The sequence below is a fragment of the Rhodovulum kholense genome, from assembly GCF_003053725.1.
Taxonomy (GTDB): domain Bacteria; phylum Pseudomonadota; class Alphaproteobacteria; order Rhodobacterales; family Rhodobacteraceae; genus Rhodovulum; species Rhodovulum kholense.
In genome coordinates this window covers 1-55,502 of record NZ_QAYC01000016.1, presented here as the reverse complement: position 1 = coordinate 55,502, position 55,502 = coordinate 1, and the positions used below count along the sequence as shown (strand labels likewise).

Sequence of the window (55,502 nt, the reverse complement as noted above, 5' to 3'; positions counted from 1 at the left end):
GGCTATTACCCGTGGGAAAGTTACCGCTGCGGGGCCGAGGGCTACAGTTCGGTCATGGCCAACATCTCGCCGCGCCTGTCGGCCCAGATGTTCACCGAGACGCGGGACGGCGATGCCGCGAAGGGTCGCGAGATCTACGTGAAATGCCTGCCGCTGATCAACGCGCTGGCGGGCGATCTGTACGTGTCGGCCACCAAGGCCGCGATGCGGATGATCGGCCGCCCGATGGGCGACCCGCGCCCGCCCCGGCTGCCGCTGCCCCAGGCCCGGCAGCACGAGTTGCGCCGCATTCTCGACGATCTCGGGCTGCTGGCGACAGCCTGAACGACCCCGGTCCGGTCGCGGACCTTCGCCCCAACAGAGAGACAACCAAAGGAAACGCCTGATGAAACTGACGAACCTTGCCCTTTGCCTCGCGCTTTGCGCCTCGGTCGCGCTGCCCGCCTTCGCGCAGGACATCACCCTGAAGGCCAGCCATAACGCCAATGCCGAAGAGCCCTATGGCGTCGGCATGCGCAAGATGGCCGAGATCCTCGAAGACAAGACCGGCGGCAAAGCCACCATCCAGGTCTTCGACAATGCCCAGCTCGGCGACGAGATGGAAAGCATCCAGGGCACCCAGATGGGCACCGTCGGCATCGCCGTGACCTCAAACGAGACGCTGGCGAACTTCGTGCCCGACCTGACCGTGTTCAGCCTGCCCTTCCTGTTCAAGGATGCCGAGCAGATGGACCGCGCCCTGAGCGACCCGGCGGTGATCGCCAAGGCGCAGGAGATCCTGGGCGAGAAGGGCTTTCACCTGATCACCTTCTTCTCGGCCGGGACCCGTCACATCATGACCAAGACGCCGATCGAGACCATGGACGACCTGGCGGGCCTGAAGATCCGCACCATGCAGAACCCGGCCCATGTGGACACCTTCAAGGCCTTCGGCGCCAACCCGACGCCGCTGGCCTATACCGAGCTTTACGGCGCACTCGAGACCGGCGTGGTCGACGGGGCCGAGGCCGCCAACACCAATTACTACGCCAAGAAATTCTACGAGGTGTCGCCGGACTGGGCGATGATCGGCTGGCTCGAACTTGTGGCGCCGGTGATCATGGGAGAGGCCGCCTATCAGGCGCTGCCCACCGACGTGCAGACCGCGCTGGACGAGGCTGGCAAGGAGGCGGGCCAGTTCCAGCGCCAGACCTATCGCGAAAGCGACATCGCACGCATCAAGGATCTCGAGGCGGCGGGCGTGACCATCACCCATCCCGACGACGCCACCTTCCGCGCCGCCGCCGCACCGATCCAGGCCCAGTATGTCACGACGGACGCGCAGAAAGAGCTGTTCGAGCTTCTGCAGGCGGTCGAATAACCCGGCACGTCCTGGCCTCCCGGCTGCGGACACGCCGCGGCCGGGACTTTCGTATTTCCATGACCGCCAACGGAGGCCCGCCATGCTGACGCTGATCGAAAAAGTCCTGCTTCTCTTGCGCCGGCTGGTTTCGGGCGTGGTGATCGTGCTGTTTTCCGTAATGATGGCCGCCGTGCTGGTGCAGGTCGCCGGGCGCTACGTGTTCAACTATTCGATCGCCCAGGCCTCCGAGATCGCGACCTTCTGCCAGATCTGGCTGGTGCTGCTGGGGGCGGGCGTCGCCATGGCGCGCGGCCAGCATGTGGCCATCGACATGGTGCCCGCGCAGTTCTCGCTGCCCTGGGCGCGGGCCGCTCTGATCTTCATCGCTCTGGTCTCTGCCGCCTTCCTTGCGGTTCTCGCCTGGGGCAGCCAACCGCTCCTGCGGATGGGCGCATTCCAGACCTCGCCGTCGCTGCAGATGCCGATGGCCTGGATGTATCTCTGCCTGCCGGTGGGCGCGGCCTATATCGCGCTGGAACTGCTTCTGTCGGTGATCCTGCGCTGGAACGATCCGTTCCCGCCGCCCAGTCTCGACCATGAAGAGGAGGCGATCTGATGCTGGTGATTGCCGTTGCCTTCGTCTTCCTGCTGCTGGCCGGTGTGCCGGTGGTCTTCGTGCTGGGCGCCTCGGCGGTGATCGCTCTGGTCACCACGACCGACGTCCCTGTCGCCATCGTCAGCCAGAGGGTCTTTGCCGGGCTGAACACCTTCACGCTGATGTCGATCCCGTTCTTCGTCTTCGCGGGCGTGATCATGGATGCGGGCGGCATCTCGCGCCGGATCGTCGAATTCGCCTCGGCCGTCATCGGCTGGGTGGTCGGCAGCCTGCTGCAGGTTTCGTGCCTGGCTGCCGCCGGGCTGGCCGCGATCTCGGGCTCGGGCTCGGCCGACACGGCGGCGATTTCGGCGATCATGCAGCCGCAGCTGCGCCGCCGCGGCTATGACGTCGATTTCGGCGCCGCGATCATCGCCTCGGCCGGGTCCATCGCCCAGGTCATCCCGCCCAGCCTGACCATGGTGATCCTCGCCGTGGTGTCGAATGTCTCGATCGGGGCGCTGTTCCTGTCGGGTGTGGTGCCGGGGCTGATGTGCATCGCGATCCTGATGGTCATCGCCTATTTCCATGCCCGGACGGGCGGCCCCGCCTATCGCGAGACAGAACCCTTCACATTCGCCCGGCTGCTCCGCACCGGCTGGGCCGCGCTGCCTGCAGCAGGCATGCCGGTGCTGATCCTCGGCGGCATTCTCGGCGGGGTCTTCACCCCGACCGAGGCGGCGGCCGTCTCGGGCTTCTACGGGCTCTTGATCGGCGCCTTCCTCTACCGCGATCTCGACCTCAAACGCCTGCCCGACCTGATCCTGAGGACCGTGTCGCTGTCGGCCGCCGTGATGCTGATCATCGGCACCGCCAGCGTCTTTTCCTGGCTGATCGCCAACGCGAACGTGCCCCAGCTTCTCGGCAACTGGATCGCCAGCGTGTCCTCCTCGACGCTGATGTTCCTCCTGATCGCGAACCTGCTGTTCCTCTTCGTCGGCATGTTCCTCGAGACCATCGCCGCGATCCTGATCATCGTGCCGGTGCTGTCGCCCATCGCCGCCCAGATGGGGGTGGACCCGATCCACTTCTCGCTGCTGATCATCCTCAACTGCGCCATTGGCACGGTGACGCCGCCCTATGGCGTCTCGCTCTTCGTGGCCTCCAGCGTGGCCGGGCGGCCGGTGCTGTCGGTGGCGAAGAAACTCGCGCTGCCGCTGGCCGGGCTGTTCGCCGTGCTGGTCGCGGTGACGCTGGTCCCCGATCTTCCGCTTTTCCTGCCGCGCCTTGCCGGCCTCATCGACTGAAGGACTGTCCCATGAAGAAACTCAAGGTCACCATCGCCGGGATCGAATTCGACGCCCGTTTCGAGGATGCCGCGCCGAAAACCGTCGCGGCCTTCCGCGCGAAATTGCCCTTCAAGGGCCAGGTCGTGCATGTCCGCTGGTCGGGCGAGGGTGTCTGGATCCCGCTGGGCGAGACCGATTTCGGCCTCGGCTACGAGAACCACACCAGCTACCCGGCGCCGGGCCAGATCATCCTCTATCCCGGCGGGATCAGCGAGACCGAGATCCTGCTGGCCTATGGCGGCGTGCATTTCGCCTCGAAGCTCGGCCAGCTTGCGGGCAACCATTTCATCACCCTGACCTCGAATACCGACAAACTGGCGGACCTCGGGCCCAAGGTGTTGTATGAGGGCGCCCAGGACATCCTGTTCGAAGAGATCGACGCGTGACAAACCCCCAGCCCATCACCTTCGGCGCACGCCTGCGCCAGCTCGCGCGCCTGCGCGGCGCGGCCGAGGCTGTCCGGTTTCTGGCCGCCGACGGGCAGGAAGAGGCGATTGGCTGGGACGCGCTTGACGCGGCCGTCGACCGCATCGCCCATGTGCTGGCGGCACGCGGGGTCGTTCAAGGCGATGTGGTCGGCATCGGGCTGGGCAATACGCCCACCCATCTGGCCACATCGCTGGCGGTCTGGCGGCTGGGGGCGACGACACTGGTCGCCGACCCGCATCTGGCCCCCGAGCTTGCCGCCGCGCTGAAGGCCCGGATCGGCGCCCGGATCTGGATCGCCGAGACCCCGGGCACCGGCGATCTGGACCGCGCCACGCTGGAACGGCTGGCCGCCTTCGCCCCTGCCGCGCGACTCGCCGATGCGGTCTCGCGCCCGGGCAAGATCGTGCTTTCGGGCGGCTCGACCGGGCTGCCCAAGATGATGGCCGACGACCGGCCCTATACCCGGGTGCCCGGCGCCAGCTGGGGCAAGATCGCTCCCGCGCTGGGCTTCCGCGCCGATCAGGTGCAGCTGGTCGCGGGGGCGCTTTCGCATAACGCGCCGCAGACCTGGGCGCAGAACGGGCTTTTCGAGGGCAACCGACTGATCCTGATGGAAAAGTTCGACGCCGACCGGGCGCTTCTGGCGATCGACCGCTTTCAAATCGGCTTCGCGATGGTGGTGCCGACGATGATGGTGCGGATGCTCGACCGGCTCGACGCGACCGGCGCGGCGCTCGACAGCCTGCATGCCTTCTATCACACCGGCGCCCCCTGCCCGGCCTGGCTCAAGGCCGCCTGGATCGAGCGGCTGGGACCTGACCGCGTCTTCGAGATGTATGGCTCGGGCGAGAATACCGGCCAGACCGTCATCACCGGCGCCGAATGGCTGAACCGCAAGGGGTCGGTCGGGCGCGGTTTCGAGACCGAGATCCGGATCTACGGGCTGGACGGCGCGCGGCTGGGTCCGCGCGAACGCGGCGAGATCTTCATGCGGCCAGAGGACCTTTCCGGCCGCAGCCGCTATCTGGGCCCCGACGCGCCCCAGCCCCGCCGCGACGAGGACGGCTTCCAGAGCATCGGCGACATGGGCTGGCTTGACGACGAGGGCTATCTTTATCTCGCGGGCCGGTCGGATGACGTGATCAATACCGGCGGGGTCAAGGTCCATCCCGAGGTGGTCGAGGCCGAATTGCTGCGCCATCCGCAAGTGGCCGACGCGGTGGTGGTGGGCGTCTCGGACCGCGATTGGGGCCAGCGCGTGGTGGCCTGCATCGTGCCCGCCGCCGGCACGACCCCCGATCCGGCCGAGCTGCACGATTTCTGCGCCGCGCATCTGGCGCCCGCAGAGGTACCGAAGCGCTTCGAGCTGCGCCTGACCCTGCCCCGCGACGGCTTCGGCAAGATCCGCCGCAAGGCGCTCCGCGCCGCTCTGGAACCGCGCGACCTGAGCACGGCCCCCAAGCCGGACGCCTGACCGGACCTCAGATCGTCCGCCCCTCCCAGATGCCGCGCCGCACCAGCTCGCGCGAGACATCCAGCGTCAGTTGCTCCACCGCGCGACAGGCCCGGGTCATCGCCCGGGCCGGGTTGGTCACCAGATAGACCGGCCGCGTCATGCGCGGCTCGACGATGGGCGCACGCAGCAATTCGCCCCGGGCCACGAAATCCTGCGCCGCAGCGGGCGCGAGGATGGTATAGCCCGACCCCCGCGCCACCAGCTCCTTGATCTGGGTCATCGCATCCATCTCGACCACCACGTTCAGCGTCACCCGGTTGGCCGCGCAGTACTTCTCGATCAGATGGCGCAGCCCGTTCGAGGTCAGCACCATGTCGAGCCGCTCCAGCGCCCTCAGCGGCACCGGCGTGCCCGCCGGCGTGTCGAGCGGCCAGGCATCGGGCGAGGAGTGGAAGTACAGATCCTCCTGCAGCACATGGGTGCGGCGGAAATGCTCGACCCCCTCGAGGTCATAGAGAAAGCCGATATCCACCGTGCCGTCCTGCACCCAGGTCTTGATATAGCCGCTCATGGCCTCGACCGTCCTCAGCCGCACCTCGGGCATGTCGTGGCGCACGGTTTCGGCCAGCGGCACCGACATCACCATCGAGACCGAGGGCGGCATCCCGAAACTGACCCGGCCGCGCAGGACGCCGTTCAGCTCGTGCATGTCGGCGACGCAGCGGTCGACGCTGTCGCAGATGTGCCGCGCATGCTCGGCCAGCACCCGCCCCTCTTCGGTCAGGATCGTGCCGCGGGGCGAGCGTTCGACCAGCTGCACGCCCAGCTCGTCCTCCATCCGCCGGATATGCTGCGACAGCGAGGGCTGGGCCACGCCGACGGCCTGCGACGCCGCCGAGATCGACCGCGCCTCGGAGATCGCCAGGAAATAGCGCAGTTGCCGGATGTCCAAGGCTCTCGCTCCTTGCGCGGCGGCGGCGCCGGTCAGTCGAACTCGATCACCTGCCGGATCGCTTTGCCCCGGTCGAGCTGGTCCATCGCCAGGTTGATCTGGTCGAGCTTCAGCCGGTGGGTCAGCATCTTCTCGACCGGCAGCCGCCCCAAGGCATGCAGCGCGAACATCCTCGGCAGGTCGCGCTGCGGTACGCAGGACCCGATATAGCTGCCCTTCAGCGACCGTTCCTCGGCCACCAGCTTCAGCGCGTTCAGCGACATCCGCGCATCGGGATGGGGCAGGCCCGCAGTGACGGTGGTGCCGCCCCGGCACGTGACGTCATAGGCAGTTTCCAGCGCCCGGACCGATCCGGCCAGTTCCAGCGCCACGTCGACACCGCCCCCCGTCAGATCGCGCACGGCCGCAACCGTATCGTCATCGGCCGCAACCGCATGGGTCGCGCCCATCGCCAGCGCCGCCTCGCGCTTGGCCGGGAACGGGTCGATAGCGACGATCTCGCCTGCGCCCGCCGCCGCCGCGCCAAGGATCGCAGACAGCCCGACCCCGCCCAGGCCCACCACCGCGACCTTGCTGCCGGGCATGACGCGGGCGGTGTTGAAGACCGCCCCCGCACCGGTCAGCATCGCGCAGGAAAACAGCGCCGAGATGTGCGGCGGGATATCGGCCTCGACCTTCACCAGCGAGGGCCGCGCCAGCACCGCATGGGTGGCGAAGGCCGAAACGCCCACATGGTGATGTACCGGCCGCCCGTCCATCGACAGCCGCCGATGCCCGGTCATCAGCTCGCCCACCCCGTGATGCCTGGCCGCGCGGGTGCAAAGCGCCGGGCGCCCCTCGGCGCAGGGGGTACAGCTGCCGCAGCCGGGCGCGAAGATGCAGACGACATGATCGCCGGGCGCCAGATCGGTGACACCGTCGCCCACCGCCTCGACATGGCCCGACGCCTCGTGGCCCAGCACCATCGGCACCGGGCGCGGCCGGGTGCCGTTGATCACCGACAGGTCCGAATGGCAGACCCCGGCCGCCGCGACCCGGATCAGCACCTCGCCAGGACCGGGCGCGTCCAGATCGAGCTGGCGCACCGCAAGCGCCTCTGCCGCCTCGAAATCCTTCTCTATCCCGCCGCGCTCCAGCACGGCAGCCGTGATCTTCATGGAAAGCTCCTCCCTGGTCCGCCGGTTGATCCGGCCGTCTCCCATGCCGAGCCTATCTCCCCGGCCCGACACGCAAAGCGATATTAACTGGGCCATAGGCAAAAGCTATAACGGAAAGCGCGGCAAGCTATTGGTCAGCGCGATGACCCTCTCCTAGGCTCGGCGCAGTTTCACTCTTGGGGAGGAAGAGATGAACTGCCAGGCGACACTTCGTGCCGCGTCCTTCTGCGCTGCGCTGGCGGCGGGAAGCGCCGCCCTTGCCGACGACACCACGCCCGACTGGGCCGTCCCGCCCTGGGGCCCCGAGGACGAACTGGGCGCGGCCAACCTGATGACGCCCGAACGGGTGCGCGAGGCTGCGGGGCTGGTGACCGAGGGAAAGGTCTACAGCCTCGGGATGATCGTCGGGTCCGACACCCCCGCCTTTCCGCCGCGCAGCCTGTCGGTGACGGTGCTGCAACCCAACCAGACGGAAACCCATGGGCTGGGCGAGAACCGATTCACCTATAACGACGACATCTTCATGGGCTGGCTCGGGATCGGCCCGCAGATCGACGGGCTTGGTCATGCCGGGATCGACCACACCTATTACGGCGGCCGCACCGTGCCCGATTTCGCCAAGGCCTCGGGCCTGACCGAACTGGGGCTGGAAAAGCTGCCGGGGCTGGTCGGGCGCGGCGTGATGCTGGACATGGCCGCGCATTTCGGCACCGACATGGTCGCGGAAGGCACCGCCTATACCGCCGACGACGTGAAGGCGGCGGCCGTGGCGCAGGGCGTCGAGATCCGCGAGGGCGATGTCGTGCTTTTCAATTCGAACTGGATGAACCTGCTGGACGGTGCCTCGCCCGACCCGGACCGCTTCGGCGCGGCCGAGCCCGGGCTGGGCGTCAGCGGCGCCGAATACCTGGCCGGGCTCGGGGTGATGGCGGTCGGCGCCGATACCTGGGGCATGGAGGTGGTGCCCGCCGAGGAAGACGGCATGGCGTTCCGCGCCCACCAGATCCTGCAGCCCCGGCACGGCATCTACATCCTTGAAAACATGGACACCCGGGCGCTGGCCCGGGACGGGGTGCACGAGTTTCTGTTCGTGATGGGACAGGCCCGGATCAAGGGCGCGGTACAGATGATCATCAACCCCATCGCGATCCGCTAAAGCACCGGAAAACAGGGAGGAAAACCGGATGAAGACCTGGCTGCTGACGGCGCTTTGCGCCGCGATGCCGCTGACCGCCGCGGCCGCCGACAAACCGGCGTCGCTGAAGGTCGGCATGACAACATTCCTGACCGGGCCCGCCTCGGTCTTCGGCGTGCCCGCGAAGAACGCGGCCGAGATCCTTGTCGAGACGATCAACGCCCAGGGCGGGATCGGCGGCGTGCCGGTCGAGGTCAGCTTCATCGACGAGGGCGCGGGCGCCGAGACGCTGACCTCGGAATATCGCCGCCTCGCGGAATCGGGCGGCGCCGACGTGATGTTTGCCGCGATTTCCTCGGGCAACTGCCAGACCCTGGCGCCGCTGGCCGAGGACCTGAAGGTCATCAACTTCATGTGGGATTGCGGCACCCAGAAGATCTTCGAGGAACACAGCTACAAATACGTTTTCCGCACCCAGGCCAACGCCACGCCGGAAATGCTGGCCGCGGCGATCTACCTGCTGAAGACCCATCCCGATTTCAAGACCATCGCCGTCGTCAATCAGGACTATGCTTGGGGCCGCGACAGCTGGGACATCTTCCACACCGCGCTGATGGCGATGAAGCCCGACGTCAAGGTGGTGGGCGAGTTCTTCCCGAAATTCGGCTCGCCCGACTTCTCGACCGAGATTTCGCGGCTGCAGGCGCTTCGGCCCGATGTGATCCTGTCGACCAACTGGGGCGGCGATCTCGACACCTTCGTGCAGCAGGCCGCCCAGCGCGGGCTGATGAACAGCTCGACCTTCGTGTTGCCGCTGGCCGAATCCTCGCTGGAACGGCTGGGGTCAAGCCTGCCCTCGGGCCATATCGTAGGGGCGCGCGGCGATCACTATTTCCGGCATCCCGAACGCCGCGACGATGATGCCTTCAAGGACTTCATGGCGCGCTATGAGGAAAAGACCGGCGAGATTTCGGTCTATCCGGTGTTCCACACCGCGCAGGCCTTCGCCGCACTGCAGGCGGTCTACGAGAAGGCGATCGAAGCCAATGGCGGCGACTGGCCCGACGAGGATCAGGTGCTGGCCGCCATGGCCGGGCTCGAATTCCAGGGGCTCGGCCGTCCCGTGAAGATCCGCGAGGATCATCAGGGGATCGAGGCACAGCTGATGGCGACCAGCGTACAGACCGGGGATCACCCCTTCGCGACGCTGGAAAACATCATGATCTTCGACGGCGCCGATATCACCGCGCCGGTGGGAGAGGTCTCGGTCGACTGGATCGGCGGGCTCGATGCGAGCTTCCTCGATCAGGTCAACGTCGCCACCTACGCCGACTGAGCCCGGACGGCCGGACGGGCGCCCCCGTCCGGCCGGCATTTGCCCAACCGGAACCCGACATGACGCCGACGCTTTTCCTTCTCGCGCTCTTCGACGGCATCGCCTATGCCGCGCTCGTCTTCATCGTGGCGCTGGGGCTGACCCTGATCTTCGGGGTGATGCGCATCCTGAACATCGCCCATGGCTCGCTTTACGCGATCGGCGCCTATGCCACCGTGTCGCTGTCGGGCTGGGCGCTGGCCTTGGGGCTGGCGCCGATCCTCGCCTTTCCGCTGATGCTGGTCTCGGCCGTTCTGGTCGGGCTGCTTTTGGGCGGGCCGATCGAATGGCTCTTGCTGCGCCGGATCTACGACAAGCCCGAGGTTCTGCAGCTGCTCGTCACCTTCGCGGTCTTCATGATCCTCGAGGACGTCCAGCGGCTGGTCTGGGGCACGCGGCCCTATTTCGAGGCGACAGCGCTGCAGGTTCTGGGCAATGTCACCGTGCTGGGCGTGACCTATACCGTCTATCAGCTGATCCTGCTGCCCGCGGTTGCCGCCGCGCTGTTGCTGGGAATGCGGTTTTTCCTGCGCCATACCATCATCGGCAAGCTGATCCTCGCCACCACCGAGGACCGCGAGGCGGCGCAGTCGATCGGGATCGACGCCGACAAGGTCTTCCTGTTCACCTTCATCGTCGGCGCGGCGCTGGCCGGGCTGGGCGGCGCGCTGGCCTCGCCCACCACCTCGATCCTGCCGGGGATGGGCGCCGACATGATCGTGCTGTCCTTCGCCGTGGTCGCGACCGCCGGGCTTGGCCAGATCGAGGGCGCGGCGCTGACCGCGCTGATGATCGGGCTCGGGCGGTCCTTCGCCGTCTATGTCTGGCCCGAGGCGGCGACGCTCGTGCCCTACGCGATCATGGTCGCGGTGCTGTCGGTGCGGCCGCAGGGCCTTTTCGGCAGCCCGTCCGCCCGCAAGATCTGAGGAGTTCCAGCAATGACTCATGCGACAGAGCTGGGCCAGGCCCGCCCGACCGGCCCCGGAAGGGGGCTGTCGATGGCCGGAACCGTGCTGCCGCTGGCGGGACTCGGGCTCTTGGCGCTGGTGCCGCTTGGGGCGCCGGGGCTGCAGCTTCTGGTCAATCTGGCGCTCGCCAAGGGGCTGGCCGTGGCCGGGGTCAGCGTATTGCTGCGCGCGGGCCAGGTGTCATTCGGCCATGCGCTTTACTTCGCCGTCGCCGCCTATGCCGGGGCCTTCCTGATGACCGCCCTGCCCGGCGCCGATCTGGCCCTGGTGCTGCTGGCGGGGCTTCTGGGCGCGATCGTGGCCGGGGTTTGCGTCGGGCTCTTCGTGGTGCGCTATCGCGGCATCTTCTTCGGCATGCTGAACCTCGCCTTCTCGATGATCTTCTGGTCTTTCCTCGAGAAGTTCTACCACATCACCGGGGGCGCCGACGGCATCCGCCTCCCGCGCCCGACCGTGCTGGGCATGACGCTCGACCGCGCAAGCTTCGAGCTGGTGCTGTTCTATCTCACGCTCGTTCTGGTGCTGAGCCTGGGCTGGGCCACGATCCGCTGGCTGGCCTCACCCGCGGGCCAGATATTCCAGACCCTCAAGACCAACGAGACCCGGCTGGAATATCTGGGCGTCTCGCCGCGCCGGGCGCTGTTATGGGGGTATCTCGTGTCAGCCGCGCTTTGCGGGATTGGCGGCGCGTTGATGGGGGTGACGCAGGGCGTCGTCACGCCCGAATACGCCTGGTGGATCCGCTCGGGCGAGATGGTCTTCATCGCCGTTCTGGGCGGGGCCGGGTCGGTGCGCGGCGCCTTTGTCGGCGCGCTGATCTACGAACTGGTCCGCACCTATGCCTCGGCCTATGCGGGCGATGTCTGGCAGATGCTGCTGGGCGCCTTCCTTCTGGTCATCATCCTCTTCGCGCCGCGCGGCGTGATCGGCATGATCGAGACGCTTGCCCATCGCGGGGAGGGCCGCAAATGACCGCGCCGCTGCTCGAAACCCGCAACCTCGTGATCCGCTTCGGCGGCGTGATCGCGGCCAATGACGTCTCGCTGAGCATCACGGCGGGGCGCAACCTCGCCATCATCGGGCCGAACGGCGCGGGCAAGACCACCTTCCTGAACATCTGCACCGGCTGGATCAAGCCCAGCGCCGGGCAGGTCCTGTTCGAGGGCGAGGACGTAACACCCCTGCCCCCGCGCCGGATCGTGCAGAAGGGCGTGGCCCGCGCCTTCCAGATCCCGCAGCTGTTCACCGAACATACCGCGCTGGAAAACTTGCTGATCGCGGTCGCCGCCCGCGACCGGCTGCGCAACCCGTTCATGAACCTGCACCGCATCCCCGAGAGGGACGAGATGATGCACCTGCTCGAGATGGTGAAATGCGCCGATGCCGCGCATCGCCCGGTGGTCGAGCTGCCCGAGGGCCAGCGCAAGCTGGTCGACATCGCCGTCGCGCTGGCACTGCGGCCCCGGCTTCTGCTGATGGACGAGCCGACCTCGGGCGTCGCCTCTTCGGAAAAGCACCGGATCATGGAGATCCTGGTCGAGGCCCTGGCCGAACGGAAAGTGACCTCGGTCTTCGTCGAACACGACATGGGCATCGTCGAGCGCCATGCCGAAGAGGTCGCGGTCTGGAACGCGGGCAATGTGCAGCTGCGCGGCACCCCTCGCGAGATCCTCGACCATCCCGACGTCATCCGCGATGTCATCGGGGAGGCCGTCTGATGCTGGAATTTCGCGATGTCGATGCCGCCATTGGCAAGATCCCGATCCTGCGCGGGCTGAATTTCAGGATCGGCGAGGCCGAGACCGTAGCGCTGATCGGGCGCAACGGGGCTGGCAAGACCACGCTTCTGCGGTCGGTCATGGGCTTTACCGACGTGACCGGCGAGATCCTGCTCGACGGCCATCCGCTGGGGCCGATGCATCCCGCGCGCCGCCCGGGGCTCGGCATCGGCTACGCACCCGAGGATCGGCGGCTGTTCTCGGCCTTCACGGTCGGGGAAAACCTTCTGCTGCCCGCCCAGAACGCCCGGCTCGACCGGGCCGAGACGCAGCGCAGGCTTGATCGCGTCCATTCGATCCTGCCCGAGTTGAAAGAGTTGGAGGACCGGCCCGCGGGCAATGTCTCGGGCGGTCAGGGCAAGATGGTGGCGCTGGGCCGGGCGCTGATGCTGGGCACCCGGCTGGTGATGCTGGACGAACCCTTCCAGGGCCTCGCCCCGGCGCTGGCCCTGCGCTACGCCGACGCGCTGCGCGCGTTGCGCGATGCCGACCGGACGGTGACGCTGCTGATCACCGAATCGAACCCCGCGCTGCTGCGCGGCTTTGCCGACCGCACGCTGGTGATCGAACGCGGCGAGGTCGCCGCGCCGGACCCCCATGCCATCCCCGCCTGACCGAGAGGCCGCCATGAACCAGACCGACCTGCCCCTGCCCGAGCCCGCCAACCTGATCGGCAATGTCTGGCAGCCCGCCGCCTCGGGCGCCACGATGGAGGTGATCTCGCCCATCGACGGCCAGCCCTTCGCCCGGATCGCCGATAGCGGCCCCGACGATGTCGACGCCGCTGTCGCCGCCGCCCGCGCCGCCTTCGAAGGCGGCGACTGGTCCCGCCTGAGCGCGGCCGAACGCGGGCGCCTTCTGCTGCGCCTCGCCCGCCGGATCGAGGACGAGGCCGAGGCGCTGGCCCGGCTCGAAAGCCGCGACAATGGAAAACCGATCCGGCAGGCCCGCGCCGACATGGCGGTGACCGCGCGCTATTTCGAATATTACGGCGGCGCGGCCGACAAGCTGCATGGCGAGATCATCCCCTTTCTCAAGGGCCACAATGTCGAACTGCATCGCGAACCGCATGGCGTGACCGGCCATATCATCCCCTGGAACTATCCCGCGCAGATGTTCGGCCGGTCCGTGGCGCCCGCGCTTGCGACGGGCAATGCCGCCGTGCTGAAACCCGCCGAAGAGGCCTGCCTGACCGCGCTCCGGATCGGGGCGCTGGCGGTCGAGGCGGGGTTTCCGACGGGCGCGCTGAACATCGTCACGGGGCGCGGCGAAACCGCAGGCGCGGCCCTGTCGCGCCACCCGGGCATCGACTTCATATCGTTCACCGGCTCGCCCGAGGTGGGCGTGCTGATCCAGACCGAGGCCGCGCGCAACTTCATCGGCTGCACGCTGGAACTGGGCGGCAAGTCCCCGCAGATCGTGTTCGACGATGCCGATCTCGAGGCCGCGCTGCCGGTCCTTGTGAATGCTGTGATCCAGAATGGCGGCCAGACCTGTTCCGCGGGCAGCCGCGTGCTGGTGCAGCGGGGCGTGTTCGACACGGTCGTGGCCGGACTGAAGGCCCGGTTCGAGGCGATCGAGGCATCCGACTCGGGCGAGGACTCGGTGCTGGGCCCGCTGATCTCGGCCCGGCAGAAAGCCCGCGTCGAGGCCTATATCGCCAATGCCGGGGCACCGCTGATCGCCCGGGGCCGCATCGCGCCCGGAACGCCCGAACACGGCTTTTACGTCGCGCCCGCGGTCTTCGGCCCCTGCGACCCGGGCTCGCGGATCGCGCAGGAAGAGGTGTTCGGCCCGGTCCTTTGCGTGATCCCCTTCGAGGACGAGGCAGAGGCCATCGCCATCGCGAACGGCACCGATTACGGGCTTGTCGCCTCCGTCTGGACCCGCGACGGCGCGCGCCAGCAGCGGGTGGCCAAGGCGATGCGCTGCGGCCAGGTCTTCGTCAACGGCTATGGCGCGGGCGGCGGGGTGGAACTCCCCTTCGGCGGGCGGCGCAAATCCGGGCATGGCCGCGAGAAGGGCTTTGCCGCGCTGCATGATTTCACCACCCTCAAGACCATCGTGACGCACCATGGCTGAGGCCAATCTAGGAACGGAGAGATCTGAATGAGACTGGACGGCAAGGCGACACTGGTGACGGGGGCGGCCTCGGGCTTCGGGCGGGGCATCGCCGAGACCTATATCCGCGAGGGCGCCCGTGTGGCGGTGGTCGACATCGACCGCGACCGCGCCAAGGCGGTGGCCAGCGAGCTGGGCGAGAACGCCCTGGCCATCGGCTGCGATGTCTCGAAGGGCGACGAGGTCGCGGCCGCTGTCGCCACCACGCAGGAGGCCTTCGGGCGGCTCGACATCGTCGTCAACAACGCGGGCTGGACCAACCGCAACCAGCCGCTGATGGAGACCGACGAGGCCACTTTCCGCAAGATCTACGACATCAACGTGCTGTCGATCTTTCACATGACCAAGGTCTGCGTGCCGATCTGGCGCGCGCAGGGCGGAGGGGTGATGCTGAATGTCGGCTCGACTGCGGGCATCCGGCCCCGGCCCGGGCTGACCTGGTACAATTCCTCGAAAGGCGCGGTGAACCTGATGACCCGCTCGCTGGCGGTCGAGCTGGCGCCAGACCGCGTCCGGGTCAACGGCATCGCCCCGGTGATGGGCGTGACCGGCCTTCTGGAACAGTTCATGGGCGTGCCGGACACCCCCGAAAACCGCGAACGCTTCATCGCAACGATCCCGCTGGGGCGGTTGTCCCAACCGCGTGACGTCGCCAATGCAGCGCTTTATCTCGGATCGGACGAGGCCGATTTCATCACCGGGGTGATCCTCGAGGTCGATGGCGGCCGCACGATCTGAAAGGACCGCGCCCCATGGCCGACCGACTGCCCCCCGCCCGCCGCGCCGATTTCGCGGCCTTCCGCAGCCTGACGACGCGCTGGGAAGACAACGACATCTACGGCCACATGAACAACGTCGTGCATTACGCGCTGTTCGACACAGCAGTGAACGGCTGGCTGATCGAGGCGGGCGTGCTTGATATCCGGGGCGGCGCCCAGATCGGGCTCGTGGTCGAAACCGGCTGCCGCTACCATGCCGAAATGGCCTTTCCCGACTTGGTGACGGCGGGGATCCGGGTCGCGCATCTGGGCCGCAGCTCGGTTCGCTACGAAATCGCGCTGTTTCGCAATGACGAGGATACCGCCGCGGCCGAGGGCGTCTTCGTGCATGTCTATGTCGATGCCGCCACGAGGCGCCCCAGCCCGCTGGCGGCGCCTTTGCGCGCGGCGCTTGAAACCCTGGTGCGGCCCGGGCCGACGGGGCACTGACCCCGGCGGCCCGGACCCGGTCTAGCGGTTGTCGGGCTGGGCCCGGACGCTCAGCCGCCCGCGATGCGAGATGCGATAGGGGCCGCCATTGCGCGACTCGATCAGGCGCCGGCGGCGCAGCCGGCCGAAAACGTCGAGGTCGCAATCCGACAGGACCAGCCCGTCGCGGGTAAAGCAGGTGATGGCCACGATCTTGCCGCCCGCCTCGGGGCGGTCATGGACGATGCGCCCACCCTGAGCTAGCACGTGCAGCACGCGCTGTTCGCGTTTCGAGATGTTCATGGAAGTTCCTGTGCAAGGCAAACGAAAGGCCCGCGAGGGCTCCTGGCCCTCCGGGTCGATCTCAAGCCCTCCGACGATCAGAGGGCGTCCTTACACAAGCTCCAGCATCAAGGCTCCGCTCGCCCACGGGACGCGGACGGTCGGGGCCAACTTGGGCGCGCGCCGCGCCCCGGTCAAGGGAAAGGGGTCAGATGGCCCCCGCCTGCGACGGAATGCGCGGCGCCAGCTCGCCCACCACCTGTTCGTACAGCGTCCGCTTGAACGGCACGATGTGATCGACAAGCGCGTCGGGGTCGAGCCAGGTCCAGGCCGAAAACTCGGGATGCTCGGTCTCGATGTTCACCTGATCGTCGCGGCCCAGATAGCGCAGCAGATACCAAAGCTGTTTCTGCCCGCGATACTTGCCCTTCCAGACCCGGCCCAGCAATTCGGGCGGCAGGTCGTAATCGACCCAGTCGGCGGTCCGGGCGAGGATCTCGACCAGATCGGCGGTCACCCCGGTCTCTTCCCAAAGTTCGCGCAACAGCGCCTCTTCGGGTTCTTCGCCCTTGTCGATCCCGCCCTGCGGCATCTGCCAGGCGGGCTCGGCCCAGTCCTTGCGCTGGCCGACAAAGACCTTGCCCGCGCCATTGACCAGCATCGCGCCGACGCCGCGGCGATAGGGAAGTTTCTCGATCTCTTCGGGACTCATGTCGTGCCTTTGGGGCCGGTGCGACCCGGCCCCCTCCTTTCGTGTCACTTGTGCTCGGGGTCGAGCGCCGACAGGCCCTTGAGGATGTCGACCGCATAGGCCAGCTGGTAATCCTCTTCGCGCAGCTTGGCGGCGGCTTCGGCCTTGGCCAGCTCTTCCTCGGCCTGCTTGCGCTCGTCCTCGGTCATGCTGTCATTGTCGAGCGCCCCGCGCAGATCGGCCTCGGACCGGGTCCGCGCTGCGGCGCTGGCAGGCTGATCCTCGGTTTCCTCCGTCACCGGCGGACGCGGCGGCTGTTCGACCACGATGTCGGGCGCGACGCCCAGCGCCTGGATCGAGCGGCCCGAGGGCGTGTAGTAGCGCGCCGTCGTCAGCCGCATCGCGCCCTCGCCCTTCAGCGGCATCACGGTCTGGACCGACCCCTTGCCGAAGCTGCGGGTGCCGACCACGATGGCGCGGCGATGGTCCTTCAGCGCGCCCGCCACGATTTCCGAGGCCGAGGCCGACCCGCCATTGATCAGCACCACCATCGGCAGACCGCCGGTCAGGTCGCCCTTGGTCGCGTTGTAGCGGTCGCTGTCCTGCGGGTTGCGGCCCCGGGTCGAGACGATCTCTCCGGCGTCGAGGAACGCATCCGACACCTTGATCGCCTGCGGCAGAAGCCCGCCGGGGTTGTTGCGCAGATCGAGCACCACGCCGGTCACGTTCTCGATGCCGCCCAGTTCCTCGACCGACTTGTTCCACTCTTCCTCGAGATTGGCATAGGTCTGGTCGTTGAAGGTGGTGACGCGCAGCACGACCGTGCTGCCCTCGACCCGCGAGCGCACCGCGGTCAGCTTGATCGTGTCGCGGGTGATGGTGACGTCGAAGGGCTCGTCGACGCCCTTGCGCACGACGGTGATGACGATCTCGCTTCCGACCGGGCCGCGCATCATCTCGACCGCGTCGTCAAGCGTCAGGCCCAGCACGCTTTCGCCGTTCACATGGGTGATGAAGTCGCCCGACTCGATGCCAGCCTCGTCGGCCGGGGTGCCGTCGATCGGCGAGACGACCTTGACGAACCCGTCTTCCTGGGTGACCTCGATCCCGAGCCCGCCGAATTCGCCGCGGGTCTGAACCTGCATGTCGTCGAAGTCCTTCGGCGGCAGATAGCTCGAATGCGGATCGAGCGAGGTCAGCATGCCGTTGATCGCGGCCTCGATCAGCTTGGTCGAGTCGACCTCCTCGACATATTGCGACCGGATCCGTTCGAAGACGTCCCCGAAGAGATCGAGCTGTTCGTAGACCGAGCTGTTCGACTTGGCCTCATCGGCCAGAAGCGGCCCGGCCACCTGGGTGGCGACGAGCGTTCCGGCGACCACACCGCCCAATGCGGCAACCACGAATTTCTTCATCGACGTCCTCAATCCTTACTGTCGCGCGAACCACGGCGCAGGGTCCACGGGGCTGCCGCCCTGTCTCAGTTCCATATAAAGCGTTTCCGGACGGTCATTGCCACCGCCTTCTGCCGCCGCGTCCAGAAACGCGGCCGTGTTGGGATCGGCACCGCCCATGAGACCGACCGGCGCGCCGGCGGCAAGCACCTGACCCTCGGCACCATAGACCTGCGCCATCCCGGCAAGCACCAGCAGATATCCCTCGGCGGGTTCCAGCACCATCACATTTCCGTAGTCGAGCAGCGGCCCGCGATAGCGGATCGTGGCCGCGACCGGGGTCGTCACCAGCGCCAGCGGCCGGGTCGCCAGCACCAGGCCCGGCCGGACGATCCCGGCCGCGTCGGGCTCTTCGAAGCCGCGCAGAAGCGTGCCCTCGACCGGCAGCGGCAGCTGGCCCTCCAGCGCCTCGAAGGCGGGCGGGGCGCTGTCTTGGGGGGCGGTGCCGCCGACCTGGGACAGCCCCGCGGCAAAGCTGTCAAGCGTCTCGCTGCTGTCGGCCAGATGGGCCAGACGCTCGGGGTCGGCCGAAAAGCGCTGCGGCAGGTCGCCGCGGTCGGCGATGGCCTGGCTCAGTTCGGTGCGCGCGGTCTGCACCCCCGAAAGCCCCGCCGCCAGATCGTCGGCCGCGCTTTCCTGCAGCGCCCGGATCAGCGCGATCTCGTCCAGCTGGCCGCGCAGCGACTCGGCCTCGGCCTGCAGCGCCGGGGTCACCTCGCCCAGCATCATGCCCGCCCGCGCGGCGCCAAGCGGCCCGGTCGGGTGCAGCAGAACCAGCGCCTCGGGATTGCGTTCGATGCTGGAGAGCACGCCCACAAGCTGGGCGATCTCCTCGCGCCGGGCATCAAGCACGGCGGCGATGGTCTGTTCCCGAACCGCGGCGCGCCGCAACCCCTCGCGAAGGGCGGCAAGGCCCTGTTCATAGGCGCGCACGGTTTCGGTAAGCGCGGCGACCCGGTCGCGGGCACCTCCCGCGGCCTGCAGCCGGTCGGCGGCGTCCCGCAGCGCCGCGGCCGCAGCCTCTGCGGTCTCGGCCGGATCGGCGGTCTGGGCCAGGGCCGGGGTCGGCCAGAGCGGGACTGACAGGGCCGCCAGCGCGGCCCCGGCGATCAGAAGGGCGAGAAACGGGCCGCCTGCCTGTCTCACGCCGCCTGTCTCACACGCCGATCAGGGTTTCGCCCGTCATCTCGGGCGGTTTCGGCAGGTTCATCAGCTCCAGAACGGTCGGCGCCAGATCGGCCAGCCGCCCGTTGCGAAGCCGCGCACCCTCGGGCCCGCCGACCAGAATCACCGGCACCGGGTTCAGGGTATGCGCGGTATGCGGGCCGCCCGTCGCCGGGTCGATCAGGGTCTCGCAATTGCCGTGATCGGCGGTGACGATCATCGCACCGCCCGCCGCCGCAAGCGCCTCGAGTGCGCGGCCGAGATTGCGGTCCACCGCCTCGCAAGCCTTCATGGCCGCCGACAGGATGCCGGTATGGCCGACCATGTCGGGATTGGCGAAGTTCACGACGATCAGGTCATAGCCCTTGCCGATGGCCTCGACCAGCTTGTCGCCGACCGCCTCGGCCGACATCTCGGGCGCCAGGTCATAGGTCGCGACCTTCGGGCTTGGCGGCATGAAGCGGTCCTCGCCCACTTCGGGCGCTTCCTTGCCGCCGTTCAGGAAGAAGGTGACATGGGGGTATTTCTCGGTCTCGGCCAGCCGGAACTGGGTCAGCCCCTGCTTGGCGACCCATTCGCCCAGGGTGTTGACGATCTTGCGCTTGGGAAAGACTGTGTCCATCCAGGCGTTGTGCTCGACCGAATATTCGACCATCCCCAGCAGCGCGGCGAGCTGCGGCCGGGTCCCGGTATCGAAACTGTCGAAATCGGGCTGGGCGAAGGCGCGCAGGATCTCGCGGGCGCGGTCGGCCCGGAAATTGAGACAGAAGAGTCCGTCGCCATCCTTGATGCCGTCATGGCCCGCGACCACCGAGGGGTGGATGAACTCGTCGGTCTCGCCGCGATCATAGGCCTTCTGCACGGCCTCTTCGGCGCTGGCGACCTCTTCGCCAAGGCCGTTGGCCATGGCGTGATAGGCGAGCTTGACCCGTTCCCAGCGATTGTCGCGGTCCATCGCATAATAGCGCCCGATCACGGTGGCGATATGCGCGCCCTCGGGCAGGCCCTCTGCAAGTTCGGGGATGAAGCGGTCGGCCGATTGCGGCGGCACGTCACGCCCGTCGGTCAGGGCATGGATGGCAACCGGGACGCCTGCCTCGGCGATGCAGCGGGCGGCTGCGAGGATATGGGCGATGTGGCCATGCACCCCGCCATCGGACACAAGCCCCAGCAGATGCGCCGTGCCGCCCGAGGCCTTCATCTTGTCGATGAAGCCGGTCAGGGCGGGTTGCCGGAAGAAGCTGCCATCCTCGATCGACAGGTCGATCTGGCCCAGATCCATCGCCACCACCCGGCCGGCACCGATATTGGTATGGCCGACCTCGGAATTGCCCATCTGCCCCGTCGGCAAGCCGACATCGGGCCCGAAGGTGGTCAGGATCGCATTGGGGCAGGTCTGCATCAGCCGGTCGAAATTGGGCGTCTCGGCCAGCAGCGGGGCATTGTCGTCATGGGTGGGGCCGATGCCCCAGCCATCGAGAATGCACAGAATGACGGGTTTCGGTGTGGTCATGGCAAAAGCACCCTTCTGCAGTTGCGCCCCTTCTAGAAGGCACGGGGCCAGAGGACAACAGCGGCCGTCGATGGCAGCCTGTCACACGGGCGCTTCCGGGGCGAGTTGCAAATGCGGCCGAACGGCATCCCGGTGGCCACTGGCCGCGCCCTGCGGGCGCGGGAAGGGGGTATTTGGGCCAAGAAGAAGATCAGACGCGGTGATAGGGCAGACCGGCAAGGATACTGGCGGCGCGGTACAGTTGTTCGCTGAGCATGGCACGGGCCAGCATATGGGGCCAGACCATCGGCCCAAAGGACAGCACCGCGTCGGCCCGGGCGACCAGAGCCGGATCGAGCCCGTCGGCGCCGCCGATCAGGAAGGCCGCATCCCCCCGGCCGGCATCGCGCCAGCGCGCCAGCAGATCGGCGAAATCGGGCGAGGCGAGGGTCCGGCCGCGTTCGTCGAGGGCACAGATCGCAGCGCCCTGCGGCAGGGCGCGGTCCAGAAGCGCCGCCTCGGCGGCCGGGCCGCCGCCCTTGCGGTCCTCGACTTCGGCGAAGGTCAGCGGGCCGAGCCCGAGGCTCCGGCCGGTCCGGTCGAACCGGGCGGTGTAATCCTCGATCAGGTCGCGCTCGGGGCCCTTGCGCAGGCGCCCCACGGCGCAGACATGGACGCGCATCAGGCGCGGGCGGAGTTCATCGCGCCGGCGGGCATCCACATCTTCTCGAGCTGGTAGAACTCGCGGACCTCGGGACGGAAGACGTGCACGATCACGTCGCCCACATCGATCAGCACCCAGTCGCCCTGATCCTTCCCCTCGATCTTGCAGCTGCGGCCCAGATCCTCCTTGAGGCGGTCCTTCAGCTTTTCGGCGATGGCCGAGACCTGCCGGGTCGAACGGCCGGAACATATGACCATGTAATCGGCCACGCTGGACTTGCCGCGCAGGTCGATACGGACCACGTCTTCGGCCTTGTCGTCGTCGAGGGAGGCGAGGATGCGATCGAGGAGCTCTTCACTCGACACATCCGGAAGCAGCGCGTTCATCGCTGCCATTGCTGCGGCCCCGTCAAAGGCCACCTCAAGATTGTGAGACAGGACATTGTCCTCCTACGCGGCGCGCCGTCGGTGCCCCGGCGCTGGGCATAGGTCATATCTAGCATCCCTGGGTTAAAATCTCAATGCGCGCTGCAGGCGGAGCGGCGTCATGGCGCCACAAGGTAGCCGACCTCGTTGCGCCGGTTCCAGGGCATGGTGAAAGGGTCGTCGTAGAACATCAGCCGGGCGGGCCCGGTCAGGTGCAGGCCCCGCGCCTTGCCCTCGGCCACCAGATCGCGCCCGGCGGCGTTCAGCTTCTCGGCCGTGGCGCGGCCGGAAAAGCGCAGGACAAGAAGGGTTTCGGGCGGCAGACGCCGCAGCCGGACCCAGGATTTCGTCGGCTCGGGCAGGGTCTCAGGCGTCGCGTCCTCGGGCATCGTAAAGCGGATTGCCCAGCCACGATCGGTCCGGGTCTGGCCCACCGGCACGGTCATGGCGATCTTTTCGCCCGCCGCATTCTCGCCGAAAATGTAATGGGCCAGCTCGCTGAAGCCGCGATTTATGGCGGCAAAGCGCGTCCCGTCGACGATGACCTCGGCGATGGTGCGGGCGGGATAGTGGCGCAGCTCGACGGCGCCCATCTGGCGCTCGGCCCGGTAGGGCACCTCGGGATAGCCCCGATAGCTGTCGGCGCGGACGAGGTTTGCGGCCAGGGTCGCGGCCAGGGCGAGACCTGATAAAAAGACGGGGCCTGACAAACGAACGGGACGGGGCATCGGACGGGACTCCTTTGGCGGAACGGGGGGCTGTCAGTCGGGCGGAGCGGCGGCGAGGCGGCTGCCGGGCAGGATTTTCACCTCGCGCTGCGGGAAGGGAATGGTGATGTCGTTGGCCTGGAACGCGTCCCAGAGCGCCAGAAAGACCGCGCCCCGGACATTGGTCAGGCCCTCGCTGGGATCGACGATCCAGAACCGCAGGATGTAGTCGACCGAACTGTCGCCGAAGCCCACGATATGGCATACGGGCGGCCTGTCGGCCAGCACCCGGGGCACGCTGGCCGCCGCCTCGACCGCCAGCCGACGCACCCGGTGCGGGTCGTCCGCATAGGCAGTGCCGAAAAAGATGTCGAGCCGGACAAATTCGTTGGAATGGGACCAGTTGACCACCTGGCTGGTGATCAGATCCTCGTTCGGGATCAGGTATTCCTTGCCCTCGCGGGTGACGACCGAGACATAGCGTGCGCCCAGCGCGTTGATCCAGCCAAAGGTGTCGCCCAGCGAGATCACGTCGCCCGGCTTGACCGACTTGTCGAGCAGGATGATGACGCCCGAGACGAGGTTCGAGACAACCTTCTGCAACCCGAAGCCCAGGCCCACACCGATGGCGCCCGACAGCACCGCCAGCCCGGTCAGGTCGAAGCCCGCGAGCTTGAGCCCCAGAAACACCGCCGCGCCGTAAAGGCATAGCTGCAAGAGCTTGACGATCAGCACCCGCATCGAGGGCGAGATGTCGTCGTCCCGCCGGATGCGGGCCGCCGAGGTGGTGGCGATCAGCCGGGCGCCGGTGAAAAGCACGCCGGTCACCACCGCGGCCCTGAGCAGGGTCAGCGCCGAAAGCTGCAGATCGCCCATGCCCAGCCGGACCGAGTCGAGCAGCGCCGCCGCCTCTTCGGTCAGGCCGACGACATAAAGCGTGACATAGACCCAGAGCCCCCAGGTCACGAGGCGCCGCAGAAAGGGGTTGCGCACCAGCCGCGCGGCAAGCCCCACGAACAGCCAGGCCGTCGCCAGCGTCGCGCCGATGGCCACCAGATAGCTGCGCGAGGGCCAGGTCACCTCGCGCATGGCCCAGACCGTGACCCAGGCAAGGATGACCAGCAGGATGATCCGCAGCCGCCGCAGCAGGATCAGCCCGGTGCGGAACCGCCACATCGGCCAGCCCTCGCGCGCCCGAAGCCAGCCGTAGAGCCGTCCGTAAAGCGCCCAGGCGCCCAGCTGGGCCAGCGCAAACAGCCCCAGCAGGATGCCGATCTGATAAAGCCGCCAGCCCGGCCGGGTCAGGCTTTGGAAGAAACCCCTGCCCTGCTCGGCCAAGGCCTGCAATTCCTGCAGGATCGGAGTCGGATCGCTCTCCATCGGGCCTCCTTTCCCCAAGATTAGGTCAGGAAGGCGGAAAACCAAACGCCTCATGCAGTCAGGCCGCCCTTGGATTTCCTCGCCCCGAACAGAGCGAAACCGTTTGATCCGGGACTAGTTTTTGCCCTTCTTGCCTTTCGGCGCCACGGTTTGCTTATAAGTTGTCGCGGGAGCGGACCTGACCTTGGCATTCGAAACGAACTGCCCGGTCTTCGCGCTCTTGTTCACTGTCTTCGGAGCCATCGGATCACCTCTCTGGATAACAGAAGAACGATGATGTATTCCCTTACGTAAATCAATAGATCTTGGGCTTTTACCCCATATATAGGTGACCATACCTCCGGCCCGCCAAGATGAAGACCACGAAGCGACGTGCCGGCAAGCGCATGCCCTTGATCGACGCGGGGCAAAGGAGTATCCCAGCGGCATGAAACGCGTCTTCGACATGGACGACCGCGCGCGCCTGCCCTGGCGATTCTTCGGCGCGACCCGATCGGTGCTCGCCCGCCTTTGAGGCGGCGTCAGCACCCGTTTCTCCATTTGCCAAGTGACATAGCCGCGGAGAATTCCATGACCGGCAAGACCCTCTATGACAAGCTGTGGGATGCCCACCTGGTCGACCAGGCCGAGGACGGCACCTGCCTTCTGTATATCGACCGCCATCTCGTGCATGAGGTGACGAGCCCACAAGCCTTCGAAGGCCTGCGGATGTCGGGCCGCACCGTGCGCGCGCCCGAAAAGACCATCGCCGTGCCAGATCACAACGTGCCCACCACCGAAGGGCGCGAGACGAAGATCGACAACGAGGAAAGCCGCATCCAGGTCGAGGCGCTCGACAAGAACGCGCGCGATTTCGGCGTGGTCTATTACCCGGTCTCGGATATCCGGCAGGGGATCGTGCATATCGTCGGCCCCGAACAGGGCTGGACCCTGCCCGGCATGACCGTTGTCTGCGGCGACAGCCATACCGCGACCCATGGCGCCTTCGGGGCGCTGGCGCACGGGATCGGCACCTCCGAGGTCGAACATGTTCTGGCCACCCAGACGCTGATCCAGAAGAAGTCGAAGAACATGAAGGTCGAGATCACCGGCACCCTGCCGCCGGGCGTCACGGCCAAGGACATCACCCTTGCGGTGATCGGCAAGACCGGCACCGCGGGCGGCACCGGCTATGTCATCGAATATTGCGGCGAAGCGATCCGCGCGCTTTCGATGGAAGGCCGGATGACGGTCTGCAACATGGCGATCGAGGGCGGCGCGCGCGCGGGCCTGATCGCGCCCGACGACACCACCTTCGACTACGTCAAGGGCCGCCCCCATGCGCCGAAGGGCGCGCAATGGGAAGCCGCGCTGACCTGGTGGAAGACGCTCAAATCCGACGACAACGCCCATTGGGACAAGGTCGTGACCATCCGCGCCGAGGACATCGCCCCCGTGGTGACCTGGGGCACCTCGCCCGAGGACGTGCTGCCGATCACCGGCACCGTGCCCGCGCCCGGGGACTTCCAGGGCGGCAAGGTCGAGGCCGCGCGCCGGTCGCTCGACTATATGGGGCTGAAACCCGGCACGCCGCTGACCGAGATCAAGGTCGATGCGGTCTTCATCGGGTCCTGCACGAATGGCCGGATCGAGGATCTGCGCGCCGCGGCCGAAATCCTGAAGGGCAAGACACTGGCGCCGGGCGTGCGCGGCATGGTCGTGCCGGGTTCGGGGCTGGTGCGGGCGCAGGCCGAGGAAGAGGGGCTCGACAAGGTCTTTACCGAGGCGGGCTTCGAATGGCGGCTTGCCGGCTGTTCGATGTGTCTGGGCATGAACCCCGACCAGCTGGCGCCGGGCGAACGCTGTGCCGCCACCTCGAACCGCAACTTCGAGGGCCGCATGGGCCGGGGCGGGCGCACCCATCTGATGAGCCCGGTCATGGCCGCGGCGGCGGCGGTCACGGGGCACCTGACCGACGTGCGCGAACTGCTGGCCGAAACGGTCTGAACCGGAGGCGCGGAAGACAATGACGGGCCGGACCCCTCCCCTTAGACAGGCGGCCCTTGCGGCCGTCGGGCGGGGTCCGTGCGCGGGAACCCATCGGTCGCCCGGACCGTTGATGTGGAGACAAACTCTCACATCGAGGAGGTTCCCATGAGAAACTGGCTCATCTACACGCTGATCGGCGTCGTGCTGCTGATCGGCGGGATCGTGGCGCTGGCCAACCCCTTCGCCGCCACCATCGCGGCCACCCAGATCGTCGGCATCGTCTTTCTGCTCGCCGGTCTGATCCAGATGATCACGGTGATGCGGGGCGGACCCGACAGTCACCGCTGGCTCAACGGCTTCGTCGGCATTCTGTTCCTGCTGGCGGGCCTGTCGATCCTGATCAACCCGCTGGTCGGCGCGGCCTGGATGACGCTGCTGCTGGGGCTTCTCTTCGTCGTGATGGGGGCCATGCGCCTGATGCTGTCCTTCACCTTCCGCGACACCGGCCTTTTCTGGCTGCTGCTTCTGACCGGGGCGGCATCCATCCTGATCGGGGTCCTGATCTTCTCGAACTTCTTCGCCGCGGCCACCACGCTTCTGGGGATGCTGGTCGGGCTCGAGCTGCTTCTGGACGGGATCGGGCTGATGGCCTTCGGGATCGCCGCGCGGCGGCCCCGCCATGTTGAAACACCTGCCTGACGCGACCGCCTGACCGGACCCCGGGGGCGGCGCGGAAGGCGCTAGGAGATCTGAGACGAATGGAAAAGTTCGAGAAGCTCACCGGCATCGCCGCGCCGCTGGATCTGGTCAACATCGACACCGACATGATCATCCCCAAGCAGTACCTCAAGACGATCAAGCGCGAGGGGCTGGGGGTGAACCTGTTCGACGAGATGCGCTACGATCAGGACGGCAATGAAAACCCCGATTTCGTGCTGAACAAGCCCGCCTATCGCGAGACCCAGATCCTTGTCGCGGGCGACAATTTCGGCTGCGGGTCCTCGCGCGAACACGCCCCCTGGGCGATCAAGGATTTCGGCATCCGCTGCGTGATCGCACCCAGCTTTGCCGACATCTTCTTCAACAACTGCTTCAAGAATGGCATCCTGCCGATCCCGCTGCCGCAAGAGCAGGTCGACATCCTGATGAAGGATGCCGAGAAGGGCGCCAATGCCCGGATGACGGTCGATCTGGAAAACCAGACGATCACCACCTCGGACGGGGTCGAGATTGCCTTCGAGGTCGACCCGTTCCGCAAGCACTGCCTGCTGGAAGGGCTCGACGATATCGGCCTGACGCTCAACAAGGCGACCGCCATCGACGGCTTCGAGTCGAAGATGGCCCAGGACCGGCCCTGGGTCTGACCCGGATGCGCAGGCCCGCCGCGTTCGTGCCGGGCCTGCTTGCCGTCTTTCTTGCCCTTCCCGCCGCAGCCGATCTGCGCGTGGCCAGCTATAACGCCGAGCTCTCCCGCAAGGGGCCGGGGCTTTTGTTGCGCGATATCCTGTCGCGCAAGGACGACCAGGTGGCGGCGGTGGTCGAGGTGATCGCCGCCGCCCGGCCCGACATCCTCGCGCTGCAGGGGATCGATTACGACCTCGACGGGCTGGCGCTGACAGCGCTGGCGGATCTGCTGCGCGCCCGCGATCTGGACTATCCCCATCGCTTTGCACTGAGCCCCAATACCGGTCTGCGCAGCGGCCTCGATCTCGACGGGGACGGCCGCACGGGCGGGCCGGGCGATGCCCAGGGCTTTGGCTATTTCGCCGGACAGGACGGCATGGCGATCCTGTCGCGCTTTCCCATCCTGACCGAAGAGGTGCGCGATTTCTCGGCGCTACTCTGGCGCGACCTGCCCGGCGCGACCCTGCCCGAGACTGACGGCGCCCCCTTCCCCTCGCCCGAGGCGCAGGCGGTGCAGCGCCTCTCGACCACCGGGCATTGGGACGTGCCGGTCGATCTGGGCGGCACCGTCCTGCACCTGCTGACCTTCCATGCCACGCCGCCCGTCTTCGACGGCCCAGAGGACCGCAACGGGCTGCGAAACCGCGACGAGCTTCGGCTCTGGACGCTCTATCTCGACGGCGCGCTGGATCTGCCGCCGCCCGATGGCCCCTTTGTGGTTCTGGGCGATGCCAATCTCGACCCCGAGGATGGCCACGGGCGCAGCGCCGCGATGCGGGCCTTCCTGGCCGATCCGCGCCTGACCGATCCCCTGCCCGAAAGCGCGGGCGCCGCCGCCGCGCCGCAAACCGGCGCCAACGCCGCCCAGCGGGGCGTGCCGGCCCGCGACACCGCCGAATGGGACGACAACAGCCCCGGGAACCTGCGCGTCGATTACGTTCTGCCCTCTGCCGCGATCCCCGTCACCGGCGCGGGCGTCTTCTGGCCCGCCGCCGGCCCGCTGGCCGAAACGGTCCGCACGGCCTCGCGCCACCGCCTCGTCTGGGCGGATCTCGCCCTGCCTTGACGGGCCAAATCCGGCCCGCTACCCCGATTTCAACCCTTCACGACAAGGACATCCGCATATGACGAACACGCTTCTGATCCTGCCCGGCGACGGCATCGGCCCCGAGGTGATGGCCGAGGTCCACCGGATCATCGACTGGTACGGCACGAAACGCGACCTCAAGTTCGACGTGACCGAGGATCTGGTCGGCGGCGCGGCCTATGACGCCCATGGCAAGCCGCTGTCGGATGCCACCATGGCCAAGGCGCAAGAGGTCGACGCGGTGCTTCTGGGCGCGGTCGGCGGCCCGCAATACGACAAACTCGATTTCAGCCTGAAGCCCGAGCGCGGCCTGCTGCGGCTCCGCAAGGAGATGGATCTTTTCGCCAACCTCCGCCCCGCGCAATGCTTCGACGCGCTGGCCGATTTCTCGTCGCTGAAACGCGACGTGGTCTCGGGGCTCGACATCATGATCGTGCGCGAGCTGACCTCGGGCATCTATTTCGGCGAGCCCCGCGGCATCATCGAGGAAGGCGGCCAGCGCGTCGGCCTGAACACCCAGCGCTATACCGAAGCCGAGATCGACCGCGTAGCGCGTTCGGCCTTTGAGCTGGCGCGGAAGCGCGGCAACAAGGTCTGCTCGATGGAGAAGGCCAATGTGATGGAATCGGGCATCCTCTGGCGCGAGGTGGTCCAGAAGGTCCATGACGAAAGCTATCCCGATGTCGAGCTCAGCCACATGTACGCCGATGCGGGCGGCATGCAGCTTTGCCGCTGGCCGAAACAGTTCGACGTGATCCTGACCGACAATCTCTTCGGCGACCTGCTGTCGGACGTGGCCGCGATGCTGACCGGCTCGCTGGGCATGCTGCCCTCGGCCAGCCTCGGCGCACCGATGGAAAACGGCCGGCCCAAGGCGATGTACGAACCCGTTCACGGCTCGGCCCCCGACATCGCGGGTCAGGGCAAGGCCAACCCGATCGCCTGCATCCTGAGCTTTGCCATGGCGCTGCGCTATTCCTTCGACGAAGGCGCCGAGGCGACCCGTCTGGAAAAGGCGGTCGAGAAGGTGCTGGCAGACGGCGTCCGCACCGCCGATCTGATGGGGGCCGAGGGCGGCACCCCGGTCTCGACCTCGCGGATGGGCGACGCGATCCTCGCCGCGCTCGACGCGAGCCTCTGATCCGGCCGATGGCAGGGCGCGTCCCGGGCGCGCCCTGCCATCGGCCCCGGCGCGACCGGGCTTGAACCCTGACGGCAAATGCCGAAGGGTGGTCGGGCAAGTCTCTCACGAGCATGTCCCATGGCCGCATCGACTGCCCGGGGCGCGGGGTTCGCGCTGGCAGGTTTCGCCGTCTATTCCTGCCACGATGCCGTGGTGAAGGGGCTCGGCGCCCATTACGACGCGATCCAGATCCTTTTCTTCAGCGCGCTTCTGGGCTTTCCGCTGATCACGCTGATCCTGATCCGCGAGGGCGAGGGCGGCAGCCTCTGGCCGCGCCGCCCGGGCTGGACCGCGCTGCGCACCGTCGCGGTGATGCTGAACATCCTGATGGCGTTTTATGCCTTCTCGGCGATTCCCCTGGCCGAAACCTACGCGATCATCTTCTCGACACCGCTGATCATCACCGCGCTCTCGGTGCCGATCCTCGGCGAACGAGTCGGCCCCCGGCGCTGGGCGGCGGTGGTGCTGGGGCTGATCGGCGTGTTGATCGTGCTGCGCCCCTGGGGCACGTCGGACCTGAGCTTCGGCCATCTCGCCGCCCTCATCTCGGCGGGCAGCAGCGCGCTGGTCTCGGTGATCGTGCGCAAGATCGGCAACGAGGAACGCAGCGTGGTGCTGTTGCTCTATCCGCTCCTGGCCAACGTGGTCTTGATGGGCTGCCTGCTGCCGGTCGTCTACCGGCCGATGCCGGTCGCCCATCTGGGCGCCATGGCGCTGGTCGCCATCGGGGCGCTGAGCGCCATGTGGCTGATGATAAACGCCTATCGCGCCTCCGAGGCGGCGACGGTGGCGCCGATGCAATATTCGCAGATGATCTGGGCGGTGCTGATCGGCTATCTGGTCTTCGACGAGATTCCGGATGCCGCCACGCTGATCGGCGCGGCCGTGATCGCGACCAGCGGCTCGATCGTGTTCCTGCGCGAAGGCCGCGCGCAGGTCTCGGAAAACCAGCCCGCGCTTCATGCCACCGACCGCGCCGGAGTCGCCCCGGACCCGGTGCTTCTGGGTGTCGAAGAGACCCCGGAATGACCTCTTGCCAAAGCCTGCGGACCGCGTTAAGTCCCCCGTCACGCGGTCGGAGTGTAGCTCAGCCTGGTAGAGCACTGTCTTCGGGAGGCAGGGGCCGGAGGTTCGAATCCTCTCACTCCGACCAATAAAATCAAGGGCTTGGAGATTTTCGAAATCTCAAGCCGCAAAGAACCCCCTCATTTTCAGCCGTCCATGACCTTCGCCGGTGCTTCGAGGAAGCTCGGGTGATCGCGCTGGCTGTCCGATTCGAGCAAGGCTTCGGTCCCCGCAGCATCCGCCAGCGGGGCGCGTGCGCGCCTCACCCAGATCGTCACCGCTTTTCGTGAAGCGGCGGAGGTCCAAACCGCTCAGTCATGACGGCGATCGGTCGAGTGCGGCGGGCCATAAGGTACTCAGGCCGGTGACGAAGCCTGCCGGGCGATGGGCCGCTTCAGCACCGCCAGCAGCGCCGTCGTGACCAGCGTCCCCACCAAGATGGCGACGGCATAGCCGACGAGGTTCGTTACCGCATTCGGGATCGCGAGGACGAAGATCCCGCCATGGGGCGCCACCAGCTTGCAGCCCAGCAGCATCGACAGGGCGCCGGTGATGGCCGAGCCCACCACGATGGCCGGAATGACGCGGGTCGGGTCCTTGGCGGCGAAGGGAATGGCGCCCTCGGTGATGAAGGACAGCCCCAGCACCGCAGCCGCCCCGCCCGCCTTGCGTTCTTCGGGGCTGAACCGGTTGCGCGCGACCAGCGTGGCCAGCGCGAGGCCCAGCGGCGGCGTCATGCCCGCCGCCATCACCGCTGCCATCGGCGCATAGGTTTCCGAGGTCAGCAGACCGACCGCGAAGGTATAGGCCGCCTTGTTGATCGGTCCGCCCATGTCGATGGCCATCATGCCGCCGAGGATCAGCCCGAAGGCCAGCGCGTTGGTGGTGCCGAGCCCCTGAAGGAAATCGGTCATCGCCGCAAGGATCGCGGCGACCGGCGTGCCGACGACATAGACCATCACGAGACCGGTGATCAGGGTAGACAGCAGCGGCAGGATCAGCACCGGCTTGAGGCCCTCAAGCGTCTGCGGCAGCCGGATCGTGTCGCGCAGCCAGCGCGCGGTGTAGCCCGCCAGAAAGCCCGCCACGATGCCGCCCAGAAAACCCGCCTGAAGGTTGATCGCCAGCATGCCGCCGATCAGCCCCGGCGTCAGGCCGGGCCGGTCGGCGATGGAATAGGCGATGAACCCTGCCAGCACCGGCACCATCAGCTGGAAGGCCGCGCCGCCGCCAATGGACATCAGCGCGGCGGGCAGCGTGCCCTCTTCCTCGAAGGCGTTGATACCGAAGACGAAGGACAGCGCGATCAGAAGCCCGCCGGCGACCACGATGGGCAGCATGTAGGACACGCCGGTCAGCAGATGCTGATAGGGGCCAGTGCCCTGCGAGGCCTTGCGCGCGGCCTTGGCCTGTCGGACCGTGTCGGCATAGCCCGCCTCGCCCGCCCCGGCCCCGCCGAGGATCTCGCCCTCGGCCAGCGCCTCGTCCAGCACCTCCGCCGCCCGCTTGACCGCGGCGCCGACGCTGGTGCGGTAGACCTTCTTGCCCCGGAACCGGGTGTCATCCACATGGGTGTCGGCCGCGATCACCACCAGATCGGCCTCGGCGATCTGCGCCTCGGTCAGGGCATTCTGGGACCCGACCGAGCCCTGGGTCTCGACCGCGATCTCGTAGCCCCTCGCCTGGGCCGCTTTCTTCAGCCCGTCGGCCGCCATGAAGGTGTGGGCGATGCCCGTGGGGCAGGAGGTCACCGCCACCACCTTCAGCCCGGCAGGCGCGGCGGCAGCGGGTGCGGATGCGGCAGCGGGCGTCTCCTGCGCCGGAGCGTCGGCCAGCGCGGCCAGCGCCGCGTCGATCACCCCCGCGGTGTCGCGGATCGCCCGGCTGGTCGAGGTCGCGCAGATCGGCTTGCCCGCGAAGCGCACCGCATCGACATGGATGTCGGCCGCGATCAGGACCACGTCGGCCGCAGCGATCTCGTCTGCGGTCAGGGCGCGCTCGACGCCCTGCGCGCTTTGCCGCTCGACCCGGATGTCATGACCCGCAAGCCGCGCGGTCTCTTCCAGCGCCTCGGCCGCCATGTGGGTATGCGCGATTCCCGTAGGGCAGGCCGTCACGGCAACGATTTTCGTCATGGGTCTCCTCCCGCTGTGACGTTGCTTCAGGCCGCGCCGATGCCGACCGCCGCCATAAGGTCTTCGATCCGGTCGATGGGGGGCAGGTGCGGGCCGATCTCGCCCAGCGCGCCCAGCGACACCGCCGTGGCCAGACGCGCGGTTTCGGCCAGGTCCAGCCCGCGCGTCGCGGCATGGATCAGCCCCGCCACCATCGCATCGCCCGCGCCCACCGTGCTGGCAACCTCGATCCCGGGCGGGACCGCGCAAAGGGATGCGTCGCGGGTGACCAGCACCGCGCCCTCGGCCCCCATCGAGACCGCGACAAGACCGACCCCGCCCGCCACAATCTCGCGCGCGGCGGCGACCGCCTCGTCGCGCCCGGCCAGCGGACGGCCCAGAAGCGCGCCAAGCTCGGCGATGTTGGGCTTGATGATGTCGGGCCCGGCGGACAGGGCGGCCGCAAGCGGCGCGCCGCTGGTATCGAGTGCGACCCGCGCGCCCTTTTCCCGCGCCTGCCGGATCAGCCCGGCATAGGTTTCGGGCGGAAGCCCCTCGGGCAGGCTGCCGCACAGCGCGACCCAGTCGAGCCCCGCCTCCAGCAGCGCGCCCAGCGCGCGTCCGACGCCCTCCAGCGCCTCGGGGCCGGCCGATATGCCGGGGAAGTTGAGGTCGGTCACCTGATCGAGGACCGGATCGACGATCTTGACATTGGTCCGGGTCGCCCCGTCGAGCCGCAGGCAGGCATCCCCGATCCCGGTCTGCGCGAAGTGCCGCTCGAAAAGCGCGGCATTCTCGCGCCCGAGAAAGCCCGTGACCGTCACCTCATGCCCCAGATGCGCCAGGAACGAGGCGACGTTGATCCCCTTGCCGCCGGCATCGACACGCGAGGCCTCGACCCGGTTCACCGCATCGACGGCAAAGCGCGGCACGCGCACCGTCTGATCGACCGCGGAATTGAGCGAGACGGCCGCGATCCGCGTCATGCGCCCCCCCGGCCCAGCGCGCGCACGGCGCCAGCGTCCGGACAGGCCAGCGCGCGCTCGGCCAGCTTGCGGTTCTCGGCCATCGACTGGCGGCGCAGCTGCGCCTTGACCGCGGCGATGGACGGGATCGAGACGCTGAGCTCCACAACCCCGAGCCCGCTGAGAATCGTCGCCCCCAGCGGGTCGCCCGCGATCCCGCCGCAGGCGCCGACCCAGATCTCCTCGGCCCGGGCGGCCTTGACCGTCAGGTCGATCATCCGCAGCACCGCCGGCTGCAGCCCGTCGGCATGGCGGGCCAGAACCGGATGCATCCGGTCCATCGCCAGCACGTACTGGGTCAGATCGTTGGTCCCGATCGAGAAGAAATCCACCCGCTGCGCCAGTTCCCGCGCCATCATCACCGCCGAGGGTACCTCGATCATGATGCCGGTCTCGACCTCCTTGGCGCCGATCTCGCGGCGCACCTCCGTGGCGATGGCCAGCGCCCGGTCAAGCTCTCCGGTCATGGCCACCATCGGGAACATGATCCGCACCGGCCCCCGCGCCGACGCGCGGTAGATCGCGCGCAGCTGGGTGCGGAAGATCTCTTCGTGGCTGAGGCAGAAGCGAATGCCGCGCTCGCCCAGAAACGGGTTCTCTTCGGCGGGCATCCGCAGATAAGGGATCGCCTTGTCGCCGCCCACATCCAGCGTGCGCACGATGATCGGCAGCCCGTTCAGCGCCTCTATCATCGCGGCATAAATCTCGACCTGCTCCTCCTCGCTGGGGGCATCGGGACGGTTCAGGAACAGGAACTCGGTACGCAAAAGGCCCACGCCCTCGCCGCCCGCATCGACCGCCGCCCGCGCCTCGCCGGTGTCGCTGATATTGGCGACGACCTCGATCCGCACGCCGTCGGTGGTCAGCGCGGGCCTGTAGCAGTCGCGCTTCTCGATCTCGCGCTGCTTGCCCAGGTCCGCCAGTGCCGTCCGGATGCGGCCGGTATCGGCCTCGCTCGGCCCGGTGACCAGCAGTCCATGCGCGCCGTCCAGCAGGGCGGGCGTGCCCGAGGCGATGTCCAGCACGCTGGCCCCGGCGCCGGTGACCGCCGGAATGTCGAGCGAGCGCGCGATGATCGAGCTGTGCGAGGTCGGCCCGCCGCTCGCGGTGCAGATGCCCTGCACCAGCGCGGGGTCAAGCCCGGCCGTGTCCGACGGCGTCAGGTCGTCGGCGACCAGAATGCAGGGTTCGGTCGGGTGCGCGGCGGCGTCAGACTTGACCTCACCCAGAAGACGCAGCACCCGATGGCCCGCGTCGCGCAGATCGACCGCCCGGCCCGCAAGAACCGGATCGCGCATCGCGGCCAGCATGTCGGCCCGGTCGAGATAGGCGGATTTCCAGGCAAAGGGCGCGCTTCGACCCGCCTCGATCAGCGCCTGAGCGGCTGCGACGATCTCGGGGTCCTCCAGAAATTCCTGATGCGCCCGGAAGATCCCCGCCTTGGCCGGGCCGGATTTCTTCCAGACCTCTTCGTAAAGATCCTCAAGCTGGCGCCCGGCGGTCTTGACGACCGCGTCAAGCCGCCGGCGCTCGGCCGCCGGATCGGCCGCATTGGCCTCGAACACCACCTCTTCGCGAGCGAAGCGAAAGACCGGCGCGATGGCAAAACCGGGCGAGGACGCGATGCCTGCGATCATGTGGCCGTCATAAGACACCTCCGGCGCACGAGCCGTTCCGGACGCGGCCTGTCCTGCCTCTTCCTCGTCATCGAGCCCCGCCTCGATGGCCGCCTTCAGCGCGGCCAGCGCCCGGTCGGCATCCGGCCCCCGGGCAGTGGCGCGGATGCGCCCGCCCCCGGCAACACCCAGTCCCAAAAGCGAAATCAGACTTTTCGCGTTGCCAGTCTTGTCGCCGTGCGCGACGCGGATTTCCGCCTTGAAACCCTTGGCGATGTCCACAAGCGCGGTCGCCGGCCGCGCATGCAACCCATGCGCCCCGGCGATGGTGGCCTCGAACCCGTCGCCGAAGGCCTCCCCCGCGTCGGCGGGCGGGGCGGCGGGGACGGCGGCAGCGCCGGTCAGACGCGCGACGATGTCCCCGGTCTCACCGGTCGTGGCCAGCCGGTCGGCCTCGGCCGGGTCGCCCAGCACATCCATCAGGTTGGTCAGGATCTGCAGATGCTCGTCGGATTTGGCGGCGATGGCGACCACCAGCCGGGCGCGGTCTCCGGGCCCCCAGTCGACGCCCTCGGGCAGCTGAACCACGGCAATCGCCGTCTCGCGGATCAGCTCGCGATCCTTGGGCAAGCCATGCGGAATCGCGATGCCGTTGCCCAGGAAAGTGTTGGCGACCTTCTCGCGCCCCAGCATGCTGTCGCCATAGCGCGGGTCGATCTTTCCGGCGGCGGCCAGAAGATCCACGGCCTGAGCGATGGCATCGGCCTTGTCGCGTGCCTTCCGGCCAAGGGCCACAAGGTTGTTCGTCAGCGATATCACGCGTCGTTCCTCCCCTTCGGCCGCCCTGGGCCAGCGGCACGCGCCGGAATTGCCGTATGGTCAGGCATGACAGCCGCGGCCGTCCGGATTTGCAACACTTGAATTCCGCGGATACCGCGTTAGCGCACCCGGCCCCGCCCCCCCGGGGCCCGCGCCGGTGCCAGGCATCGTCCAGCGCGGCGATCGGCGCCGGTGCCGCCCCACCGGACCGTCCCGCATCGAACCGCGGAGGGGACCTCCGAAAAGGCCGGACCGGGGCGCGGATGGCGGGCCGTCGGGGTTAGGGTTACCTTAGGGAAAGATGCTTAGCCTCGGGGTTTCACCGACCTGCATGGAATTTGCCGCATGTCCCTGAGATTCATCCTTCTCTTCGCTCTGGTGCCGCTCGTGCTGCTGATTCTCCTGCTGGCCGGGAATGACCTGCAAGGGCTCAGCTCGAACGCCCGGTTCGAGGACGACATGGCATCGGTGGCCGAAGAAACCGACCGGATCGGCGATCTCGTGCAGGAACTGCAGAAGGAACGGGGGTTGTCTGCCGGGTTTACCGCCTCCAAGGGGCGGAATTTCCCCGCGGAACTCCGCATCCAGCGGACCGAGACCGACACCGCCCTGTCAGTCTTCCGGGACAAGCTGTCAGTGGTCAGGACGATGGCGCCGGAAGCGACCGAAAGCGCTCTGCAGGCCTTGCAGGCGCTTCAGACCCAGCGCGGCAAGATCGACGCGCTGGACCTCACGGTGCCCCAACTGGCAGGCTATTATACCGGCATCATCGATTCGCTCCTGACGGCGGCCACCCGGATCCGCACCGGCAAGGTGGCCAGTGCCACGGCGGTCCTGATGGAGGCGCAGGAACTGGTGGCCCTTGCCAAGGAAAGCGCCGGGCTGGAACGCGCGATGGGCGCGACCGGGCTTGGGTCGGAGACCTTTCCCAACGAGGTGTACCGCCGCTTCATGGCGCTCGGGGCCCGTCAAAGCGCTTTGCTGGCGCGGGCGCAGACGGTGCTCGGGCGGCCGGATTTCGTCTCGACGATCGAGGCCAGCAAACCCGCCCAGACGATTGCCCCGATGCGCGAAACGATTGCAGCCCTGCCCTATGGCGGCGCGCGGGGCGATCTGACCGCCCCGCAATGGTTCGCCGCCTCCACCGCCTGGATCGACCGCCTCCGGGCCGTCGAATCCGATCTGGGCCAGGAAATCGGCCTGCTGGCCGAAGGCAACCGCGCACAGGCCGAACGGGCCATGGTGGTCGGGTCGATTGCAACCGGAGTCGGCGTGTTGCTGGGCATCCTGATCGCCGTTGCCATCGCCGACGGCATCACGCGCAGGCTGCGCAAGCTGACCGGGATCATGCATCAGTTCATGGAAGGCAATTTCGAGGCCTGGGTACCCTTCATTGAGAAGAAGGGCGAAATCGGCCAGATGGCCAATGCCATCTACCGCTTCAAACAGCTGACACGGGCCGCGATGCGCCAGAAGGAAGAAGACGAGGCCACCCTGAACGAGCGGCATCAGCAAGTTGTGGATCTGGTCACGGAGGGGCTCAAGGCGCTGTCCCGCTCCGACCTGTCGCGCCATTTCGAAGACCCGCTACACGGCGACTACGACACGATCCGGACCGATTTCAATGCGACGGTGGTCCGACTGCGCGAGGTTCTGTCGACCATCGCCTCGACGGTCAGCGATCTCGAGAGACGGTCCGAGGACATGCTGCGGACCGCCGGCGACCTGGCACAGCAGACCAGCAGCCAGAGCAGCACGATCCAGGGCACCGCCGCCTCCGTCGACCGCCTGGCCAGCGGACTGAAGGACACCAATGGCTCGATCCACGACGCCCGCTCGCTGGCGGGCGACGCCAAGCAGCGCGCCGACCTCTCGGGCGAGATCGTCCGCGATGCCGTTCTCGCAATGGAACGGATCTCCGAATCGTCCAGCAAGATCGCGCAGATCACCGCGATGATCGAGGACATCGCCTTCCAGACTAACCTGCTTGCCCTGAATGCCGGGGTCGAGGCCGCCCGCGCCGGCGAAAGCGGCAAGGGCTTTGCCGTGGTTGCCACCGAGGTCCGCGAACTGGCTCGCAGATCCGCCGAGTCGGCGATGCAGATCAAGAAACTGATCGGCGAAAGCGTCGAAGAGGTCTCGGGCGGGGTGCGTCTGGTCGGCGAGGCAGGCCAGTCGCTCGAAGAGATCGTCTCGCAGGTGACCCGCGTCTACGAGACGCTGGCTCAGGTCAGTGCCCAGGCCGACGGACAGACCCGGGAGCTGCAGGAAGTCAACGAATCCATGACCAGCCTGCGCGCCCTGACCGAACGAAACGGCCATGTCGTCGACAGCACCCGCGATGCCTCGAACGACCTGGCGGCCAGCGCCCAGGCTCTGGCGCGAATCGTCGCCGAGTTCAATCTTGGGCCTGATCAGCGCGGGAATCAGGTCGGCCGCGCCGCCTGAACCCTCCCGCTAAGACTGGCGTCGTGGAAGAGCCGGAGGATGCCCTCAGCCTCAGCCTCAGCCGCGCTCGGCCTGTCCGTAGCCTTGGGTAAACTGCGCCACGGCCTCGGCCAGCTGGGCTTCGGTCAAGAGCGGCGGTTCGCCGATGGTCAGGGCCCCGTGATACTGCCGTGCCAGCGCCTCGACCTCGACGGCCAGCCACATCGCCTTGTCGAGGCTGACTTCGGCCGCGATCATGCCGTGATGCGCCATCAGGCAGGCCTTGCGACCCTCCAGCGCCTCCAGCACCCGGTCGGACAGCGCCTGGGTCCCGAAGGTCTCGTAGGGGGCGCAGCGGATGTCGCCGCCGCCGGCCGCGGCCACCATGTAATGCACCGCCGGGATCGGCTTGTGCAGGATCGCCAGCATCGTGCAATAGGGCGCGTGGGCATGGACAACGGCATTCAGATCGGGCCGGGCCTGCAGGATGTCGAGATGGAAGCGCCATTCCGACGAGGGCTTGCGCGCGCCATGGGCGGTGCCGTCCATTTCCATGAAGACGATGTCCTCGGGCGTCAACACGTCATAGGCAATCGAGCTTGGCGTGATCAGGATCCCCGCCCCGTGCCGGACGCTGATATTGCCCGACGAGCCCTGGTTCAGACCGACCGCATTCATGCTGCGGCAGGCCGCCACGATCGCCGCGCGCTTGTCCGTTTCCTGGGTCATCCTGCCACCTCCGTTGCTGCCCCTGCCCTATAGCGGCAGCGCGGTGGTCTTGAACACCGTCCTGAGCGCAAAGGAGGATTGCATCCGCGCCACCCCCGGCAGCCGGGTCAGGTATTGCCGGTGGATGCGGGCGAAATCCTCGCTGTCCTCGGCCACCACCTTCAGCAGATAGTCGGCGCTGCCCGCCATCAGGTGGCATTCCAGAACGTCCGGCACCCGCGCCACCGCCTTCTCGAAGGCGGCAAGCGTTTCATCGGCCTGGCCCGACAGCGTGATCTCGACAAAGACCGTGGTCTGGCGGCCCATCTTGCGGGCATCGAGAAGCGCGACATAGTCCCGGATGAACCCCGCCTCTTCCAGCCGCTGCACCCGCCGGTGGCAGGCCGAGGCCGACAGGTTCACCCGTTCGCTCAGATCCGCGTTCGAGATGCGGCCCTGTTTCTGCAACACCCGCAAAAGGCGAAGATCGGTCTCGTCCAGCGTCATTTCCCGCATGATCCTTCGACAGTCCGGCGGCATCATGCATGGATCTTCGGTGAAGGCCCAGAGCATCCCCCGAGAAAATCAACCCTCTTCGGCCCGATCTGCGGCATTCTGCCACCAGGAGAAGGAGACCCCAATGCAGATCGGATGCCCCAGAGAGATCAAGCCCCAGGAATTCCGCGTCGGCCTGACGCCCAATGCCACCCGCGAGGCCGTTGCCCATGGCCATGCCGTGCGGATCGAGACCGGCGCCGGGCTGGGAGCGGGCTTTGACGACGCCGACTACATCGCGGCGGGGGCAAGGATCGCCGCCTCGGCCGAAGAGATCTTTGCCGAAGCCGAACTGGTGGTGAAGGTCAAGGAGCCGCTGGCCGAGGAACGGCGGCGCCTGCGCGAGGGACAAGTGCTGTTCACTTACCTGCACCTCGCGCCCGACCCGAACCAGACCCGCGAGCTGATCGACAGCGGCGTGACCGCCATCGCCTACGAGACCGTGACCGACGACCGCGGCGGGCTGCCGCTGCTGGCGCCCATGTCCGAGGTCGCGGGACGGCTGGCGCCGCAGATGGGGGCCTGGGCGCTGCAGAAGGCCAATGGCGGGCGCGGTGTGCTGATGGGCGGCGTGCCCGGCGTCGGCCCAGCCGAGGTTCTGGTGATCGGCGGCGGGGTGGTCGGCACCCATGCCGCGCGGATCGCGGCCGGGATGGGTGCCCATGTCACCGTGCTGGACCGCTCGCTGCCCCGGCTGCGGCAGCTTGACGAGACATTCGGCGCGGCGTTCTCGACCCGGTATTCATCCGAGGGCGCGCTGGCCGAGCTGATCGGCCGGGCCGACATGGTCGTGGGTGCGGTGCTGATCCCCGGGGCGACCGCCCCCAAACTGGTGCGGCGCGCCGATCTGGCGCGGATGAAGCCCGGCGCGGTGCTGGTCGATGTGGCCATCGACCAGGGCGGTTGCTTCGAGACCTCGCACCCGACCACCCATGAGGACCCGGTCTTTTCGGTCGACGGCATCCAGCATTATTGCGTGGCCAACATGCCGGGCGCGGTGCCGCGCAGCGCGACACTGGCGCTTGGCAATGCCACGATGCCCTTCCTGCTGGCGCTGGCCGACAAGGGCTGGCGCCAGGCCTGTGCCGACGACCCGCATCTGCTGGCCGGGCTCAACGTGCATGCGGGCCATCTGACCTGTTGCGCGGTCGGCATGGCGCAGGGCATCGACGTTCTTTCGCCGCACCTGGCGGTGAAGGCCTGAGCGGGAAGGCCGCGCTCAGCGCGCCTTCAGAAGGTCCCGGATCTCGGTCAGAAGCTCTTCCTGGGTCGGGCCCGCGGGCGCACCGGGCACCGGCTGCTCCTTGCGGCTGGCGGCGTACTTGACCCGGTTCACGCCCTTGACCAGCAGGAACACCACCCAGGCGATGATCAGGAAATTGATCAGCGCGGTGAGGAAATTGCCATAGGCGAAGACCCCGGCATTCTCGCCCTCGCCGATGCGGACGGCGAGACCCGAAAAGTCGATGCCGCCGACGAAAAGCCCGATGATCGGATTGATGAGATCGTTGACCAGCGAGGTCACGATGGCGGTGAAGGCCGCGCCGACGATGATGCCCACGGCCATGTCCATGACATTGCCCTTGGCGATGAAATCGCGAAATTCCTGCAGCATTAAAATACTCTTTCCTTCTGAAAGCCCCCGCCGCACTTTCCGCAACAGCAGGCCGAGCCTAGCACAGCCAGGGCCGCCCGCGCTGCGTTTTTCGCCCGGGCGTCAGAAGGCCGACCCGGACCCGCTCAGCCGCCGGTTTCGGCCAGGCCCCGGCGCAGTTCGACCGCGTCGCGTCCGGGCGGCTCGCCGAAATGGCGGCGGTATTCGCGGCTGAATTGCGACGGGCTGTCGTAGCCGATGCGATAGCCGATCCCCGCAACGTCGCCGGACCGGGTCAGCAGAAGCCGCCGCGCCTCTTGCAGCCGCAGGCTTTTCTGGAACTGCACCGGCGTCATCGCCGTCGCGTCCTTGAAATGGCGGTGGAAGGTGGCCGGGCTCATCCCGGCCAGCGCCGCCAGATGCCCGACCCTCAGCGTTTCGGCGTAGTTCTCGCGGATCCAGCCGATGGCGCGGCCGATCCGGGCCAGGCGGCTGTCGGCCATCCCGATCTGCCGCAGCCGCGCGCCCTGCGGCCCGTTCAGCAACTGCCAGACGATCTCGCGCCGGATCATCGGCGCAAGCACCGGAATATCCTGCGGCCGGTCCGCGACCGATAACAGCCGGTCGAGCGGATCGATCAAGGCCTCGCCCAGATCATGCACCTCGATGGCAGCCCCCATCGGCGGATCGCCGGCCGGGCGCTGGCCCAGCATCAGCTCGGCCACCACGGCCGGGTCGATCTCCAGCGCCAGCGCCAGATAGGGGGTCTCGGATGCCGCGTCGACGATTTCCGCCCGGATCGGCACGTCAAGCGAGGCGATCAGGCATTTGCCCGCATCGTAGCGGAACGCCCGGTCGCCCAGTCGGCTGATCTTGGCTCCCTGCAGCACCGCGCAAAGCGAGGGTCTGTAAACCCCGTGGAAGACGCCCGAGGGCCTGTCGGCACAGGACAGCCTCAGCCCCTGAACCGGGGGTTCGCGCCCATGCGCCTCCCACAACGAAACGAGCTTGGCCCTGAGGCCGGAAAGTCGGTCGGTCATGCCCATACCCTAGCCGGTCCGGCGGCGCTCTCCAAAGTCAATCGGCGGCGGGATGAGAGAATCGTGCAAGACTGCGAGAGGATCGGCGTGGCGAGGGGCCCGGCCCGGGCCCATTTCGGGGCAGAGGCCGGAGCGGACGCCGACGCGGTGCTCCGGCCGTCAGTCAGGAAAGGAAAGCAACATGCGCTATCGTCGTCTTGGCCCGAGCGGGCTTTTCGTGTCGGAGCTTTGCCTCGGCACCATGACCTTCGGCGGCTCCGAGGGCATGTGGGGCAAGATCGGCCAGCTGGGCCAGACCGAGGTGGACGGGCTCGTAGGCAACGCGCTCGAGGCCGGGATCAACTTCATCGACACCGCCAATGTCTATGCGGGCGGCGAAAGCGAACGGCTGCTGGGACAGGCCCTCAAGAACCTTGCGGTGCCGCGCGAGGATGTGGTGATCGCGACCAAGGTGCTGGGCCCGATGGGCGCGGGCGTGAACGCGCGCGGCGCCTCGCGCTATCACATCATGGAGCAGTGCAAGGCCAGCCTCGCGCGGCTGCAGCTTGATCATATCGACCTCTACCAGATCCACGGCTTCGACCCGGCAACCCCCATCGTCGAGACGCTGGAGGCGCTCGATACGCTCGTGCGGCAGGGTCATGTGCGCTATCTGGGCCTGTCGAACTGGGCCGCCTGGCAGATCGTCCGCGCGGTCGGCATCGCCGAGGCGCGGCGGCTGGCCCCGATCCTGTCGCTGCAGGCCTATTACACCCTGGCCGGGCGCGATCTGGAACGCGAGATCGTGCCGATGCTGAAGGAAACCGGCATCGGGCTGATGGTCTGGAGCCCGCTGGCGGGCGGGTTCCTGTCGGGCAAGTACGACCGCGACGGCAAGGCCGCCGACGGGCGGCGGGCCAGCTTCGACTTCCCGCCCATCGACAAGGACCGCGCCTATGACGCCATCGAGGCGATGCGCGGCATGGCCGAGGTGCGCGGGTGCAGCGTGGCGCAGATCGCGCTGGCCTGGCTTCTGCATCAGGAGGTGGTGACCTCGGTCATCATCGGCGCCAAGCGCGCGGACCAGCTGACCGACAATATCGGCGCGACCAGGGTCGAGCTGACTGCCGACGAGTTGACCCGCCTTGATGCGGTGACCCGCCTTCCGGCCGAATATCCCGGCTGGATGCTGGAACGGCAGGGCGAATACCGCAGCCAGAGCTAGACCCCGAGGCTCAGCAGGCGGGGGCCGGCATGACCCGGCCCCCGCCTTCGATCGATCCGCCCGCGCTATTCGGCGGCGGGGGTCAGCCCGTTCGGACAGGTCCCGGCCTCGGCCTCGGCCGCCTCGCGGATGTCCTGGCTGATCTTCATCGAACAGAACTTCGGCCCGCACATCGAACAGAACTGCGCCTCCTTATGGGCGGCCTTGGGCATCGTCTCGTCATGGAAGGCGCGCGCCGTGTCCGGGTCGAGCCCCAGATTGAACTGATCCTCCCAGCGGAAGGCAAAGCGCGCCCGGCTGAGCGCATCGTCGCGGGCCTGCGCGCCCGGATGCCCCTTGGCCAGATCGGCAGCATGGGCAGCCAGCTTGTAGGTCACGACCCCGGTCTTGACGTCGTCGCGGTCGGGCAGGCCCAGATGCTCCTTGGGCGTGACATAGCACAGCATCGCGGTGCCGAACCAACCGATCATCGCCGCCCCGATGGCCGAGGTGATATGGTCATAGCCCGGCGCGATGTCGGTCGTGAGCGGCCCGAGCGTGTAGAACGGCGCCTCGTGGCAATGCTTCAGCTGCTCGTCCATGTTGGCCTTGATCTTGTGCATGGGCACATGGCCCGGCCCCTCGATCATCACCTGACAGTCCTTCGCCCAGGCGACCTGCGCCAGCTCGCCCAGGGTCCGCAGCTCGGCGAATTGCGCGGCGTCATTGGCATCGGCGATGGACCCGGGCCTGAGCCCGTCGCCCAGGCTGAACGAGACGTCATAGGCGCGGCAGATGTCGCAGATCTCCTCGAACCGCTCGTAGAGGAAGGACTCGCGGCCGTGATGCAGGCACCACTTGGCCATGATCGACCCGCCCCGGCTGACGATGCCGGTCACGCGGCGCGCGGTCAGCCCGATCATCTCGCGTCTCAGCCCCGCATGGATGGTGAAGTAATCGACCCCCTGCTCGGCCTGCTCGATCAGGGTGTCGCGGTAGATCTCCCAGCTCAGATCCTCGGCCACGCCGCCGACCTTTTCCAGCGCCTGATACAGCGGCACGGTGCCGATGGGCACAGGCGCGTTGCGCAAGATCCAGTCGCGGATGTTGTGAATGTTGCGCCCCGTCGAGAGGTCCATCACCGTATCGGCGCCCCAGCGGATCGCCCAGACCATCTTCTCGACCTCTTCCTCCATCGAGGAGGTGATGGCCGAATTGCCGATATTGGCATTGACCTTCACCTTGAAGGCGCGGCCGATCACCATGGGTTCAAGTTCGGGATGGTTGATATTGGCCGGGATGATCGCCCGGCCCGCAGCGATCTCGGCGCGGACGAAGTCGGGCGTCGCCAGATCGGGGATCTCGGCGCCGAAGGGCTCGCCGTCGCGGGTATGGGCAGCGGTGCGGCCCTCGTTTTCCCGGATCGCGGCGAATTCCATCTCGGGGGTGATGATCCCGGCCCTTGCATAGGCCAGCTGGGTGATCGCCCGCCCAGCCGTCGCCCGAAGCGGCTCGGGCCGCCGCGGAAAGGCCGGAACCAGCCGCGCGCCTTCGGCAAAGCCATTGTCGGCGGCGGTCACGTCTCGGGCCGGATAGGTCTCGGCCTCGCCGCGGTCGCGCGCGAAGGGGATCCGCACCGGCGCAAGCCCTGCGGCGATGTCGATCCGCGCCCCGGGGTCGGTATAGGGGCCCGAGCTGTCATAGACCGTCACCGCCCCCTCGGCGGTCGCGATCCGGCGCAGCGGCACCCGGATCGGATGCAGCGTCCCGGACAGGTAAACCTTTTCCGAGGCGGACAGCGGCCCCAGCGTGATCTGCGGAACGGTGTCGGGTTTGTTCATCTTCGTCTCCTCAGTTGACCTGACGAGACCCAGACGGATGATGAGGCAGAAAGCGGGGCCGTTGGCCCGAACGACCTTGACGGTCCGGGGGCCTTGCGGCCCGGGGGGCGGGAATTGCGGCATGCCCCTCGGTCTTCCTACGCCAGTCTCAACTGGGTCAGGTTCGAAGGGTCGCGTCGCCGGGGTTTCCCCCTGTCAGCCTCTCAGTCCCCTGGGCGGGACTCCCCTGACGTGGGACGAGGTATCGCAAAGCCGGGCGAGTCTGTCAAACCCGCGCCGCCGAGGGGTCAAGCCGGGTCGCCGGGTGGCACCACGCGCGCGCCCGAGGCGGTCAGGATCATCTGCCCGTCCTCCTTGTGAAGCGGCCCGGGCGGCAGCCGGTCGAGCAGATCCAGCACCGTCTCGGACGGGCGGCAGAGCCGCACACCCTTCGGGCTTGCCACGATCGGCCGGTTGACCAGAACCGGATGCGCGATCATCGCGTCCAGCAGGGCGTCGTCGGGCACGTCCTCGTCCAGAAGCCCAAGCTCGGCCGCGGGCGATTTCGTCCGGCGCAGCGCGGTGCGCGGCGTCAAACCGGCCGCCGCGAACAGCGCCAGCAGCTGCGGCCGGGTCCAGCCCTCGGTGAGATAGTCGATCACGACCGGCTCGGTCCCCGACCGGCGAATGATCTCGAGCACGTTACGCGAGGTGCCGCAGTCGGGGTTGTGATGGATGACGATCATGCCGGGTCTCCGGCAAAGCGCGTGCGGGTCCGGTTGGCGAAGGCCACCAGCGACAGCATCACCGGAACCTCGACCAGCACGCCGACGACCGTCGCCATCGCCGCCCCCGAATTCAGCCCGAAGAGGCTGATCGCCACCGCCACCGCCAGCTCGAAGAAGTTCGAGGTGCCGATCATCGCGCAGGGCGCGGCGATCCGGTGCGGCACCTTCAGCGCCCAGGCCGCCCCGTAGGCCAGCGCGAAGATCCCGTAGCTCTGGATCAGGATCGGCACTGCGACCAGGACGATGGCGCCCGGCTGGGTCAGGATACGGTCGCTCTGCATCCCGAAGAGGATCGCCACGGTCGCGATCAACCCGACCGTCGACAGCGGCTTGATGCGGGCGGAAAAGCCCGCGATGGCGGCCGGGCTGCCCAGCAGGCGCCGGGTCAGAAGCCCCGCGGCCAGCGGAATCACCACGTAAAGCAGCGTGGCCAGCAGCAGCGTTTCCCAGGGCACGGCGATCTCGGACACGCCCATCAGGACCGCCACGATGGGGGCGAAGGCCACCACCATGATCAGGTCGTTCACCGAAACCTGCACCAGCGTGTAGGTGGCGTCGCCCCGGGTCAGCTGCGACCAGACGAAGACCATCGCCGTGCAGGGCGCGGCCCCCAGAAGAATCAGCCCGGCGGTGTATTGCGCCGCGTCGGCGGGGGCGATCCAGGGGGCAAAGACATGCTCGAAGAACAGCACAGCCAGCGCCGCCATGGTAAAGGGCTTCACCAGCCAGTTGATCGTCAGGGTGATCAACAAGCCCCGTGGCGCCCGCGCCACGTCCCGCACCGCGCCCAGATCGACCCCCACCATCATCGGATAGACCATGGCCCAGATCAGCACCGCGACGACAAGGTTGATCGAGGCGACCTCGGCTGCGGCGATGCCCTGAACCAGCCCCGGCGCGACCAGACCCAGCACCAGCCCGACGCAGATGGCGGCAGCGACCCAAAGCGTCAGATAGCGTTCGAACCGGCCAAGGTGTCCGGGCTCGGCAGAGGAGGACGCGGCGGTCATGTCAGCCTCATTTCGTGGATTCTCGAATTCTCGTTTCGTAACGGTGCAGCCGGGTCTGGTCAAGCATCGTCATTTCGCGTAGGATCGAAATATGGATCAGATAACCGCCAAGGACGCCTTCGCCGCCCTTGCCCATGATACCCGCCTGTCGGTCTTCCGCCTGCTGGTCAGGCAGGGTCCCCGAGGCCTGCCCGCGCTGGAGATTGCCCGTCGCCTGGGCGCCCCGCCCTCGACGCTCTCCAGCCATCTGGCCAGCCTCAAGCGCGCCGGGCTGCTGAACGCCGAACGCCGCCACCGCGAGATCCTTTATGCCGCGAACCTCGCCGCGGTGAACGACATCGTGCGCTTCCTGCTGGACGATTGCTGCGGCGGAGACCCGACCGCCTGCGCCGGCCTCGACGGCATGGTTCTTCCCACCACGGCGACGCCCTCGGACGCGTGACGCGCCCCCTGAACGGGGGCGCCCCAACCGCCGGATTGTTCCGATCGCAGCCATCACAAGAGCGGCCATCGGCCTGATCGCTGCCAGGTTGCGACTGCGATTCACTTGGAAAATCCGGAGCTTGCCTCTTCCTTTGTCACCGCCGCCCGGCAGCCGACAGGCCGCACCGGCTTTTCCAGACGTCTGGCGGGCTTTGCCACCGGCATTCACGCGCCTGTCGCGAAGACGTCATCGAACCGTCTCACGTCCTGCCTATCGACCGTCGCGTGGCCTTTTTTCGGCCACAATTCCACCACGGGACTGACAGGATTCTTCTCATGAAACGCACTCTTGGGGCGCTTGCCCTGGGCCTGATCTCGATGGCGCCCGCCCACGCCGCGACCCTTTACAACACGCTCGACGGCGAGGCCCCGCTGATCATCGCCCACCGCGGCGCCAGCGGCTATCTGCCCGAACACACGCTGGGCGGCTACGAACTGGCGCTGCAGATGGGCGCCGACGTGATCGAGCCCGACCTGCAGACGACCGCCGATGGCGAGCTGGTCGCGATGCACGACTCGACCCTGAACCGGACCACCAACATCGAGGCGCTGTTCGCGCCCCGCAACGGCGGCTACCGGGTGTCGGACTTCACCCTGGCCGAGATCAAGTCGCTGACCGTCGAGCCCACCGGCGCCACCGCCTCGACCAGCTATGACGGCTTCACCCCCTCGATGGCCGACCCCTACAAGGTGCCGACCTTCCAGGAGGTCATGGACCTGGTCAGCGCCTACAACGCCACGACCGGCAAGCAGATCGGGATCTATCCCGAGGCCAAGACCCCCAACAGCCTCGCGATGAACGAAAAGATCCTGCAAGAGATGAAGGCCAACGGCTTCGACGGCTCGGTGCAGAACACCTTCATCCAGACCTTCAGCCATGAGGGCGCCCGTCAGCTGGCCGACCTGCAGGTCGAGATGGGCATGGACAACGCCATCGCCGCGCTGGGCTATGCGATCGATCTGGGCGACGGCTTCGGGGTCTATGACGCCACCACCGGCGGGGTCACCGCGCTCGAGGATCTCGCCGGGTTCGCCGACGGGCTGGGGCTGTATCTCGGCTACGATCTCGATGCCGCCTTCATCGCCGCCGCGCATGCGCTGGGCCTGACCGTCCACGGCTGGACGTTCCGTCCGACCTCGGACGAGGCCGCCTGGGACATGTTCCTGCCCTGGATCGAGGCCGGGATGGACGGGTTCTTCACCGATTACAGCCTGCGGGGCGTCGAGGTGCTGGACCGCTACGAGGCCTCGGAAGTGCCGGTGCCGGCGACCCTGCCGCTGATGCTGGCGGGCCTGGGCGGGCTCGCGATGCTGCGCCGCCGCCGCGCCGCGGCCTGAGCGGCCCTTTCCGAACCGACGCGGGGCGCCTCTTGCGGGGCGCCCCGGCAGGCCCGACCGGGCCCCCTCAGGCGGTTTCGGCCTGGTCGAGCGTGGGATAGTCGGTCAGGCCATGGGCGCCGCCGCCATACATCGTGCTCCGGTCGGGCTCTGCCAGAACGGCATCGCGCCGCAAACGCTCGACCAGATCGGGGTTCGAGATGAAGGGCCGCCCGAACGCCACCATGTCGGCCGCCCCGCTTTCGACCGCCGCCAGCGCCGAGGCCCGGTCATAGCCGTTATTGGCGATATAGGGCCCCTCGAACAGCGCCCGCAATTCCGGAATGCCGCGCCCCTCGGGCCAGTCGCGCGGCCCCCCGGTCTGACCCTCGACCATGTGCAGGAAGGCAAGGCCAAAGCGGTTCAACCCGGAAATCGCCTGCGAGAACACCGCGAACGGGTCGCTGTCGGCAATGCCGTTCGCGTTCGAGAAGGGGCTGAGCCGCAACCCTGTGCGGCCCGCGCCGATCTCGCCCGCGACAGTCTCGACCACCTCGAACAGGAACCGGCAGCGGTTTTCGATCGAGCCGCCATAGGCATCGGTCCGATGGTTGGTGCCGTCGCGCAGGAACTGGTCGATCAGATAGCCGTTGGCGCCATGGATCTCGACCCCGTCGAACCCCGCCGCCATCGCATTGGCCGCGGCCTTGCGATAGTCGCCAAGGACGCGGGCAATCTCGGCCGTCTCCAGCGCGCGCGGGGCCGAAACCGGAGCAAAGCCCTCGGCGGTAAAGGTCTTGACCTCCTCGGCCGCGATGGCCGAGGGCGCGACCGGGGCCTGAGCGCCCGGAAGCAGCGACACATGCGACACTCGCCCGACATGCCAGAGCTGGATCACGATGCGCCCGCCAACCGCATGGACCGCATCGGTCACCTTGCGCCAGCGCTCGACCTGAAGGTCGGAATAGATGCCGGGCGTGTCGAGATAGCCCTGCCCTTCGGGCGAGATCTGCGCGCCTTCGGTGACGATCAGCCCGGCGCCCGCACGCTGGGTGTAATAAGTGACATGCAGATCGGTCGGGGCCAGCGTGTCGTGTTCGGCGCGGTTGCGGGTCAGTGGCGCCATCACGACGCGGTTTGCCAGCGCGATGTCGCCCGCGGCAACGGGGGTGAAGAGCTTGGGCTCGGTCATGGGAAACGTCCTTTGACATGCGAAAGGTGCCAGTCGGACCTAGGCATCCCCCGGCACCGGGCAAGAGGCCGCGGCGGGAACACCCCTCTGCGCGTTGACGCACAGTCGCGGTATCTGCCGCGGTTTCAGGTGGGGTTTGAGGCGCGGCCTCAGGCCAGCGCCATGCCCTCGCCGTCGCCCTGACGGTCGGCGGCCTGCGCCAGATCGCTGGCGGTGACGACGAAGCCCTCGATCCCGGCCCCGCGATCGGTCCGCAGCACCGCCCGCCCCAGTCGCACCGACCGGAACCCGGCCGCCGCCAGAACCGCGTGCAAATAGGCGGGCGCATGGGCAAAGCGGCGGCTTTCGCGCAGCGTCAGCGGGGCCTCGCCGGCGGCCGCCGCCTCGACGGTGAAGGCCAGCACGCCGCCCGGCGCCAGCGATCCCGCGCACCAGCCCAGGATGCGTTCGAGCGCGCCGAGATAGACGAAGACATCGGCGGCGAGGATCAGGTCATAGCGCGCGGCCCCGATCTCGAGCGCGGCGAGGTCATGCTTTTCCAGCCGGTCGTAGATCCCCTTGGCTTCGGCCTGGGCCAGCATCCCCGCCGAGAGGTCGACCCCCTCGAGCCGGTCGCAGCGGTCGCGGAACGCCTCGCCCGCCAGCCCGGTGCCGCAGCCCAGATCCATCGCCCGGCCAAAGCGCCGCCCGGCCAGCGCCTGCCGCAGCAACTCGGGCGCGCGATAGTCCAGCCGCTCGACCAGCGACAGATCGAACCGCGGCGCATAGTCGTCGAACAGCGCTTCGACAAAGGCCGCGGGCATCGCCTCGGCGACCGGCGCGGCCCGCATCAGATCGCGCTTGAGTCCTGCCCCCAGAAGATCCTGCGGATCGGCCGCCAGTGCCCGGTCCCAGGCCGCGGCCGCCCGGTCGGGATCGCCCGCAGCGGCATGCCACTCGCCCAGCCTGTACCAGCCCGCCGCCCATCCCGGCACCTGGTCCAGTGCATCGCCCAGCACCTCGATCGCTGCCGTAAGATCGCCGCCAAGGGCCAGCCCCTCGGCGAAGTCGAACCGTCGGTCCACGATCAGGTCGCCAGAGGAGAATCCTCTCGCAGCCATCGTCCACAAATCCAAAAAGGGCCGTACCCCCGGTGCCTTGCGGCGGCGTCCGGTCTCGGGCGGGGTGTTCCGCGGGTCCGCGCTGTCCGGAAGTTCGCCCCGGCGCGCGGTCCGCCTCTGGCGGATCTAGGGGCGCGACCTGCCCTCCGTCAACGGGGTGGCGCGCGGCGCTCGGCAGATTTCGGCCAAGCGGCCCGGGTCCGGCTTTGGTCCCACCGCACCGCCCGGGCGCTCTGCCCGTTTTTGGCGACCGCACGGCGCTTCGGAAAGAGGTTTGAGCTTGAAGCCGCGGCTCCGAAACGGTAACAACGCGGGCGTCGCGGGTGTAGCTCAATGGCAGAGCGAGAGCTTCCCAAGCTCCAGACGAGGGTTCGATTCCCTTCACCCGCTCCATTAAATCCGAAAATCAACTCGCCACATTAGGTCCGACCCCTTGAAATTAAAGGATTGGGCCGACGCCATGCACGAGGCGGCGCGGACTTTCCCATTTTCTGCCCGTGTTTTTGCCCGTGTTTCGAGCTCGCCCACCATGATCCGATCTGCAAGGAAATGCCTGCAGGCGCAGATCAAGGCAGACCCGGTACGGCAATCGTCCAGCGCGGCAAGAGCAAAACCGACTACCTTCGGGAGGAGGTCGCCAAGAGGTTCCGCAACGGCGACGTCGAGGGCCGCCGGGAGATCTCCATATCCCTCGGCACGGACAGCCTCGCCGAAGCGAAACAAAAGGCCAGCCGCATCTGGGACATGCAGATTGGCGCCTGGGAGGCCAGGCTGGCAAGGGATACCTCCGACGCGGAAGCGCGGTTCGATGCGGCACGAGACCTCGCAAAGCATAAGGGTTTCAGGTACATACCGGTCTCGGGCGCTGAAGCCGAAGGACTCCGGGCCCGCGCATGGCAGCTTCATGGCCTACGAGCCCGGCTACCTGCACATCGACATCACGTATCTGCCCCAGATGGCCGACGAGGACCGCCGCCGCGATCTCTTCGTTGCCGTTGAGCGAGCGACGCGGCGGGTCGCCGTCGCGCGTCTATCCCGCACAGGCCGCGGCAAGCGCCCGCCGTTTCCTTCGCGATCTGGAGCGCGCGGCCCCGATGAAGATCGCCCGCGTGCTGACCGATAACGGCAAGGCCTTCACCGACCACCTCTTCGGCCTGCGCAAACGCGCTGCAGCCGGATAACACGAGTTGACCTCCTCTGCGCGGACCTCGGCATCGAGCATCGTCTCGCACCGCCGATGCGGCCGCAGACGAACGGCATAGTCGAGCGGTTCAACGGCAGGAACGAGGATGTCCCGCAGAGCCATCTCTTCCAGAGTGGCGACGACCTCGAGCAGACCCTCCTGCGCTACGTCCACCTCTGCAACACCCAGCTCCCGCAATCAGCCCTGAAGGGGCAACCCCCCGTCGCAACCCTCAGGGACTGGCAATGTCACAGACTCGAGCTGTTCGGGGAGCGCATCTACAATCTCGCGGGATGTAACACCTAATCTGGCGCCAGGGCCGTGTTGATCTCCTGGGCATAGGAGGTCTGGTCTTTCAGTGACGTCCACTGCCAGAATGCGGCGCCCGCTATGTCCTCAAAGGCTGCGACATAAGTCGATACGATGTCGGCGCACCCCGAATACATCGTATTACCTGTGTTCGACGCCTCGCAATTGGCTTGGCTGGGATTCCCGCCAACCGTACCGAGCGTGGCAATTCCAGGGTTCAACTGGGCTTCGGCGACCGTGATGGCCTCCGCGTCTTTGCAAGCGAACGTGCCCAGATCGCGGCCAATGGCATCGGCGACCTGACTCGGCATCTGCGATGACGGTCCAGTCCAGCCTTGGCACTGTGCACCGCCCGCATAATACTGACGGTTGATCAGGGTCGGCGTGATCTGGCTCGATCCCACCAGATTGCAATACTGCCAGACCAACTGGCTGTAGGGACTGCCGGGGCAATTGAAGGGGGCAATCGAGACAGGCGGAACGGGCGACAGATTCTCTGAAATGGATGAGGCAAAATTGCGATAGCCTTCATGGCTCGCGGTCTCGAAGTCGAGGTCGATACCAGAGACGAAATAGTCGGTCATGAAGGTGGAAAGGGCGCTCATTGCGGCGGCTTGCTCGGCATGCGTCGCACCGGCAAAATATGACCAGGTCTCGTCATTCTCCGCACCGCCAATCGAGATGTAGATCGACTTCCCGGCCTCGCTCAGACCTTGCATCATCGCCTTCGCCGTGCCGTCAGGATCTTCGGTTGCGGCAATGTTCCAGACCACCACCGGGTCGGTCCCGGGGCAGGTGAAGCCGCCGCCCGATTTCGGGGTGCAAAAGTTTATGAAGGCGAAGACGAAGTGGGAGAAATCCGAGGCCGTCATATCGTCGAAATCGGATTGTGTCAGGCTGCCGATGGGAACGGGAGCGTCTTCGACATAGGTGAGGTTCACCCGGTCAGCGGAGGCAAGCGACCCAATCGGCAGGGTGATGGCAGCAAGAACGACGATGCGCAGGATTCGCATCAGATATGCCCCTTCCGCTTGTTGCATCCCGATCGGCGCCTCAATGGGAATCGCGACGACTGCCACGGCAACGACCCGTTTAGCTTTCGCGGGATCTCAAAGCTCGGACGGGGGCGGCCCCCATCCGAGAATTCCTCAATCCCACTGATTCTGTGGGTCGGTTGCGCTGACGGTCCACTTGTAGCATCCGCCGCCCGACTGGCCGCCGCCACCGGTCTGGCAGCTGTCGAGAGCCTGGCATTGGCCCTCGCTGACCATGCCCTGCGGGGCGGGAACCCATTCATTGGTCTGGTTGTCGAGCCAGAAGCAGGAATACCAGGGCTCGCGCGGGGCATCGGCGCTGGCGGCCCACTTGTAGCATCCGCCGCCGGATTCTCCTTTTCCACCATCGCAGCTATCCAGCGCGAAGCACTTGTCCTTGTCGACATCTCCCTGAGGAGCGGGAACCCAGGGATTGCCGGAATCCGTTGACATCCAGAAGCACGAGTCGGCCATCGCAGTGGTTCCCGCGAAACCTGTTACGACGGCAAAGGCGGTGGCAATAAAACCCTTCGAGATCTTCATGGCAATTGTCCCTATTTTATGCGTTGGTTGGACAAAATCGAAGGGACCCTGCCCCCTCTTGCACCTTTCACATGCACTCCTCCTTGGTAGTAAAGCAACATCACACAACTTAGGCGATTCTAGAAGGGAAAATTTCACGTTTTGGCTGCTTGCAAGGTGGCCTTTCGGATGATTATTCAATTCTCGTCAGAGCCCATTTATCTTGCGGCCGGGTGTAATTTGGGCGCCGCAATGGAGATTGAACGATGGGCAGAACTGAACCGCCCCGGGTTTACTGGAGAGTGAAGCACTCAAAGGATGAGCCCTATGACGACAAGACGATTCACCCCCGCCTGTCCGGCTGAGCTACGCCAGCGTGGCGTTCCGCTGTTTCGGGAGAACCGCGCTGATTATGCCAGTGACAGCGCGGCATACCGTGCAATCGCGCCCAAGCTTGGCTGTTCGCCCGACAGCCTTCGTGTCTGGTGTCAGCAGGCCGAGCGCGATGCCGGCCAGCGAGTTGGCCTGACGACTGCCGAGAAGGATCGGCTCAAGGAGCTGGAGCAGGAGGTTCGTCAGCTGCGCCAAGCCAATGAGATCCTGAAGAGGGCCAACGCGTATTTCGCGGCGGCGGAGATCGACCGCCCGTTTCGCAAGTGAACGCATTTCTCGAAGGCCAACGTGGCGTCTTTGGCGTCGGGCCGATCTGCCGGGGTCTGGGGATCGCACCTTCGACGTATTACGCCTTCAAGTCCGTAGAGCGTGATCCGGACTTGGCATCGGATCGCGCCAGGCAGGATCGGCTGGACATGGCCGCCATCAGGACGGCCTTCGATGACAGCCGGGGCCGGCA

54 protein-coding genes, 2 tRNA genes, 1 pseudogene and 1 other annotated feature (1 of these 58 running past the window's edge) are annotated in these 55,502 nt (G+C 67.4%); of the genes and pseudogenes, 32 read left to right on the top strand and 25 right to left on the bottom strand.

Annotated elements, in window-relative coordinates; translation table 11 throughout:
• From dapA to C8N38_RS17225, 6 genes are all read left to right on the top strand, one after another.
• Positions 1-324: the final stretch of a 4-hydroxy-tetrahydrodipicolinate synthase gene (gene dapA / locus C8N38_RS17250; protein WP_108028384.1), read on the top strand. 558 nt of this gene lie to the left of the window's left edge; 324 of the gene's 882 nt are visible here — the last part of the coding sequence; the start codon falls outside the window, past its left edge; it ends in the stop codon at positions 322-324.
• 61 nt (positions 325-385) lie between these two features.
• Positions 386-1,360 (top strand): TRAP transporter substrate-binding protein, encoded by a 975-nt coding sequence (locus C8N38_RS17245; RefSeq protein WP_108028383.1) that lies wholly within the window; start codon positions 386-388, stop codon positions 1,358-1,360.
• An 82-nt stretch (positions 1,361-1,442) separates the two neighbouring features.
• The gene (locus C8N38_RS17240; protein WP_108028382.1) at positions 1,443-1,958 is read left to right on the top strand and encodes a TRAP transporter small permease; all 516 of its coding nucleotides are present in this window, start codon (positions 1,443-1,445) and stop codon (positions 1,956-1,958) included.
• Positions 1,958-3,244, top strand: a complete 1,287-nt coding sequence (locus tag C8N38_RS17235; RefSeq protein ID WP_108028381.1) for a TRAP transporter large permease — start codon at positions 1,958-1,960, stop codon at positions 3,242-3,244. Before C8N38_RS17240 ends, C8N38_RS17235 begins: the two co-directional genes overlap by 1 nt.
• Before the next feature lie 11 nt (positions 3,245-3,255).
• Entirely contained in the window at positions 3,256-3,672 is a 417-nt protein-coding gene (locus C8N38_RS17230) for a DUF3830 family protein (RefSeq protein WP_108028380.1), read from the top strand.
• Positions 3,669-5,189 carry an AMP-binding protein gene (locus tag C8N38_RS17225; RefSeq protein WP_108028379.1) on the top strand — a complete coding sequence of 507 codons (1,521 nt, stop codon included), beginning with the start codon at positions 3,669-3,671 and terminating at the stop codon, positions 5,187-5,189. Before C8N38_RS17230 ends, C8N38_RS17225 begins: the two co-directional genes overlap by 4 nt.
• Before the next feature lie 7 nt (positions 5,190-5,196).
• Here C8N38_RS17225 and C8N38_RS17220 read toward each other — a convergent pair whose 3' ends face one another.
• Both C8N38_RS17220 and C8N38_RS17215 read right to left on the bottom strand, forming a co-directional pair.
• On the bottom strand, positions 5,197-6,123 hold the full coding sequence (locus C8N38_RS17220; RefSeq protein ID WP_108028378.1) for a LysR family transcriptional regulator: 927 nt from the start codon (positions 6,121-6,123) through the stop codon (positions 5,197-5,199).
• A gap of 32 nt (positions 6,124-6,155) precedes the next feature.
• Positions 6,156-7,280: a zinc-binding dehydrogenase gene (locus C8N38_RS17215; protein WP_108028377.1), complete on the bottom strand. Its 1,125-nt coding sequence runs from the start codon at positions 7,278-7,280 to the stop codon at positions 6,156-6,158.
• 190 nt (positions 7,281-7,470) lie between these two features.
• Here C8N38_RS17215 and C8N38_RS17210 point away from each other — a divergent pair, with 190 nt between their 5' ends.
• The 9 genes from C8N38_RS17210 to C8N38_RS17170 are packed head-to-tail and all read left to right on the top strand — an operon-like array spanning position 7,471 to position 15,865.
• On the top strand, positions 7,471-8,436 hold the full coding sequence (locus C8N38_RS17210) for a cyclase family protein (RefSeq protein WP_108028376.1): 966 nt from the start codon (positions 7,471-7,473) through the stop codon (positions 8,434-8,436).
• Positions 8,437-8,464: 28 nt separating this feature from the next.
• Positions 8,465-9,751, top strand: a complete 1,287-nt coding sequence (locus tag C8N38_RS17205) for an ABC transporter substrate-binding protein (RefSeq protein ID WP_108028375.1) — start codon at positions 8,465-8,467, stop codon at positions 9,749-9,751.
• 59 nt (positions 9,752-9,810) lie between these two features.
• Positions 9,811-10,716 carry a branched-chain amino acid ABC transporter permease gene (locus C8N38_RS17200; protein WP_108028374.1) on the top strand — a complete coding sequence of 302 codons (906 nt, stop codon included), beginning with the start codon at positions 9,811-9,813 and terminating at the stop codon, positions 10,714-10,716.
• A 12-nt stretch (positions 10,717-10,728) separates the two neighbouring features.
• On the top strand, positions 10,729-11,730 hold the full coding sequence (locus C8N38_RS17195; RefSeq protein ID WP_245895783.1) for a branched-chain amino acid ABC transporter permease: 1,002 nt from the start codon (positions 10,729-10,731) through the stop codon (positions 11,728-11,730).
• The gene (locus C8N38_RS17190; protein WP_108028373.1) at positions 11,727-12,476 is read left to right on the top strand and encodes an ABC transporter ATP-binding protein; all 750 of its coding nucleotides are present in this window, start codon (positions 11,727-11,729) and stop codon (positions 12,474-12,476) included. Before C8N38_RS17195 ends, C8N38_RS17190 begins: the two co-directional genes overlap by 4 nt.
• Positions 12,476-13,150 (top strand): ABC transporter ATP-binding protein, encoded by a 675-nt coding sequence (locus C8N38_RS17185; protein WP_108028372.1) that lies wholly within the window; start codon positions 12,476-12,478, stop codon positions 13,148-13,150. The genes C8N38_RS17190 and C8N38_RS17185 overlap by 1 nt, the downstream gene beginning before the upstream one ends.
• 13 nt (positions 13,151-13,163) lie before the next feature.
• Positions 13,164-14,618, top strand: coding sequence for an aldehyde dehydrogenase family protein (locus C8N38_RS17180; protein WP_108028371.1), 1,455 nt, complete (start codon positions 13,164-13,166; stop codon positions 14,616-14,618).
• Between the two features lie 27 nt (positions 14,619-14,645).
• Positions 14,646-15,395: an SDR family oxidoreductase gene (locus C8N38_RS17175; protein ID WP_108028370.1), complete on the top strand. Its 750-nt coding sequence runs from the start codon at positions 14,646-14,648 to the stop codon at positions 15,393-15,395.
• A gap of 14 nt (positions 15,396-15,409) precedes the next feature.
• A complete protein-coding gene (locus C8N38_RS17170; RefSeq protein WP_108028369.1) occupies positions 15,410-15,865 on the top strand; it encodes an acyl-CoA thioesterase in 456 nt (151 codons plus the stop codon).
• A gap of 21 nt (positions 15,866-15,886) precedes the next feature.
• Here C8N38_RS17170 and C8N38_RS17165 read toward each other — a convergent pair whose 3' ends face one another.
• The 9 genes from C8N38_RS17165 to C8N38_RS17125 form a co-directional block, all read right to left on the bottom strand.
• A complete protein-coding gene (locus C8N38_RS17165) occupies positions 15,887-16,147 on the bottom strand; it encodes a YjhX family toxin (RefSeq protein WP_108028368.1) in 261 nt (86 codons plus the stop codon).
• Between the two features lie 187 nt (positions 16,148-16,334).
• Positions 16,335-16,838, bottom strand: a complete 504-nt coding sequence (locus tag C8N38_RS17160; RefSeq protein ID WP_108028367.1) for an RNA pyrophosphohydrolase — start codon at positions 16,836-16,838, stop codon at positions 16,335-16,337.
• 44 nt (positions 16,839-16,882) lie between these two features.
• Entirely contained in the window at positions 16,883-18,232 is a 1,350-nt protein-coding gene (locus C8N38_RS17155) for a S41 family peptidase (protein WP_108028366.1), read from the bottom strand.
• Positions 18,233-18,247: 15 nt separating this feature from the next.
• Positions 18,248-19,417, bottom strand: a complete 1,170-nt coding sequence (locus C8N38_RS17150) for a murein hydrolase activator EnvC family protein (RefSeq protein ID WP_425440054.1) — start codon at positions 19,415-19,417, stop codon at positions 18,248-18,250.
• Positions 19,418-19,427: 10 nt separating this feature from the next.
• Positions 19,428-20,948 carry a 2,3-bisphosphoglycerate-independent phosphoglycerate mutase gene (gpmI, locus tag C8N38_RS17145; RefSeq protein WP_108028365.1) on the bottom strand — a complete coding sequence of 507 codons (1,521 nt, stop codon included), beginning with the start codon at positions 20,946-20,948 and terminating at the stop codon, positions 19,428-19,430.
• A gap of 190 nt (positions 20,949-21,138) precedes the next feature.
• Positions 21,139-21,609, bottom strand: coding sequence for a 23S rRNA (pseudouridine(1915)-N(3))-methyltransferase RlmH (gene rlmH, locus C8N38_RS17140; RefSeq protein ID WP_108028418.1), 471 nt, complete (start codon positions 21,607-21,609; stop codon positions 21,139-21,141).
• Entirely contained in the window at positions 21,609-21,986 is a 378-nt protein-coding gene (rsfS, locus tag C8N38_RS17135) for a ribosome silencing factor (protein ID WP_181498069.1), read from the bottom strand. Before rsfS ends, rlmH begins: the two co-directional genes overlap by 1 nt.
• A 149-nt stretch (positions 21,987-22,135) precedes the next feature.
• The gene (locus tag C8N38_RS17130; RefSeq protein WP_108028364.1) at positions 22,136-22,744 is read right to left on the bottom strand and encodes an SOUL family heme-binding protein; all 609 of its coding nucleotides are present in this window, start codon (positions 22,742-22,744) and stop codon (positions 22,136-22,138) included.
• Positions 22,745-22,777: 33 nt separating this feature from the next.
• On the bottom strand, positions 22,778-24,103 hold the full coding sequence (locus tag C8N38_RS17125; protein WP_108028363.1) for a mechanosensitive ion channel family protein: 1,326 nt from the start codon (positions 24,101-24,103) through the stop codon (positions 22,778-22,780).
• A gap of 570 nt (positions 24,104-24,673) precedes the next feature.
• Here C8N38_RS17125 and leuC point away from each other — a divergent pair.
• From leuC to C8N38_RS17085, 7 genes are all read left to right on the top strand, one after another.
• Positions 24,674-26,089 carry a 3-isopropylmalate dehydratase large subunit gene (gene leuC / locus C8N38_RS17115; RefSeq protein ID WP_108028361.1) on the top strand — a complete coding sequence of 472 codons (1,416 nt, stop codon included), beginning with the start codon at positions 24,674-24,676 and terminating at the stop codon, positions 26,087-26,089.
• A 147-nt stretch (positions 26,090-26,236) separates the two neighbouring features.
• The gene (locus C8N38_RS17110; protein WP_108028360.1) at positions 26,237-26,770 is read left to right on the top strand and encodes an HdeD family acid-resistance protein; all 534 of its coding nucleotides are present in this window, start codon (positions 26,237-26,239) and stop codon (positions 26,768-26,770) included.
• A gap of 59 nt (positions 26,771-26,829) precedes the next feature.
• The gene (gene leuD / locus C8N38_RS17105) at positions 26,830-27,435 is read left to right on the top strand and encodes a 3-isopropylmalate dehydratase small subunit (protein WP_108028359.1); all 606 of its coding nucleotides are present in this window, start codon (positions 26,830-26,832) and stop codon (positions 27,433-27,435) included.
• Positions 27,436-27,440: 5 nt separating this feature from the next.
• Positions 27,441-28,541 carry an endonuclease/exonuclease/phosphatase family protein gene (locus C8N38_RS17100; protein WP_108028358.1) on the top strand — a complete coding sequence of 367 codons (1,101 nt, stop codon included), beginning with the start codon at positions 27,441-27,443 and terminating at the stop codon, positions 28,539-28,541.
• A gap of 58 nt (positions 28,542-28,599) precedes the next feature.
• Positions 28,600-29,703: a 3-isopropylmalate dehydrogenase gene (leuB, locus tag C8N38_RS17095; RefSeq protein ID WP_108028357.1), complete on the top strand. Its 1,104-nt coding sequence runs from the start codon at positions 28,600-28,602 to the stop codon at positions 29,701-29,703.
• Positions 29,704-29,823: 120 nt separating this feature from the next.
• On the top strand, positions 29,824-30,774 hold the full coding sequence (locus C8N38_RS17090; RefSeq protein ID WP_158272376.1) for a DMT family transporter: 951 nt from the start codon (positions 29,824-29,826) through the stop codon (positions 30,772-30,774).
• A 47-nt stretch (positions 30,775-30,821) separates the two neighbouring features.
• Positions 30,822-30,898, top strand: a tRNA-Pro gene (locus C8N38_RS17085).
• Positions 30,899-31,166: 268 nt separating this feature from the next.
• Here C8N38_RS17085 and C8N38_RS17080 read toward each other — a convergent pair.
• From C8N38_RS17080 to ptsP, 3 genes are read right to left on the bottom strand one after another with little or no spacing between them, the layout of a single operon-like run.
• On the bottom strand, positions 31,167-32,945 hold the full coding sequence (locus tag C8N38_RS17080; protein ID WP_108028355.1) for a PTS fructose-like transporter subunit IIB: 1,779 nt from the start codon (positions 32,943-32,945) through the stop codon (positions 31,167-31,169).
• A gap of 26 nt (positions 32,946-32,971) precedes the next feature.
• The gene (gene pfkB, locus C8N38_RS17075; protein WP_108028354.1) at positions 32,972-33,910 is read right to left on the bottom strand and encodes a 1-phosphofructokinase; all 939 of its coding nucleotides are present in this window, start codon (positions 33,908-33,910) and stop codon (positions 32,972-32,974) included.
• On the bottom strand, positions 33,907-36,384 hold the full coding sequence (gene ptsP / locus C8N38_RS17070) for a phosphoenolpyruvate--protein phosphotransferase (RefSeq protein ID WP_108028353.1): 2,478 nt from the start codon (positions 36,382-36,384) through the stop codon (positions 33,907-33,909). The genes pfkB and ptsP overlap by 4 nt, the downstream gene beginning before the upstream one ends.
• 345 nt (positions 36,385-36,729) lie before the next feature.
• Between ptsP and C8N38_RS17065 the strand changes: the two genes are divergently transcribed.
• Positions 36,730-38,832, top strand: coding sequence for a methyl-accepting chemotaxis protein (locus C8N38_RS17065; protein ID WP_108028352.1), 2,103 nt, complete (start codon positions 36,730-36,732; stop codon positions 38,830-38,832).
• Positions 38,833-38,889: 57 nt separating this feature from the next.
• Here C8N38_RS17065 and C8N38_RS17060 read toward each other — a convergent pair whose 3' ends face one another.
• Both C8N38_RS17060 and C8N38_RS17055 read right to left on the bottom strand, forming a co-directional pair.
• Entirely contained in the window at positions 38,890-39,540 is a 651-nt protein-coding gene (locus C8N38_RS17060) for a class II aldolase/adducin family protein (protein WP_108028351.1), read from the bottom strand.
• Positions 39,541-39,567: 27 nt separating this feature from the next.
• Positions 39,568-40,026, bottom strand: a complete 459-nt coding sequence (locus C8N38_RS17055; protein WP_075786875.1) for an Lrp/AsnC family transcriptional regulator — start codon at positions 40,024-40,026, stop codon at positions 39,568-39,570.
• Between the two features lie 133 nt (positions 40,027-40,159).
• Here C8N38_RS17055 and ald point away from each other — a divergent pair, with 133 nt between their 5' ends.
• Positions 40,160-41,278: an alanine dehydrogenase gene (ald, locus tag C8N38_RS17050; RefSeq protein WP_108028350.1), complete on the top strand. Its 1,119-nt coding sequence runs from the start codon at positions 40,160-40,162 to the stop codon at positions 41,276-41,278.
• A gap of 15 nt (positions 41,279-41,293) precedes the next feature.
• Here the strand turns inward: ald and mscL are convergent, their stop codons facing one another.
• Complete coding sequence (gene mscL / locus C8N38_RS17045) at positions 41,294-41,695, bottom strand: large conductance mechanosensitive channel protein MscL (protein ID WP_215731175.1); 402 nt, start codon at positions 41,693-41,695, stop codon at positions 41,294-41,296.
• Between the two features lie 119 nt (positions 41,696-41,814).
• Positions 41,815-42,708: an AraC family transcriptional regulator gene (locus C8N38_RS17040; RefSeq protein WP_108028416.1), complete on the bottom strand. Its 894-nt coding sequence runs from the start codon at positions 42,706-42,708 to the stop codon at positions 41,815-41,817.
• A gap of 181 nt (positions 42,709-42,889) precedes the next feature.
• On the opposite strand from C8N38_RS17040, the gene C8N38_RS17035 reads away from it, so the two are divergent.
• Positions 42,890-43,912 carry an aldo/keto reductase gene (locus C8N38_RS17035; protein ID WP_108028348.1) on the top strand — a complete coding sequence of 341 codons (1,023 nt, stop codon included), beginning with the start codon at positions 42,890-42,892 and terminating at the stop codon, positions 43,910-43,912.
• Positions 43,913-43,977: 65 nt separating this feature from the next.
• Here the strand turns inward: C8N38_RS17035 and thiC are convergent, their stop codons facing one another.
• The 3 genes from thiC to arsB form a co-directional block, all read right to left on the bottom strand.
• Entirely contained in the window at positions 43,978-45,732 is a 1,755-nt protein-coding gene (gene thiC, locus C8N38_RS17030) for a phosphomethylpyrimidine synthase ThiC (protein ID WP_108028347.1), read from the bottom strand.
• A 287-nt stretch (positions 45,733-46,019) separates the two neighbouring features.
• Positions 46,020-46,457, bottom strand: a complete 438-nt coding sequence (gene arsC / locus C8N38_RS17025) for an arsenate reductase (glutaredoxin) (protein WP_108028346.1) — start codon at positions 46,455-46,457, stop codon at positions 46,020-46,022.
• Entirely contained in the window at positions 46,454-47,509 is a 1,056-nt protein-coding gene (gene arsB, locus C8N38_RS17020) for an ACR3 family arsenite efflux transporter (RefSeq protein ID WP_108028345.1), read from the bottom strand. The genes arsC and arsB overlap by 4 nt, the downstream gene beginning before the upstream one ends.
• A gap of 91 nt (positions 47,510-47,600) precedes the next feature.
• Here arsB and C8N38_RS17015 point away from each other — a divergent pair, with 91 nt between their 5' ends.
• A complete protein-coding gene (locus tag C8N38_RS17015; protein WP_108028344.1) occupies positions 47,601-47,951 on the top strand; it encodes an ArsR/SmtB family transcription factor in 351 nt (116 codons plus the stop codon).
• A 317-nt stretch (positions 47,952-48,268) separates the two neighbouring features.
• Positions 48,269-49,330 carry a glycerophosphodiester phosphodiesterase family protein gene (locus C8N38_RS17010; protein WP_108028415.1) on the top strand — a complete coding sequence of 354 codons (1,062 nt, stop codon included), beginning with the start codon at positions 48,269-48,271 and terminating at the stop codon, positions 49,328-49,330.
• A 67-nt stretch (positions 49,331-49,397) separates the two neighbouring features.
• Here C8N38_RS17010 and C8N38_RS17005 read toward each other — a convergent pair whose 3' ends face one another.
• Together C8N38_RS17005 and C8N38_RS17000 are read right to left on the bottom strand one after the other, a co-directional pair.
• Positions 49,398-50,501: an alkene reductase gene (locus C8N38_RS17005; RefSeq protein WP_108028343.1), complete on the bottom strand. Its 1,104-nt coding sequence runs from the start codon at positions 50,499-50,501 to the stop codon at positions 49,398-49,400.
• A gap of 149 nt (positions 50,502-50,650) precedes the next feature.
• The gene (locus tag C8N38_RS17000; RefSeq protein ID WP_108028342.1) at positions 50,651-51,601 is read right to left on the bottom strand and encodes a class I SAM-dependent DNA methyltransferase; all 951 of its coding nucleotides are present in this window, start codon (positions 51,599-51,601) and stop codon (positions 50,651-50,653) included.
• 319 nt (positions 51,602-51,920) lie between these two features.
• Here C8N38_RS17000 and C8N38_RS16995 point away from each other — a divergent pair.
• The 3 genes from C8N38_RS16995 to C8N38_RS22025 all read left to right on the top strand — a co-directional run bounded on the left by C8N38_RS16995 (position 51,921) and on the right by C8N38_RS22025 (position 53,090).
• Positions 51,921-51,994, top strand: a tRNA-Gly gene (locus C8N38_RS16995).
• A 596-nt stretch (positions 51,995-52,590) separates the two neighbouring features.
• Positions 52,591-52,782 (top strand): hypothetical protein, encoded by a 192-nt coding sequence (locus C8N38_RS22030; protein WP_245895782.1) that lies wholly within the window; start codon positions 52,591-52,593, stop codon positions 52,780-52,782.
• Positions 52,779-53,090: an integrase core domain-containing protein gene (locus C8N38_RS22025; RefSeq protein WP_342750314.1), complete on the top strand. Its 312-nt coding sequence runs from the start codon at positions 52,779-52,781 to the stop codon at positions 53,088-53,090. Before C8N38_RS22030 ends, C8N38_RS22025 begins: the two co-directional genes overlap by 4 nt.
• Here the strand turns inward: C8N38_RS22025 and C8N38_RS16985 are convergent.
• A complete protein-coding gene (locus C8N38_RS16985) occupies positions 53,087-54,172 on the bottom strand; it encodes a glycosyl hydrolase family 18 protein (RefSeq protein ID WP_108028341.1) in 1,086 nt (361 codons plus the stop codon). The genes C8N38_RS22025 and C8N38_RS16985 overlap by 4 nt on opposite strands.
• Before the next feature lie 69 nt (positions 54,173-54,241).
• Entirely contained in the window at positions 54,242-54,670 is a 429-nt protein-coding gene (locus tag C8N38_RS16980) for a hypothetical protein (protein WP_108028340.1), read from the bottom strand.
• Positions 54,671-54,976: 306 nt separating this feature from the next.
• On the opposite strand from C8N38_RS16980, the gene C8N38_RS16975 reads away from it, so the two are divergent.
• A complete protein-coding gene (locus C8N38_RS16975) occupies positions 54,977-55,309 on the top strand; it encodes a transposase (RefSeq protein ID WP_158272375.1) in 333 nt (110 codons plus the stop codon).
• Positions 55,264-55,380: a sequence feature (AL1L pseudoknot), on the top strand. It overlaps the preceding gene by 46 nt.
• Positions 55,306-55,502 (top strand): annotated as a pseudogene (locus C8N38_RS21740) (IS3 family transposase); the annotation flags it as partial. It overlaps the preceding feature by 75 nt. The gene C8N38_RS16975 and the pseudogene C8N38_RS21740, both read left to right, overlap by 4 nt.

Excerpts from the sequence above, each read along its gene's own strand:
- ald (WP_108028350.1), top strand. The coding sequence starts at position 40,160 with ATGCAGATCGGATGCCCCAGAGAGATCAAGCCCCAGGAATTCCGCGTC.
- C8N38_RS17005 (WP_108028343.1), bottom strand. The coding sequence starts at position 50,501 with ATGACCGAGCCCAAGCTCTTCACCCCCGTTGCCGCGGGCGACATCGCG.
- rlmH (WP_108028418.1), bottom strand. The coding sequence starts at position 21,609 with ATGCGCGTCCATGTCTGCGCCGTGGGGCGCCTGCGCAAGGGCCCCGAG.
- leuB (WP_108028357.1), top strand. The coding sequence starts at position 28,600 with ATGACGAACACGCTTCTGATCCTGCCCGGCGACGGCATCGGCCCCGAG.
- C8N38_RS17000 (WP_108028342.1), bottom strand. The coding sequence starts at position 51,601 with ATGGCTGCGAGAGGATTCTCCTCTGGCGACCTGATCGTGGACCGACGG.
- arsC (WP_108028346.1), bottom strand. The coding sequence starts at position 46,457 with ATGATCGTCATCCATCACAACCCCGACTGCGGCACCTCGCGTAACGTG.
- C8N38_RS17180 (WP_108028371.1), top strand. The coding sequence starts at position 13,164 with ATGAACCAGACCGACCTGCCCCTGCCCGAGCCCGCCAACCTGATCGGC.
- C8N38_RS17065 (WP_108028352.1), top strand. The coding sequence starts at position 36,730 with ATGTCCCTGAGATTCATCCTTCTCTTCGCTCTGGTGCCGCTCGTGCTG.
- C8N38_RS17205 (WP_108028375.1), top strand. The coding sequence starts at position 8,465 with ATGAAGACCTGGCTGCTGACGGCGCTTTGCGCCGCGATGCCGCTGACC.
- C8N38_RS17170 (WP_108028369.1), top strand. The coding sequence starts at position 15,410 with ATGGCCGACCGACTGCCCCCCGCCCGCCGCGCCGATTTCGCGGCCTTC.
- thiC (WP_108028347.1), bottom strand. The coding sequence starts at position 45,732 with ATGAACAAACCCGACACCGTTCCGCAGATCACGCTGGGGCCGCTGTCC.
- C8N38_RS17195 (WP_245895783.1), top strand. The coding sequence starts at position 10,729 with ATGACTCATGCGACAGAGCTGGGCCAGGCCCGCCCGACCGGCCCCGGA.
- C8N38_RS17100 (WP_108028358.1), top strand. The coding sequence starts at position 27,441 with ATGCGCAGGCCCGCCGCGTTCGTGCCGGGCCTGCTTGCCGTCTTTCTT.
- pfkB (WP_108028354.1), bottom strand. The coding sequence starts at position 33,910 with ATGACGCGGATCGCGGCCGTCTCGCTCAATTCCGCGGTCGATCAGACG.
- C8N38_RS17160 (WP_108028367.1), bottom strand. The coding sequence starts at position 16,838 with ATGAGTCCCGAAGAGATCGAGAAACTTCCCTATCGCCGCGGCGTCGGC.
- C8N38_RS17210 (WP_108028376.1), top strand. The coding sequence starts at position 7,471 with ATGAACTGCCAGGCGACACTTCGTGCCGCGTCCTTCTGCGCTGCGCTG.
- C8N38_RS16980 (WP_108028340.1), bottom strand. The coding sequence starts at position 54,670 with ATGAAGATCTCGAAGGGTTTTATTGCCACCGCCTTTGCCGTCGTAACA.
- C8N38_RS17240 (WP_108028382.1), top strand. The coding sequence starts at position 1,443 with ATGCTGACGCTGATCGAAAAAGTCCTGCTTCTCTTGCGCCGGCTGGTT.
- C8N38_RS17235 (WP_108028381.1), top strand. The coding sequence starts at position 1,958 with ATGCTGGTGATTGCCGTTGCCTTCGTCTTCCTGCTGCTGGCCGGTGTG.
- C8N38_RS17060 (WP_108028351.1), bottom strand. The coding sequence starts at position 39,540 with ATGACCCAGGAAACGGACAAGCGCGCGGCGATCGTGGCGGCCTGCCGC.
- C8N38_RS17015 (WP_108028344.1), top strand. The coding sequence starts at position 47,601 with ATGGATCAGATAACCGCCAAGGACGCCTTCGCCGCCCTTGCCCATGAT.
- rsfS (WP_181498069.1), bottom strand. The coding sequence starts at position 21,986 with ATGGCAGCGATGAACGCGCTGCTTCCGGATGTGTCGAGTGAAGAGCTC.
- C8N38_RS17175 (WP_108028370.1), top strand. The coding sequence starts at position 14,646 with ATGAGACTGGACGGCAAGGCGACACTGGTGACGGGGGCGGCCTCGGGC.
- C8N38_RS17165 (WP_108028368.1), bottom strand. The coding sequence starts at position 16,147 with ATGAACATCTCGAAACGCGAACAGCGCGTGCTGCACGTGCTAGCTCAG.
- C8N38_RS16975 (WP_158272375.1), top strand. The coding sequence starts at position 54,977 with ATGACGACAAGACGATTCACCCCCGCCTGTCCGGCTGAGCTACGCCAG.
- C8N38_RS17245 (WP_108028383.1), top strand. The coding sequence starts at position 386 with ATGAAACTGACGAACCTTGCCCTTTGCCTCGCGCTTTGCGCCTCGGTC.
- leuC (WP_108028361.1), top strand. The coding sequence starts at position 24,674 with ATGACCGGCAAGACCCTCTATGACAAGCTGTGGGATGCCCACCTGGTC.
- C8N38_RS17110 (WP_108028360.1), top strand. The coding sequence starts at position 26,237 with ATGAGAAACTGGCTCATCTACACGCTGATCGGCGTCGTGCTGCTGATC.
- leuD (WP_108028359.1), top strand. The coding sequence starts at position 26,830 with ATGGAAAAGTTCGAGAAGCTCACCGGCATCGCCGCGCCGCTGGATCTG.
- C8N38_RS17125 (WP_108028363.1), bottom strand. The coding sequence starts at position 24,103 with ATGGAGAGCGATCCGACTCCGATCCTGCAGGAATTGCAGGCCTTGGCC.
- gpmI (WP_108028365.1), bottom strand. The coding sequence starts at position 20,948 with ATGACCACACCGAAACCCGTCATTCTGTGCATTCTCGATGGCTGGGGC.
- C8N38_RS17215 (WP_108028377.1), bottom strand. The coding sequence starts at position 7,280 with ATGAAGATCACGGCTGCCGTGCTGGAGCGCGGCGGGATAGAGAAGGAT.
- C8N38_RS17010 (WP_108028415.1), top strand. The coding sequence starts at position 48,269 with ATGAAACGCACTCTTGGGGCGCTTGCCCTGGGCCTGATCTCGATGGCG.
- C8N38_RS17040 (WP_108028416.1), bottom strand. The coding sequence starts at position 42,708 with ATGACCGACCGACTTTCCGGCCTCAGGGCCAAGCTCGTTTCGTTGTGG.
- C8N38_RS17035 (WP_108028348.1), top strand. The coding sequence starts at position 42,890 with ATGCGCTATCGTCGTCTTGGCCCGAGCGGGCTTTTCGTGTCGGAGCTT.
- C8N38_RS17090 (WP_158272376.1), top strand. The coding sequence starts at position 29,824 with ATGGCCGCATCGACTGCCCGGGGCGCGGGGTTCGCGCTGGCAGGTTTC.
- C8N38_RS17155 (WP_108028366.1), bottom strand. The coding sequence starts at position 18,232 with ATGAAGAAATTCGTGGTTGCCGCATTGGGCGGTGTGGTCGCCGGAACG.
- C8N38_RS17230 (WP_108028380.1), top strand. The coding sequence starts at position 3,256 with ATGAAGAAACTCAAGGTCACCATCGCCGGGATCGAATTCGACGCCCGT.
- arsB (WP_108028345.1), bottom strand. The coding sequence starts at position 47,509 with ATGACCGCCGCGTCCTCCTCTGCCGAGCCCGGACACCTTGGCCGGTTC.
- C8N38_RS17080 (WP_108028355.1), bottom strand. The coding sequence starts at position 32,945 with ATGACGAAAATCGTTGCCGTGACGGCCTGCCCTACGGGAATCGCGCAT.
- C8N38_RS17055 (WP_075786875.1), bottom strand. The coding sequence starts at position 40,026 with ATGACGCTGGACGAGACCGATCTTCGCCTTTTGCGGGTGTTGCAGAAA.
- C8N38_RS17200 (WP_108028374.1), top strand. The coding sequence starts at position 9,811 with ATGACGCCGACGCTTTTCCTTCTCGCGCTCTTCGACGGCATCGCCTAT.
- C8N38_RS17130 (WP_108028364.1), bottom strand. The coding sequence starts at position 22,744 with ATGCCCCGTCCCGTTCGTTTGTCAGGCCCCGTCTTTTTATCAGGTCTC.
- C8N38_RS17185 (WP_108028372.1), top strand. The coding sequence starts at position 12,476 with ATGCTGGAATTTCGCGATGTCGATGCCGCCATTGGCAAGATCCCGATC.
- C8N38_RS17190 (WP_108028373.1), top strand. The coding sequence starts at position 11,727 with ATGACCGCGCCGCTGCTCGAAACCCGCAACCTCGTGATCCGCTTCGGC.